Here is a 56706-nt window from a genome sequence, read left to right on the forward strand (position 1 = left end):
ATGCGTTTTGCCGAGCTGGAAGCGGGGGACGTCAAGCTGACGGAGGCGGGGCAGCGCTTTGCCGCTGCCGAAGTCGACAATCGCAAGCGCCTGTTTGCCGAGCACCTTCTAGCTTACGTCCCGCTTGCAGCCCTTATCCGGCGCGTGCTCGACGAGCGGCCAAGCCACCACGCACCCTTTGCGCGCTTCTCAGAAGAACTTGAAGACTACATGTCGGAAGACGATGCCGAACAAACCGTGCGCACGGTCATAGCATGGGGCCGTTATGGAGAACTCTTCGGCTATAACGAGGAGATGCGGCAGTTCAACCTCGACGACCCAAGCTGAAACGTTGGGCAGGAAGCGATCTGCCGATGCGTGGACCCACCCAATCTGCGCCTTAAGTCGCATAACATACATTATGGAACTAATCTGCGAGCGTCCTTTCGGACTGTTTTAGCGAGACGCCCTGAAAGAAACGACCACAGGGCAAACCTCTACGCTCCCTGTGGTCGTGACCATAGCTCCCAACGTCCTCCAACAATTCAACAGTCTACGCTCGCGATACATCAACGAACCTCTGCTGATCTCGCGCCGACCTTCCGGCCATCATCCATGCCGGTTCCCGCTACCGTCAAACATATGGAGTGCTTCTGTGTTCGCCCCGACCTTCACCTCGTCACCGATCTCGTTGCGCGCGCGCCCGGAAACGCGAAAGACCAACTCGTCTCCGTTTTGGAGGCGACCGTGTATGAGGCTTTCGGCGCCGACCAGTTCGATGCCGTCGATGCGAACCGTCGCTTCGAAGGCTCGCGCCGGGGCATCGGCTGACATCGGCGAAATGTCTTCCGGACGGACGCCGAGCGTGTAGTCGCCATTCGGGCGGGCCGCATCCGAGGCGAGCGTCCATCCCGCCGATAAATTCTTGCCGTGCAGCAGGTTCATCGACGGCGAGCCGATGAAAGTGGCGACGAAGGTGGTTGCGGGCTTCTCGTAGAGTTCCAGTGGCGTGCCGACCTGCTCGATACGACCGGCGCTGACGACGACAAGCCGGTCGGCAAGGGTCATCGCCTCCATCTGATCGTGCGTGACATAGACACTCGTCGTTGCGAGCGAACGTTGCAACCGCTTGATTTCAATGCGCATTTGCCCGCGCAGCTTCGCATCGAGGTTCGACAGCGGCTCATCGAACAGAAACGCGGCGGGTTGGCGAACGATCGCCCGCCCCATGGCAACGCGCTGACGTTGGCCGCCCGAAAGCTGCCGTGGCTTGCGGTCGAGATAGGGCTCGATTTCGAGCGTGCGCGCGGCCGTGGCAATGCGCTGCTCGATCTCGGCCGCCGGTGTCTTCCGGTTTTTGAGCCCATAGGCAAGGTTCTGGCGCACCGTCATGTGCGGATAGAGCGCATAGTTCTGGAAGACCATCGCGATATCACGCTCGGCCGGCTCGACATCGTTGACGCGACGCCCGCCAATCAGGATATCTCCGCCGCTGATGTTCTCGAGCCCGGCGATCATGCGCAGCAGCGTGGACTTGCCGCAACCGGATGGCCCGACAAGAACGACGAACTCTCCGTCCTTGATGTCGAGCGAAACGCCCTTGATCGCTTCCACCGTGCCATAGGTCTTGCGGACGTCATTCAGGGTAATTTCAGCCATTACTTTTCTGTCTCCACAAGACCTTTGACAAACCAGCGCTGCATCAGCACGACGACGAGGATCGGCGGGATGATCGCAAGGATCGCCGTCACCATCACATAATTCCAGGGCGTCGAGGCGTCGGTAAAATCGATCATCCTCCGGAGCCCGATGATGATCGTGTTCATCTTCGCGTTGTTGGTGACGAGCAGCGGCCAGAGATACTGGGTCCAGCCATAGATGAAGAGGATAACGAAGAGCGCCGCGATGTTCGTTGCCGAAAGCGGCAGCAGGATATCCTTCATGAAGCGGAACGGACCGGCATTGTCGATGCGCGCCGCTTCCACCAGTTCCCCCGGTATCGTCAGGAAGAACTGGCGAAAGAGGAACGTTGCCGTCGCCGAAGCCATCAGCGGCAGCGTCAGCCCTGCATAGGTGTCGATCAGGCCGAGATCGACGATCACCTTGTAGGTCGGCAGGATGCGCACCTCGACCGGCAGCATCAGGGTGATGAAAATCATCCAGAAGAACAGCATCTTCAGCGGAAAGCGGAAGAACACGATCGCAAAGGCCGACAGGAAGGAGATGACGATCTTACCCACGGCGATCGCGATCGCCACGACCGTCGAATTGAACAGCAAACGCTCAAGGCTGACGCCGACGACGCGCTCGACGCCGCCGCCGACCGCTTCCCGATAGTTCTCGACGAGGTGATCTCCGACGACGAGCGACATCGGCGGCCGCACGATCTCGATCGAGCTGTGGCTCGAGGCGACGAAGGTATAGTAGATCGGCAGCGCGACGATGATGATCCCGATGACGAGTATCAGGTGGCTGATCGCAGTTGATATGGGACGATTCTCGATCATCGGCGCCTCACGAATAGTGGACCCGCTTCTCGACGAAGCGGAACTGGAACGCCGTCAACGCAATGACGATGACCATCAGGATCACCGACTGGGCAGCCGAGCTGCCGAGGTCGAGATTGACGAAGCCATCGTTGTAAACCTTGTAGACGAGCGTCTCCGTCGCCTTGGCGGGGCCTCCGCCGGTGACCGCGTGAATGATGCCGAAGGTATCGAAGAAGGCGTAAACGGTGTTGACGACGAGCAGGAAGAACGTAGTTGGCGCGAGCAACGGGAAGACGATGGTCCAGAACCGCTTGGTGCCGCGGGCGCCATCGATGGCTGCCGCTTCGATGAGCGACTTCGGGATTGCCTGCAGCCCGGCGACGAAGAAGAGGAAGTTGTAGCTGATCTGCTTCCAGGCTGCCGCGACGATCACCAGGAACATCGCCTGGTTGCCGTTGAGCAGCGGATCCCACGCAAAGCCATTGCGGCGCAGAATGTAAGAGAAGGTTCCCATCGCCGGGTTGAACATGAACAGCCACAGCATGCCGGCCACGGCCGGGGCAACCGCATAGGGCCAGATCAGGAGCGTACGGTAGACGTTGCGCCCGCGCACCACCCGGTCGGCCGCCGTTGCGAGCAGCAGCGCGAGCGCCATCGACAACAGCGCTGTCGCAACACTGAAGGCCACCGTGACCTTGAGCGAATGCAGATAGTCGGGATTGGCGAGGATCGCCCGGAAGTTGGCGAGACCGACGAAGCCGGATTTCAGGCCGAACGGATCCTCGCGCAGCACCGATTGGTAGAGCGCCTGGCTGGCCGGCCAAAAAAAGAAGATGACCGTCAAGACGATCTGCGGTGCCAGCAGAAGATACGGCAGCACCTTGTTTGGAAATACGACGGACTGCATGGTCTCCCCTCCCCATCAAAAACCAGTCCGCACCGCCTTGCGGGCGATGCGGACATTTCGTTTGGAGGTCAGTTGCCGATCGCCGTCTTGATCGCAGCGTTTGCCTTCACGACACCTTCGCTGAGCGCGGTCTTGGCATCCTTCTGGCCGGCAAGCATCGCTTCGAACTCTTCGTTGAGGATGTCGCGAACCTGCGGAAGGTTGACCAGGCGGACGCCCTTGGAGTTTTCGGTCGGTGCCTTGCCCATCATCTGCTTGATCGGCGTCTCCCGGCCCGGGTTCTTTTCGTAGAAGCCGGACTTCTTGGTCTCCTCGTAGGCTGCAAGCGTCACCGGCAGGTAGCCAGAGACCTGGTGAAGCTGGGCCTGAGTTTCCGTTTTCGAGAGGAAGTGGAAGAACTCGGCCACGCCCTTGTATTCGGCGTCGCTCTTGCCGGCGAAGACCCAGAGGCTTGCACCACCGGGGATGGTGTTCTGCGGGCCATGGCCTTCATAATAGGGAAGCTCGCCGACACCATAGTTTATGCCCGACTTGACGATGTCGCCGAGACCACCGGAGGATTCCGTCAGAATTGCGCACTCGCCCGACATGAACAGCTGCTTGGCCTCAGAGGTGCGGCCGCCGTAGCGGAACGTGCCGTCCTTGGCGAGATCGGCGATCGACTGGAAATGGTCGACAAAGAGCGGCGCGTCGATCTTCAGTTCCACTTCGAGGCCGGCAAGCCCGTTTTCGTTCGTGCCGTAGGGCACGTTGTTCCAGGCAGAGAAGTTTTCGGTCTGGATCCAGGTCAGCCAGGTCGAGGTGAAGCCGCAATTTGCTGCCCCGCTCGCCTTGATTTTCTTGGCCGCTTCGAAGACCTCGGGCCAGGTGGCCGGCGGCTTGGCCGTATCGATGCCGGCTTTCGTAAAGGCGTCCTTGTTGAAATAGAGGATCGGGGACGACGAGTTGAAGGGGAAGGACAGCATGGTCCCGTCAGCCTTGGAATAATAGGCGACGATGCCCGGCAGGTACTGGTCCTTGTTGAACTCGTAGCCGCCCTTCTGAAGCACTTCCGCCACGGGTACCACGGCGCCTTCGGCGCCCAGCATCACGCCGCTGCCGGCGTCGAACACCTGCAGGATCGCGGGAGCCTGCTTGGAGCGGAATGCAGCAATGCCCGCGTTCAGCGTCTCGCCATAGGTGCCCTTGAAGACGGGGACAATCTTGTATTCCGACTGGCTTTCGTTGAATTCCTTCGCAAGCCGTTCAACGGTTTCGTTGTTGGCGCCCGTCATTGCGTGCCACCAGGCAAGCTCCGTCGCCGCGAAGGCGTTCGGGGCGACGAAGACCGACATCGCAGATGTGGCCGCAAGCGTCCATTTCAAAACTCTCATGGCGTTTCCTCCCAATATTGAGACGACAAGTCTCGGTGCTCAGTCGCGTTGATCCTCCTCAATCAGTCGCGCCTGACTTTCGCAGCGAAAGTGCGCTGATTAAAAACGAACGCTAACGAACCTGCAAGAGAAAATAGAATGCAGAATTCGCAAATTTCCACCTTCGGAATATTCGTTCTGTTTCATATAGGAACGTTCGACGCTCGATCGTGCCGAGCGCGGTGCAAATCACCAATCACGCACACCCTGCGCGACCGACTTGCGGCTGATGGGCTTGCCTATCTCCTCGCGTCGACGCTTGTCGCCCTCCTGCTCTGCTAGGGACGGCCGCGCGGGTTCCGGGATTGCGGCCTATCGACGTGCCTTGGGGCGTGTCGCAAGAACGTTGCGGATTGCAAAGCTCGAATGGATTCTGGAGACCCCCGGTAAGGCCGAGAGGATCTCCTTGTGGATGCGCTCGAACTCGCCAGCATTGGCGACTTCGACGCGCAGCAGATAGTCCGATCCGCCAGTCATCAGAAAACATTCGCGTAGCTCGGGATGCCGTCGCACCGCCGCCTCGAACCGGTCGAGATAGTCCTCTGTCTGTCGGTCCAGCGTGATGTTGATGATAACGGCAATGGTGGCCTCGACGTTCGAGGTGTCCACAAGGGCGGTATAGCCGCGAATGACGCCGGACTGTTCCATCAGTTTTATCCGCCTCAGACAGGCGGAGGGCGAGAGCCCGACCTCGCTTGCGAGGCTGGCGTTGCTCCGGCGCGCATCCAGGCGCAGCAGCCGCAGGATATTGCGGTCTATGGTGTCGAGCGCAGTCATTGCAGATTATTCCAATTCGTGATCGTTTCATTCAAAGATCACGAATTGGCGCAACGATCAATCGACAATTCGTCGACAATTCTGCGATCGTTTCACTACCCTCCGGGCAGGTTGGGAGGCTCGGCCATGGACGGCGCAGTCAGGGAAAATACGCAGCAGAAAGCGATCAAGAGCGGCGCCTCGGGCTACCTCACGATCGACCTTGCGGCGCTGGTTCGCAATTACGACCGGCTGGTGTCTGAAATTGCGCCGGCGCGGGCCGCAGCCGTCGTCAAGGCGGATGCCTATGGCCTTGGCGCAGACCGGGTCGCGGCGCGCCTTTATGACCATGGCTGCCGGCATTTCTTCGTGGCCCAGTTCGTGGAGGCTCGGCGCCTGCGACCGCAGCTTGCCCGCGATGCGATGATCTTCGTCCTGAACGGCCTGCAGCCGGGCAACGAGCTCGCCTGCGCCGACGACGGTATCGTACCGGTGATCAATTCCCTTGAGCAATTGCGGCAATGGGCCGGTGCGGCGGTAAATCTCAACCGCCGGCTCCCTGCGGCGCTGCAGTTCGACACGGGCATGTCGCGGCTCGGCGTCCCGCCGCAGGAACGACCGGCGGTCGCCTCGATGCTGCGGACCTGCGGCATGATCGACATCCAGTTCGTCATGAGCCACCTGGCCTCTGCCGACGACGTCTTGAGCGAGCAGAACGGCAGCCAGCTTGCCGAACTCCGGCGCATCGCAGCGGAGTTTCCGGAATACGAGCTGTGCTTCGCCAATTCCGGCGGAATTTTCCTGGGCGAAGCCTATCACGGCGTGCTGGTTCGGCCGGGGATCGCGCTTTATGGCGGGGCTCCGACGGATGGTCACCCAAACCCGATGGAGCCGGTCATCAAGCTCGATGTCGCGGTGGTGCAGACGCGTGAAGTGCCGACCGGTGCGCGCGTCGGCTATGGCGGCAGCCATGTCGCCGCAAGCCCGACCCGGCTTGCCACCATTGCCGCCGGCTATGCCGACGGCCTGCCGCGCAGCCTGACCGATCGCGGTGCGGTCTATTGCGACGGCATTCGCTTGCCGATCGTCGGTCGCGTGTCGATGGACAGCATCACCATCGACATCTCGGCCTTGCCGGAGGGGCGCCTGCAACTCGGCAGCCTGGTGGAGGTCCTTGGGCCCAACCAGACACTCGAAGACATCGCACGCGATGCCGGCACTATCTCCTACGAAATCCTGACCGGTCTCGGCCATCGCTACGAACGGCAGTACCGCTGAGCTTCCTTTGTTTTTGAGGACATCATGAAAGTTATCGTTCTCGGCGCCGGCATCGTCGGCGTCACCTCGGCCTACCAGCTTGCCAAGAGCGGACACGAGGTCACCGTCATCGATCGCCAGCCCGGGCCGGCGCTGGAGACGAGCTTTGCCAATGCCGGCGAAGTTTCCTTCGGCTACTGCTCGCCCTGGGCGGCACCCGGCATTCCGATGAAGGCGATGAAATGGCTGTTCATGGAGCACGCGCCGCTCATTCTTCGTCCGAAGGTCGATGCCGCCATGATCTCCTGGATGATCAAGATGCTCTCGAACTGCACGTCCGGGCGCTACGCGATCAACAAGAGCCGCATGCTAAGGCTTGCCGACTACAGCCGCGTCTCGCTCGCCGCGCTGCGCGCCGAAACCGGCATCGCCTATGACGAGCGCATGCAGGGAACCCTGCAGCTCTTCCGCACCCAGGCCCAGCTCGACGCCTCCGGCAAGGACGTCAAGGCGCTTGCCGCCGACGGCATCCCCTACGAGGTCCTGGACCGCGACGGCTGCATTCGCGTCGAACCGGCGCTGAAACATGTGCGCGAGAAGATCGTCGGCGGCCTGCTGACGCCGAAGGACGAGACCGGCGACTGCTTCAAGTTCAGCAACGAGCTTGCGAAAAAGGCGGAAGCGCTCGGCGTGCGCTTCAACTATGGCAGCATCATCCGCAGTCTCGACGTGGAAGGCGGCCGGATCAAGGGCGTCGTTACGGCGCACGGCACGCTGAAGGCCGACGCTGTCGTCGTGGCGCTCGGCAGCTTCTCCCCTCTCCTCGTCAGGCCGCAGGACATCCGCCTGCCGGTCTACCCGGTCAAAGGTTACTCGTTGACGATCCCGATCACCGACGCGTCACGCGCGCCGGAATCGACGGTCATGGACGAAACCTTCAAGATCGCCATCACCAGGCTCGGCGACCGCATCCGCGTCGGCGGCATGGCGGAAATCTCCGGCTACACCAACGATCTCGGCGAACCCCGTCGCCTGACGCTCCAGCACTCCGTCACCGATCTCTTCCCGGGCGGCGACGTGTCGAAGGCAAGCTTCTGGTCCGGCCTTCGCCCAATGACGCCGGACGGCACGCCGGTCATCGGTCCGACGAAGGTCGCGGGCCTCTACCTCAACACCGGTCACGGCACGCTCGGCTGGACGATGAGTTCCGGTTCGGCACGGGTGATCGCCGATCTCGTCAGCGGGCGTAAGCCGGAGATCGACGCGACCGATCTCGCGATCGCCCGCTACGCATAAGCGTGTTCAATTCAACCACCAATCTCGGAGACGGATCATGATCCAGGAAATCCACACCACCGATGCGCCGGGCGCCGTCGGTCCCTTCTCGCAGGCGATCAAGGTCGGCAACCTGCTGTTCGTCTCCGGCCAGCTTCCGATCGATCCGGCTACCGGAGAGTTCAATTCGGACGACGCGATCGCGCAGGCCGAGCAGTGCCTGAAGAACCTTGCGGCCATCGCGACTGCCGCGGGCACGACCCTTTCCAACACCGTCAAGACCACGGTTCTGCTCACCGACCTCGGGCAGTTCGCGGAGATCAACAAGGTCTATGCGGGCTTCTTCGCCAAGCCGTTCCCGGCCCGCGCCTGCTATGAAGTCAGCGCGCTGCCGAAGGGCGCGAAGGTGGAGATCGAGGCGGTCATCGCCATCCCGTAAGGCTTGCTGGCGCCGGACGCTGACAGGCAACCAGCGTCCGGGAAGCCAGGCAACGCGATACCGTTAAAGGTACCGACATCAGGAGCCAATCGGCCGCCGGGGAGGCGACGTCGTTTGCCAAGCCGTGGCTCGCGGTTGTGCTATCGGAGCTTACGTCGGAAGCAGACGGTTCGTGCGCTCGACGAATGCGATCTGCTCCAAAAACTGCAGCCTGAGTTTCTTCAGCGTCCAGAGACGAAAGCGATCCGGGGCGGCCCGCGCCTGTTCCTCGGCGATACGCGTTTCAATGATCGCCTTGCGGCTGCGGAGAGACTTCAGAAACTGATCCATTGCGATAGCCTTTGTTTGACTTCACGACATTCGACCAGTTCTGTTCATAGTGCCAATTCATAGTTGAAATTCCTGTGATAGGTTTTATCAATTGGGAATGGCCTATCGACCCACTCTTCGCCAGCTTGAATACATAGCGGCCCTCGACGAACTCCGGCACTTCGGCAAAGCCGCCAAGCGCTGCCACGTTTCGCAACCGACCCTTTCCGTTCAGATTGGGCTGGTCGAAAAGTCACTCGGGGTAACGTTGTTTGAACGCACCTCGACGAGTGTCGTCACGACACCGGCGGGCCAGGATGTGGCGCGTAGCGCGCGCATGGCGCTCGCGACCGTCGATGACCTCGTCGAAGGCGCCTTGAAGGACACGCAAAGCCTCGGCGGCCTGGTTCGAATGGCGACGGCCCCGACCTTTGGTCCCTATTTTCTTCCGGGCTTTCTGCCGGGCGTCCATCGAAAATTCCCGGCCTTGAAGATCTATATCCGCGAGGACCCGCCGGCATGGATCGAAACGGCGGTCGCCGAAGGTGCCGTCGATTGTGGCCTCGGACCGGCGCCGGAGCGTGCCGGCCTCAGGTTCCGGCGCATCGGCGACGAGAAGATTTTTCTTGGCGTTCCCGCCGAACACCGGCTGGCCTCGCAGACCTCGGTCAAGACCCGGGCGCTGCGAGGCGAAACGCTGCTGGCGCTCGGCAGCGGCCACCGGCTGCTCGAAAACGTCAAGCACCTTGCGGCCGTGGCGGATGCCCGGGTGATCGATGACTATGAGGGAACAAGCCTCGATTCCATCAGGCAGATGGTCTCGATCGGCATGGGCTGCTCGCTGTTTCCGGAGCTTTATGCCCGCGCGGAGTTTCGCAAGGACGACGACGTCAAGCTGATCGAAATCGAGGACTGGGCAGCTCGTCGCGAGGTCGGATTCTACTGGCGGGAAAACAGCGGAAGACAGCGCCACTACGAGATCCTGGCGCGCGAGGCCGATAGCGCCGCGCGCAAGAAGGGAATTGCCTGATGGGCAGGCCATCGCTTCTGCCCGAACCGGCAAGGCTTCGGGCTGTCGCGGGCTAAGGGGCAAGAAGACCGGCCAGTGAAATGTAGAGCGGCACGCCAATCAGCAGGTTGAGCGGGAATGTGACGCCGAGCGCCATGGTCAGATAGATCTCGGGTCTGGCTTCCGGTGCGGCCATGCGCATCGCCGCGGGCGCGGCGATGTAGGAGGCGCTCGCAGCCAGTGTCGTCAACAAAGCGGCGTTGCCATGCGACAGGCCGAGGGCCAGTGCCGACAGAAGAACAAGGGCAGCCGAAAGCGCCGGCACCCAGGCCGCAAACAGCATCAGCGGCCAGGTGAGTTTGCGCCAACCGGTGCGAAGCCCCTGCCCCGCCACGGCTCCGAGATCGAGGAGAAAGAGGCAAAGAACGCCCCTGAAGGGATCGACCAGGAAGCCGGACACGTCGGAGAGCCCATCCCTGCCCGTCACCGCGCCGATGACGAAGGCGCCGAGCAGAACGACGATCGTCACGTTGAAGAATACCTCCTGCATGACCGTGCGATCGGCACGCTTCACGCTGGCTTGTCCGCCAGCACCCACACGTTGCAAGAGATAGACGGCGCTGATGATGGCCGGCGCTTCCATCGCGGCCGCAACCGCCACCATGGTTGCGCTGAACTCGATGCCAGATCGGGTCAGGGCATCGGTCGCGGCCGTGAACGTGACAATGGAGATCGAGCCGTAATGCGCAGCGATCGCTGCCCGATCGGTTGCCGGCAGAGGCGATACCAATCCGAGAAGACGAAAGGCGGCAAACGGCGTCGCCCCGGATAGAACCACCCCGACGAGCAGGCACAGGAGCACTTCGGTGGAGAGGGCATCCATCGCGACCGCCGCTCCCCCCTTGAAGCCGATCGCCAGCATCAGGTAGATCGCAATCATCTTTGAAACGCCGCTCGGCAGAGCGATCGATGCGCCCAGGATCGAGGCGCCGAACCCGAGACAGAAGAAGAGCACGGGCGCCGAGAGCAGGGTCTGCTCGACGATAGACAGATAAAGGTTCATCGGAAGCCGTCAGGTTGGTGTTCTTAAAAAAAGAAGCGATGCAGACCTCGGTCGCACCGCCTCAAACCTGCAAGGATACGGCGCCTTGCAGTTGCTTTCCTTGTCTGCGGACATTGCCGCGGGACTTGTTCGTCTCGTCCCTTCGGCCGGCATTTGTCATAGATGGGTCTCATAGGACAAATTCATTGTCGCTATTGTAGAAATAGATCGAAACTATTGATTGCGGCCGGGCGGCACGATGCTTGGTTAGGCGAGCGAGGGCGCCGTCGCCCGCCCGATCATGCCAACGAGCGCGCAATCTCGCCGTCCAACGGAGGCGTCCGTGCGATCGCTTGTCTTGGCCAAATGCTGACGCAAAGCCGACAAGGCCTTGTCCTCCACGAGACACACCGCGAGCGCCCGGCGCATTTCCACCGCGCGGAAGAGCCGGCTCTTACAGTTCCGAGTGGAATGTCTGCTTCAACAGACACACACACGACTGACGTTGGTACAGTTCAACAGGGTCCCATATGCCGTTAGACGAACAAGCACTCGGACAGAAACTGAAAGCAAGTTTTGACGCGGGCGATCTGCCTGGTCTGCATGGCGCAATCGTCGATCTTCGGGGCCGCAGGTTCGCCGAAGTCTATTTTCCGGGGGCTGACGAGCGCTGGGGTGAGCCTGTCGGCTATCGCGATCATGGACCCGAAACGCTGCACGATCTTCGCTCGATATCCAAATCGGTGGTCGGCTTGCTGTACGGGATCGCTTTGGCCGAAGGCAGAGTTCCTGCACCGGAAGCCCCCCTCTACCCGCACTTCCCGCAATACCCCGATCTCATGCATGAGCCCGGTCGCGACCGGATCCTGATTCGACACGTGCTGTCGATGCAGATGGGGCTCGAATGGGACGAAAGCCTGCCTTACAGCGATCCGCGAAACAGCGAAATTGCCATGGAGATGGCGCCCGATCGTTACCGTTTCATCCTCGACCAGCCGATCCGCGAGGCCCCTGGACGAACATGGAACTATAGTGGTGGTGCTGTGGCACTGCTGGGCAAGCTCATCGAGTATGGAAGCGGCATGACGTTGGACGCCTATGCCGCCCGGAAGCTGTTCGAACCGTTGGGGATCGGCAGATTTGAATGGGTTGCCGGCGACGACGGCGAGCCTTCCGCTGCGTCAGGCCTACGTTTGACATTACCGGATCTTGCGAAGATCGGCCGCCTCGTGGTGGATCGCGGTGTCTATGACGGCCGCCAGATCGTTCCGGCAGAATGGCTCGACGCTTCGTTCAAGCCGTGCGCGACCATCAACGAATTCATCCAGTACGGCTATCTTTGGTACGTCAAGCAATCCGTCGAGTACGCCGTTGTCATGGGCGTTGGCTATGGCGGTCAACGGCTGACTGTCGACCGATCCGCCGGTCTTGTCGTCGCCTCGTTCGCAGGTCGTTACAACGACCCGGATAGCTGGCAAACACCGATAAGGGTGCTCTTCGATTTTGCCGTGCCCGAAGCACAACGATTGCTCTCAACGTAACCTCCGGTCGATACCGCTCAATGTCATGGGCTGCCATCCGACGGATGACATGAAGAGGGACGTTCAAGGATTGCCGCAGCGGATTGCGCCGGGAGCGGACAATCCCCTCGGCGCGCGGGCGCTCTATCTGTTTCAGAATGGCAAGGACACACTCTACCGCATCCATGGCACGTCCGAGCCCTGGACCATCGGAACCGAAGCATCCTCGGGCTGCATCCGCATGCTCAACGAAGACGTTATCGAGCTCTATGGGAAAGTATCAAAGGGCGCGACCGTGGTCGTCCTCTAGATGCGTGAAGGACAGCGGTCAGGGTTCGCTGTTCTCATCCCCTCGCCCCACGCAAACTATGAGTTGACCGTTCTCAGCGCCGAGGCGACACTTGTCAGGTGCAGCAAGGCAGGAGGTAAATGATGGCTGAGGCGGACCACTGGCGTCATATGGCAAGCGCTCCGAAAAACGGGAGCCGGATCCTCGTCACGATTCGGCCGTCCGAGCAGGGCGCCGCGGAAGTCGATCTCGCCTATTGGTCGAAAGGTGATCAGTTCGGGACTGAAGGCTGGCGCGCCTCCGATTCCTCGCCCGGCCGCATCATCGAGTATCCCGAGCCTGAGTTGAAGTGTTGGATGCCGATGCCCACGGCCAATCTCGATCGCGCTGCGATGCCGTTGCCTTGGGAAGGCGAGGACGAGCAGGAACTGGACGGCTCCGGGATCTAGGAGCGCCTGCGCCGAATCGTTGGCTGAGCCCTGCTTGTCAGCGGCGGCATAGGTTGTTGCGTGGCCGATTGCCTTGGCTACGGCGACACCACTGTCGGCCGCAGATCGTGCCGATGTGTTTCATTTCGTTGGGCACGGCCGCGGTGGTTCTCACCGCGGCCGCCCATTATCCTTCTATCGCATCATCGCCGCGACATTGCCGCCGTCGACGGTGATGACCGCGCCTGTGCTTGTGCGCGCCTTGGCAAGGTGCACGAAGGCTTCGGCCACATCCTTGGCGGCGACTTCGCGGTGGACGAGGTTGCCGCGCATGTAGGCTTCCGGCGTGATGCCGCGGGCGCGGCTGCGCTCCTCGACCATCTGGTCGGTCATGAGGCCGGTGCGGATACGATCGGCGTTGACGGCGTTCGAAGTGATGCCGTCCGCGCCATGCTCGACGGCGTATTGCCGCATTAGTGCCATCAGCGCCGCCTTCGACGTGCCGTAGGGACCGAAATCGGGGCCCGGATTGACCGCCTGCTTGGAGACGTTGAACACCAGTGCGCCGCCGGTGCGTTGCGCCTTCATAACCCTGGTTGCTGCCCGAGCGATGTAATGGTGTCCCCAGAAGTTGAGGGCGAAGGCTTTCTCGAAGAGTTCGTCGGCGACCTCGATCATGGCGCCCTGGAAGGCGGCACCCGCGTTCGAAATGACGATGTCGATACCGCCGAAATGTTCGGCGACGCCGGCGATAGCGGCGTCAACGGCCTGAGGATTGGTCACGTCGCAGGCGACGCCAAGCCCTCCGAGCCGGGCGGCCTCCTTCTTGACCGTCGCTTCGGCAAGATCGACGAGAGCGATTTCTGCACCTTCCGCGCGCAGCGCCTCGGCAATCGCAAGGCCAAGGCCGCCGGCCCCGCCGGTCACGACCGCGACCTGCCGGCTGAGCGGCTTCTCCACCTGTTTCGTCAGCTTGACCTGCTCGAGCGACCAGTATTCGATGTCGAAGAGATCCTGTTCCGACAGCGCTTCGAAGCTCTCGATTCCTTCAGCATTACGGATGACGTTGATCGTGGCTTCCGCGACATCGGCGCCGACGCGTGCGGCCTTCTTGCTGGGGCCCGCCGCAAAGAGGCCGACGCCGGCGACGTAGAAGACGCGGGGCATCGGGTCGAGCATCTTCTTGTTGCCACCGACGCGCGCGTTGTTGCGCTCGAAATAGGCGCGGTATTCGGCGACGTAGTCGGCCACGGCCGTGCGCACCGTCTCCGCCCAGGCGGCCATTTCGCCTGCAACCGGCGCCGGCAGGACCAGCCCGAAGCGCTTGATGTGGATGACATGCTCTGGCGTCGCGTTGCCGCGGCGCGCGAGATCGCCGGCATTCTGCGCATTGCAGAACGCAAGCACCGGGTCGCTTGCCCGGTGCTCCAGCACGAAGCGTTTCGGGCAGCCTTCGACGCCGGTGTCGATCGCGATGGCGCCGCGCAGGACCGGCGCAATTTCCGCGGCCGTTGCAAGCGCCGTTGGCTGCGTCACCTGCACGAACGGACGCGGATTGCCTTCGGCAATGCGGCGTTCGGCCCGGTCGATTGCGGCGATCATCTTCTCGTAGGATTCGCGCGGGTCTTCCGACCAGGTGAAGATGCCGTGCTTCAGCAGGATCATGCCGTCGGCGGTCGGATCGGCGCGGAAAGCCTCATCGCAGGCTTTGGCAAGATCGAAGCCGGGCATGACATAGGGAACGATGATCGCCTTGGGGAAGAGTTCGCGCACGATTTCTTCGCCGTGCGGCTGGTTTGTCAGCGACACGATCGCGTTGGCATGGGTGTGGTCGATGTGCTTGAACGGCAGGTTGGCATGCAAGATCGCTTCGACCGACGGATTGGGCGCTGCCGGATCGAGCAGCAAGCGGCGCTGCAGCATGACCATGTCGTCGTCGCTGAGCGTTTGGAAACCGACCATCGCCTGGAGCGGTTGCAGGCGGACGGCGGGCAGGCCTGCCGGTTCGATCGTGCCCATGTCCCAGCCGCTTCCCTTGACGCAAAGAACCGGAATCTCAGAGCCGTCGAGATCGGTGAAAACGGTCTTTACCGACGTGTTTCCACCGCCATGCAGCACCAGTTCCGGGTCGGATCCGAGCAGGCGCGTGGTGTAGGTGCGGATCGCCAGATCACGGTTGACGCCGTTGCGGACGTAGGCGTCGACGACATCGGCATATTCGGTTTCGGACCATCTCGATTTCATGCAAAGGCTCCTCAGCTTCCGGCGGACATCACCTGCGACGGCTCCGGACAAAAATGACATGGCGGGACCGTGCCCGCCGCGCCGTGGAAGGCTGGCAGGAAAGGCCGCTTGGGAAATTTGGGATCGGCGTCTGGCGCGGGCCGCGTCGAAGAAGGCGCGGATCCGATCCAGTCTGCCGCAGTCTCGCCTGCCCATGCGGCCGCATTCGTGGCCGCGTGCTCAAGCGCGATTCCGTTCTCGATCGCCCGTTACAACGGGGCATAAACAAATGACAGCATCATGTGTCAAATGTCAATTGAGCGTTCGAATTTGTTTGACGGCGGCCTCATTTCCGGTTTGAGGTGGCGCAAACAGTATCAGGCGGAGTGACGGATGGCGGAGAGCGCACGGGCAAGTTGGATGATCGGCGAAGGCAAGTCGTTGCCGCCCGAGTTCGATGACGGGGTCGTTTGGGCTGCCTGGCTCTACTACGTCGATCAACTGACCCAGAGCGACATCGCCAAGATCCTCGGCATGTCGCGCGCGACCATCGTCAATTACCTTCAGGAGGCCCGTGAGCGCGGCCTCGTTACCATCCGCGTCAACACGGATGTCGGCGGACGCGTGGCCATCGCGCGCAAGCTGAAGGAGAAGTTCGGGCTCGAAGGAGCGCTGGTCATTCCGGCCGGAGAGCCGGCGTCGCTGGTCACGCGGCTCGGTGAGGCCGGCGCCCGCCTGCTTGCCGACATGATCAAGCGAGGCGACACGATCGGCGTTGCCTGGGGACGGACAGTGCTTGCCGTCGCCGACCAGATCTCGCTGGCCGAACCGCTCGATGGGCTCACTGTCGTCCAGGTCTCGGGCAGCTCGATCGCCAATCCCGAGTTCTCGCCGGAGTTCTGCACCTCGCTGATGTCCCAGCGCATTCACGCACGCTGCGTCAACCTTTTGGCGCCGGCGCTGCTGTCGACGCCGGAACTCAAGCGCTGGCTGCTTTCGGAACCGGTTCTCGTCAAGCAGTTCGAGCTTATTCACTCCACCAACATCCTGGTCTTCGGCGTCGGCGATATCGGTCCCGACACGCTGATCCGCTCGGCCAATGTCGCAAGCCAGGAGGACTTCGATTCCTACCAGGCGCACGGCGCCGTCGCGGTGCTGATCTGCCGTTTCATCGACGAGGCGGGCCGACAGGTGAGCGGTGAACTCGACGATCGCATGGTGGGTATCGAGCTCGACGAACTCGTGCAGATCCCGAGCCGCGTCTGTGTCGCCGGCGGTGCGAACAAGGTCACGGCGATCCGCGCGACGATGAATGGCGGCTACGCCACCCACCTCGTCACCGACATCGAAACCGCCGAGATGCTTCTGGCCGAATAGGCCCGGGGCGCTCCGACAGGAGCGCCCCGCCAGCCGGTCAGTTCGTCTTGACGCGCGCCGTGCGCATGAATGCCTGCGTCGCCTCGAAGGAGGTGATGCCGGCATCCGAGCCGAGACCGGTCGCCACCAGCGCGGCCGAGGCCTGCGCGAACTTCAGCGACGTTTCCGTGTCCATCTTGTGGTGCAGGCCGGCGATGAAGCCGGCGTTGAAGGCATCGCCGCAGCCTGTCGTATCGACGACGTCGATCTCGAAGGCCGGCAGTTTCACGGTCTTTCTGTCCGGATCCATGAAGTAGACGCCGTCGCCGCCTAGTGTGAAGACGCAGTGTTTCACACCGAGGTCGCAGAAGAAGAGCGCCGCATCCTCGGCGGTTTTCCGCCCGGAGATCAGCATGGCTTCCTCCACCGAGGGCATGAAGTAGTCGATATAGGGGAAGAGCGGGCGGATGAGGGAGAGCGTCTTCTCGCTGGCGCCGAGCAGATCGAAGGTGACGGTGCGGCCCTTGGCCTTGGCCGCTTCGAGAAGCACGCGGCTCGGCTCGCCGTCGAGGCGGTCGAGCAGGCCCGTGCCGCCAAGATGAACGATCGGCGCCTCCGTTACGCGATCGAGTGCTTCAGCTGCGATCTCGAAATGACCGGACGCGCCACGGACGTGAAGCGCCGGCCGTTCGCCGTTGCGGCGGATGTTGAGGATCGTGGCGGACGTCGGGACGCCCGGGATCCGCTGCATCTCCGCGGTGTCGACGCCGAAGCGCTGCAGGGTCGAAAGCACGAAATCGGCCTTCTCGTCGTCGCCGACGGCGCCAACCGCAAGGCAGTTGAGACCGAGCTTTGCAAGGTCGACCACTGTGCCGCCGGCGGTACCGGCAACCGTCAGGCGGATCTCGTCGATGAACTCGACATTGCCGCCCTCGGGAATGCGGTCGACCGGGCGACCGAGGATGTCGAGAATGTAAAGTCCGATGACCGAAACATCGTGCGCCATGCACTCAAACCTTTCTCAAAGAAACAGGGGTGTCGAAAGACACCGGCCCCGACCGCGGCTTGGCGGCCTTAAGGCCGGCCGTCAGGATTTTCTGCCGCGGATCGAGAAGATCCCGCCGGCGAGAATGATGAAGATGCCGACGATGACGAGCTGCCAGGTGCTCGGAATGCCGACAAGAATGAGGACGTTGCTGACCAGCGTGATGAGAACCACGCCCAGAAGCGTGCCGATGACACTGCCGGAGCCGCCGGTGATGCGCGCGCCGCCGAGAACGACCGCGGCAATGATTTCGAGTTCGGCACCCGCGAGATCGAACGGGTTCGCCAGGCGGTTGCTGGAGACGTGAATGATCCCGGCGATGCCGGCGAGAAGCCCCGCATAGGCAAAGACAAAGATGCGGACCGTGCGCAGATTGTAGCCAAGCCGTTCGGCCACGCCGGCATTGCCGCCGACGGCATAGACCGCGCGGCCGATCAGGGTGCGCTCGAGGATCCACCAAGTGACGATCGCGGCGACCGCAAGGATCAGCACGAAGGCAGGCAGTGTTGAGGTCGAGCCGTTGGCACTGTGGTGGGTGAAGAGCGCAAGCTTTCCGAACGCGTCCATTGCCGTGGGAATGTTCATGAACAGCGCCGTGCCGACAAAGGTGAGCAGGAAGCTCCGAATGACATATTGCGTGCCGATCGTCACGATCAGCGACGGCGCATTGAGCGCATGAACGAGAACACCGTTGAGCGCGCCGAAACAGGCACCGCCGACAGCGCCGAGCACAAGGATCGCCACGATCGGCATGTCAGGCACCACGTTCACGACCAGCATGGTGACGGCGTACATGACGAAGGCGGCGATCGCCGTGAACGAGACGTCGATGCCACCGGAAGCCAGCACGACGAGCACGCCGAGCGCAAAGAGGCCACGCACGACGGACGCGCGCAGGATGTCGAAAAGGTTCGATACCTGCCAGAAGTCCGTGTTGATCGCGCCGACGACGAGCGAGACGGCGACGATCAGGATCAGTGTGAAGGCCGGCGGATGCCGCATGAGCCACGCCCAGATGCCGGCAACCGCACCTGCGCTTTCAGACCGGGGCGCTGCCGAGGAAAAGGTGGTTTCGGTCATTGAAGCCTCGCAATGGTATCGTCCGTCAGCGCACGCGAGAGGACGTCTTCGGCCAGCCCTTCGGCGGCAAAGGTTTTGACGACGCGACCCTTGCGCATGACCATGATGCGGTCGCAGTTCTGCAGCAATTCGGGCAGGTCGTCGCTGATGATGATGACGCCCATGCCGTCGCCGGCGAGCCGCTGGATGATCCGATAGATCGTGTCCTTGGAGCCCACATCGACGCCGACTGTCGGGCCGTGCAGGATCAGGAGTTTCGGCTCGATCGTCAGCCAGCGCCCGATCAGCACGCGCTGCTGGTTGCCGCCGGATAGCGACTGCACCGGCTTGTCGACGCCGGCCGAGACGACCTGGAGATCGTCGACCGTGCGCTCGGCAAGCGCACGGCTGCGGCGCCCGTCGACGATACCGAGGGCATTGCGCAGCCGGTCGAGGACCGGAACCACGATATTGTCCTTGATCGATTGCGAGAGGAACAACCCCTCCGAGAGCCGGTCCTCGGGAACGTAGCCAATCCCCGAAGCAATGGCGTCGGCGGGTTTGCCAAGGCGGATCTCGTCGCCCTCGAGAAAAATGCCTCCGCCGTCAGCCGGCGAAACCCCGGCGAGCGCAAGCGCCAATTCGTTGCGCCCGGAATCGAGCAGGCCGGTAATGCCGACGATTTCGCCCTTGCGGAGCGACAGGGACACGTCGGCGAAAAAGCCGTTCCGAGAGAGCTTTTCGACATTGAGCAACTTCTCGCCGAGGGTGACGGCAGAGCGCTGGCGCGTATCGTCCAGCACCTTGCCGGTCATCCAGAAGGCCAGATCGGTCTTGGAATGGCCTTCGACATCGCATTCGGCGACCTTCTGGCCGTCGCGCATGATGATCGCCCGCCCGCCGAGCGATTTGCACTCGTCGAGCTTGTGGGTGACGAACAGCACGGCCACGCCCTTGGCGCGCAGGCGATCGACGACGCCGATGAGATTGTCGACCTCGTGTTTGGTCAGCGCCGTCGTCGGCTCGTCCATGATGACGAGGCGGGCATCGGAGGCGATCGCGCGGGCGATGGCGATCAACTGCCGCGTCGCCATCGGCAACTCGTCCGTGCGCGTCGACAGAAAGGCCCTGCTCGCGGGCAGGCCGACGGCCGCAAGGGCGCCCTCGGCCGTCGCCCGCATCTTCGGTATGTCGAGCCGCCGCGCGAGTTTGCCCGACGAGGATACGAGCTGCTGCGTCAGGCCGATGTTCTCGGCGACGGAGAGATTGGGGAGCAGCGAGAAATCCTGATAGACCGTTTCGATGCCGGCAGCGAGGGCGGCGACCGGCGTCAGTCCGGTGACCGTCTTGCCGTCGATCAGGAGTTCGCCTGCATCGGCCCCTTGAGCCCCGGAAATGATCTTGATGAGCGTGCTCTTGCCGCAGCCGTTCTCACCCATCAGGTGATAGATGTTGCCGGCCTCGATCGAAAGGCTGACGCCCTTCAACGCGCGCACGCCACCGAAGTGCTTCTCGATGTTGCGCACCTCCAGAAACGGGGGCGCGGGCTTGAGATGCGGTTCACCGCCAGTGGGCTGGGGCTGCATGGCTTTGTCCTGATGGGGCATGAGGGCGTTCGAGGGACATGCCGCCGCGCTGGTGGGCGCGACGGCATTGATCGGCTGAACCGATCAGAACGGGTATTTGCTGTAGTTCGACTTGTCGACGTCGACCCAGGCTTCGCCGACGACGATGATGCCGTCACCTGCACCCTTCTTGACCGTCACCTTTTCGTAGCCGGGCACGCCGAGATCCATGCCGTCCTTGATCTCTTCGCCCTTGATGACCATGTCGGCGACCTTGTTCATGACGTAGCCGGCATCCTTCGGATCCCAGAAGCTGATGCCGTCCACAGCACCGGATTCCAGATAGGATCCGGTATCCTTCGGCAGGCCGATACCGAAGACGCAGGTCTTGTCCTGAAGGCCAGCCTCTTCGACGGCGCGGCCGATGCCGATGACGTCGATGGCAGAGCCGCCCTGGAAGCCCTTGATATCAGGGTATTTGCGCAGGATCTCGCGGGCCTTCTCATAGGCGCGGTTGGCGTCGTTGAAGGATTCGTTCTTCTCCGAGACCAGTTCCATGTCCGGGTACTTCTTGGCGTTTTCAGCGCCGCCGTCAGCCCACTGCACATGCGTCAGGCTGCCGAGCGAACCGACGAAGGACGTCCACTTGCCGGACTTGCCCATGCACTCGGCGATCTTCTCGTTGAAGCGAGCGCCAAAGGCCTTGTTTTCGAAGGCTTCGATGTCGACGAGCGTGTTCTTCATGCTGTCGGCTTCGTGGGTCACAACCTTGATGCCGCGCTGGGCGGCGCGCTTCAGCACGCCTTCGAGCGACGCTGCATCCATCGGCACGACGGCAATCGCGCTGACCTTCTTGGCGACGAGGTCTTCGATCAGGCGCGCCTGCTGGGCAGCGTCTGCCTTGCCGGGGCCAATCTGGCTTGTGGCAACCGTATCATTGTCGTTGCCGTAGGCGGCAACGCCTTCCTCCATGCGCGTAAACCAGTTCTCGCCGGTGACCTTCACGACGGTCACGATGCTCGGCTTCTCCTCGGCAGTGGCCGCCGTTGCGGCCCAGATGGTGCCGAGGGCCACGGTGCAGGCGGCAATTTTACGAAAATCAGGCATAGTTCCTCCCATTGCGCCTTCGAAAGGAAAGAGCTGTGACGCGCGAAGGCTCGCGCCCGGCCCTGGCGGAAACTGGGTTAGCTGCGGGCAGCCCTGAACCAGGCTTTGAGATCGAAGCCGGAGGTGGCGATGAAGACGAGCAGAAGAACGCCCCAGGCGAGATCCCGGAAGAAGTTCGAGATGTTCATGAAGTTGAAGAGGCTTGAGAGCATCTGCAGCGATGTTGCCGAAAGCACGACGCAGATGACCCGCCCATAGCCGCCCTCAGGGCGAACGCCAGCCATGACGGCGATCAGGATCGCGATCAGGACATAGGAGGTGCCGTAGTCCCACTTGACGCTCGAGGTGCGCGCGGCGATTACGATGCCGGCAACCGACGCCAACAGCCCGCAAACCGTATAGGTCAGGAACAGGATGCGCTTTTCCGGGATGCCGGCGTAGCGCGCCGCCTTGGCATTGTTGCCGAGCAGAAGCAGACGCTGGCCGAAGGGCGTGAAACGCAGGATGGCGCCGATCGCAAGTGCGACGACCAGGAACAGAGCGAAGCATTGGGGCACGCTCAGGATCGTGGCATTGCCGAAATCGTCGAGCGGCTCGACATAGCCGATGCTGAGCGCCGAACCGTTGGTGAGAACGATCGCCAACCCCGTGAAGAGCAATTGCGTGCCGAGCGTGGCGATGATCGGCGTCAATCCGACCTTCGCGATCAGGAACCCGTTCAGCATGCCGCCGACAAGGCCGACGCCAAGCGCAAGGCCGATCAGGCTCCAGGTGAAAAGAAGCGGAGCGTCGTCCGCGGAAATCACATCGCGCAGGAAGAAGTAGGCGGCAACCCCGGAGAGATTGGCAAGCGCGATGCCGGAAAGGTCGATGCCGCCATTGCCGGACATCATGGCCAGCATGACGCCAAGCGCGAGGAAACCCAGCTCGGGAACCTGCGACGCCATGGACTGGAAGTTATAGAGCTCAACGAAGCTGGCGCCGACGAGCACCGCACCGGCGACAATCGCGGCAACGTTCACAGTGGCAAGAAAGCCGAGCTGCCGATCCATCTGAAAAGCCACGATGTCCCCTCCATGCTGGCATCTGTGCAGACGTATATGCTTTCCGGCCCTTCGGTTTCAGGCTCCAGTCTCCCCTGAAACCAGCCGGCAGCCGGCGTCGTCTGCACATTTCTGACATTTGCCAGTCATCGGTGTGTTTTGTCAACAGCGTTCTTCGCGCTGTTCTGTTACGTCCACGGGAGGTGAGCGGACGTGGCGAGTTAGTCGGCCGCCTAAGCGGCGTGCGCGGCCCTCTCGGAACGTTCATTGGGCACGCCCGCGGCCGGTGAGAGATCCGCTCGATTGGCAAGAGGAGCGGGCTGGAAATGGAAAAGGTTGAGACCGTGGCCGCTCGAACGGGTGCCTCTTGACTGGCGCGATCGTTAGGCGCCCGTGTTCAATTGATCAAGCCAATCCCGAATGACTGCCGCAACGCGTTGCGGCGCTTCCATCGGAACCATGTGGCCGGTCTCGGCGACGACCTCGAAGCTTGAGCCGACGAGCCCGTGGTGCAGTTCGAGCGCCTCGGCGCGCGATCTCAAGCGATCCTCTTCACCGGCAATGACGAGGCTGGGGCATCGGATCGAAGCCAGGGCATCCCGCTCGTCCTTCCGCTCGACGAGCGACTGGCGGCGAAAGGCGTCGCCTCCCATTCGCTGGCCGGCCGCCTGAATGCGCTCAAGGATATCGGTCCGCCCGGCATTGTCGGGGTGCAGGGACGAGAGGATGGCCAAACGGCTGAGACCTCTGTATGCCGTGCCGGCCGACTGCCCGGCGACGGCCGCCTTTCGTTGGCGCTCCACGTCGCTATCGCCGCGCGCGGACGTGGCGATGAGGACAAGTGCGCTCACCCGCTCGGGCGCCTGTCTGACGATTTCCCGGGCGACGTAGCCGCCCATGGAGAACCCAACGAGTATGAAGCGATCCGGCGCATCCAGCAGCGCGCGACGGGCCATGGCAGCGATCGAGGCATCCTGCGACAGGTCGGCATAGGTCGCAGGCCCGTAGTCGCCAAGCGCGGGAACAACGTCGCGCCAGAGATCGGCGTCCAGCATGAAGCCGGGAACCAAGAGCATTGCCACCGTCGCCACCTCGCCTTGCATCTGCGCGTATATTGACCCTATCGGAAGAAAAGGCGTTGGTCGTCAAGCGAGATGCCCGCCTTTGGGCGGATAGCCTGTTGCGCTTGGCAACCGTGCGGCGCGAACCGTGCAGTGCGCCTACCCTTCAGTCGGTTTCCAACGATCGGCCCAGGGCCGATTTCCAGCTGGCGATGAAATCCGCCGAAATGCGCGCTTGCGGCACCATCGTATCGAAGCCGTGATAGGCCCCGGGAACCACGGACATTTCGACAGCCACGCCAGCGTCAATGAGACGGGAAGCGAAATGCAGCGATTCCTGTGCGAACAGGTCGAGCGTGCCGACGCCGATCCAGGTGGGCGGCAGCCCGGCAAGATCGACGGTGCGCGCCGGAACCGCCTCCGCCGGTGCTTCCGCCATCAGCGGCTCGCGCCCGAGGACGGCCGTCCAGCCGAAAGCATTCGACTGCGCGTTCCAGATGAAGGCCCCGACGTGAGCCGGTGGCAAGCGCAGCGCAGTGCGGTCGTCGAGCATCGGATAACGCAACAACTGGAAACGGATCGGCCACTCGCCGCGGTCGCGCGCCCGGAGCGAGACGGCAGCGGCAAGACCGGCACCGGCACTCTCGCCCATCACGGCGATCCGCTCCCGATCGACGCCGAGTTCGGCCGCGGCCTGATGCAGCCAGCGGAGCGTCGCGTATGCATCGTCAAGTCCGGCGGGGAAAGGATGCTCGGGCGCGAGGCGATAGTCGACCGAAACGATGAGCGCACCCAGTTCCGCAGACAGTTGCTGCAGTTCGGGAATGGCCACCTCAGGCTTGCCGACGACCAGTCCGCCACCATGGAGATGCAGGATCGCCGGTTTGTCCGTGCGCTCCGGCGCCGGATCGAGAACGACGATCCTCAGTTTGGAGTTCCCCTCATCGCCCGCGATGAAGCGGTCCTGCGGTTGCACGGCCGGCGGCGTCAGCACCGGCGGGAACGGGGCGCCGCGAACCATCTGGAGATTGTCCATGCCGAGGTCGAGCGGCGGGATCTGTTCAAGGATCGGGCGCAGTTCAGGATCGACCAGATCGATGGCCGTGATGGCAGGCGGTCGTTGCAACTCTGACGACGCGGTTTCAGCGGTGAGCAAGGCGGTGGACAGCGACATGGCGGCAAATTCCCTGACATTGAGAGGCATGCGGGTCTCCTGACGGAAATGGTGACGTCTCCGACGGCCGCCAGGACTTGAGGTTCGGAATCGGCAGCGAACTCCGGTCCAAGGCGCGGAACGTGAAAAACATCTGGTTCATGGAGAAAAGGTAGATTATCCCTTTTGATTGGATAATTCTCTAAATGTGGAATTATAATCCATGGATGTAGATAATAGGATGATTGCCGCTTCAACCGTGGAGCGCCTCCCTCCGGTCGAGGCCGTTGTCATTTTCACCCGCGTTGCGGAGATGGGCAGCTTCACCGCCGCGGCGCGCTCTATGGGCATTCCTCTGGCGACCGTCAGCAAGCGCGTGGCCGAACTGGAGGAGCACCTCGGTGTCAGGCTGATCGCGCGAACGACGCGACGTTCGTCTCTTACCGAGCCCGGCAAGCGCTTCCTTGTCCACGGGCGCTTGATCGTCGATGCCCTGCAACGGGCAACGGACGAAGCCGCCCAAGCGGTCGCAGAACCTTCCGGCAGGCTCCGGCTGTCGATGTCGTCGGTGCTGGTCGAGGCGGGTCTCGGCAAGATCGTGGCGCGCTTCGCCGCGGCGAACCCGAAACTGCACTGCGAGATCGACGTCTCAGACCGCCATGCCGATCTCGTTGCCGAAGGCTATGACCTCGCAGTGCGCGTCGGCAAGCTCAAGGACTCGTCCCTGATCGGCCGCAAGATCGGCCGCACCGAGGCGTCTATGTTTGCCGCACCTGCGCTTGTTGCCGCGCACGGCCTGCCGTCGCTCCCCGCCGATCTCAGGGCCTATCCGCTGATCGGCGAGCAGATCGTACCGGGCGAAAGCCAGGTCTGGACACTCCACCATGCAGCGCAGAACCCGGTGAAGGTGGAGTTCAAGCCGCGCATGTGCGCCAACAGCGTCCACGCCATATCAGAGGCCATCGAGGCCGGGATCGGCATCGGCCGCCTACCGACCGTCATCGGCCGCAGAATGGTCGCCGAGGGGAGCGCCATAGAGATATTGCCTGGCTGGGCCGGCCCCGGGCTGGATATTTCGCTGATCTACCCTGCGAGCCGCGGCATGCTGCCCGGTGTCCGCCTGCTGATCGATACGCTGAGCCGCGAGGCTGGGGTGCTCTTGTAGGGAATCTCGAGATCAAAGTGTGGCGTGGCCCCGTCCCAATTGCGCCAAAAGTCCCGTGCCCGAGAAACCAAAATGTACCTGTCATAACTGACACGGTTGCGATGGTCGTGCCGTCGAACAGTATTGCGATTGGTTAGCCAGGCTCACCAGTACGGATCGAAATCGGCGGCTTATCGTTCCAGTCCTTCCCGCCTACCTTTTGCGTCGATACCGCAACGCAAGACGGAGGAGAACAGGGCAAGGCCCGCTGATTTTCGGTCAAACGGCAGTGCCTCCCCAATTCAACAGACGCGGACAGGACGCGCGCTTGCCGCGCCTTCCCACCCGGCATCGAACAGCCGGAGGAATGACGACGTTTGCGACCGCTGGTCGTCCGCACAGTCATCTATCGAGGAGAGAAACATGCTTGATCGCATTCAATCGCACTTTGCGGCCGCGGGTACGGCGGTTTTCCTGGGCCTTTCGCCGGAGGTCGCATTCGCCCAATCCCTGGAGGAGCGTCGCGAACGCGGCGCTGCCGTCATCCGGACGCTCAACAATGGCGCGACGCAGCCCAACCTGGAACAGATGCGGCAGGAGTTTCCTTTCCTTGCCGATGCGACCGAGGCCTATGCCCTCGGCGACGTCTGGTCTCGCCCGGGACTCGACAACAGGACGCGGCAACTGGCGGCGGTCGCCGCCTTCGCCGCGATGGGCCTGACCGACCTGATGAAGGTCCATGCCGGATACGCGCTCAACGTCGGCGTTTCCGAGGATGAGCTCAAGGAAGTCATCTACATGGTGACCGTTCCGGCCGGATTTCCGCGGGCCATTGCTGCGTCGCAATCCTTGTCGCAGCTCTTTGCCGAGCGGGCCGATGCGGGCAAGGACAAGCCTGCGGGAGACCGGCCATGAACAACCTCCCCAAACTTGCCGCCGCCACCCTTATTGCCGGTCTGGCGTCCCTCGATGCGCCGATCTCCCGTCAAGCGGTCGCGGAGGACGCCGTGAGCAGCGAAGCACAGAGCAAGCAAGCTGATCATCCCTATGTCGGCATGTGGGTCACTGAGGACGGGCGGATCCGCCAGGAACTGCTGCCGAACGGTCGCTACGACGAGGCGCGCGGAAACCGAAAGAGCGCCTATCAGGGGCGCTACGAAGTGACCGGCAACCAGATCGACTACTGGGATGACACCGGCTTCACGGCCGATGGCGCGTTCATCGACGGCGTGCTGCATCACGGCGGCATGGTGTTTTACCGCGAAAGGTGACGACGGAAGGGAGAACACGAAGGTTGCAGCAGCCAGGATCGCCCGATCCCTTGATCTAAAGGTGGCTGCCATGTGTCTCCCGCCTCGTCTCTGCAGCCGCCTGTCCGCGGCAATACAATAGACAAGGACCAAACCCATGAAGTTCAACATGCTCGCCCTGGCAGCATCCTGGATGCTGGCGACGGGGACCGCCTTTGCGCAACAGGAGACACCGCCCGCCTGCCCAGCAGCCGGGCCGGACGGGCCGGCGGAACTGCATAGAAGCTGGATCCTCGAAGGCTGGGAGCGCGCACCCGAGGATCCGGCATTCAAGTTCGCCGACAAGCTCGGACGCTACTACGACCTCGATGGCGAGGGCGTGTTCTACGACGACTTGGCGCCGAACTTGCGCACGGCGCGCCGCGCGGCTGACTACGGGGCCATGTGGGAAGGCCCGTTCAACAACATGCGCGCGGCGATACACGCCGTCTCCGACGGACCAGATGCGATCGTCGGCGAGCGCGTTGCGTCGACAACGCTCGAATTCGTCGCACGGCTCGAAACGAATGATGGCACAGTGACGGCGATCGTTGATCGTTCTCAACTCGGTTGGGAGTGTGACGGTCGCCGTTGGGTAATCCGCCATGAACACAACTCCGCACGGACCGTCAGCGAAGGCGAGATCGCGCCGTTTCTGGCGCGGGAGGCGGGGAAGAAGTGAAGGCGCTGCCAGGCTCTTGCAATCGCAACAAGCCTCTGGAGGCGATCACAGGCGCGGCAGAACTCGGCGGTGACATTGTTTGATACCTTGAAGGTTGTCGATCGTCAGGCCAAGATTGCATCTTCATTCTACCCAATCATGCCGACACCGGTAATCTGAGCTGTCCAATGGCCGTCGATCTCAATGCCATCTCCGTTTTCATGGCCGTCGCCGAGGCTCGGAGTTTTCGCGCGGCTGCCGAGCATCTGGGCGTTACGCGATCGGCCGTAAGCCAATCGCTGCGGCGGCTGGAAGATCGGCTCGGCGTTGCGCTCGTGCAGCGGACGACACGCAGCGTCAGCCTCACGGAGGCTGGCGCGCAACTTTACCTGCGCGTGGCTCCGGCCCTCGCAGAGGTCGGCATGGCGCTGGACGCCACGGCAGACCGGGACATGGCGCCAACCGGGCTGTTGCGGCTGGCGGTGTCCTCGATCGCAGAAAGGTTCATCTCAGGAGCACTGCTCGCAAGCTTTGCCGAAACCTACCCCACGATCCAGATCGATGTGACCGTCACGGACGAGGAGTTCGACATCGTGGCCCAAGGCTATGATATGCCGGGGTGCGGCTTGGCGAGGTCATCGAGCAGGACATGATCGCAGTGCCGGTATCGGCCGAGCAACGCCAGACGGCGGTTGCGGCGCCATCCTATATCGAACGCTTCGGCAGGCCTTTGCTGCCGGCGGACCTCGCCCAACACCGCTGCATCGGCTGGCGCCCGGCGCCCCAGACCGCACCCTATCGCTGGGAGTTTGGCAAGGATGGCCGCGAGTTCGACGTGGCGGTGAACCCGCAAATCACCACCAACGACATGTCACTGATGATCCGGACCGCCTGTGCCGGGGGCGGCATAACCTTCGGCATGGAGGAAACCTTCAGGCCCTATGTTTCCGCCGGACAGCTGGTGCCGCTTCTCGAAGACTACTTCCCGCCATTCGCCGGCTTTTATCTCTACTTCCCCAATCGACGGAACCTGGCGCCGAAGCTGCGCGCGCTGATCGAGCACGTTCGGTGGCGGCCATAGCGGTGAGCACGGCGATAGGCCGCTGAAAGGCGCTCTGCCTTCGACGCGATTTGCCTAGGCGACGATCTCGCGCACGAAGTCGAGAAAGACCCGCAATTTGGCGGGCATCAACTCCGAGCGGCGATGATAGGCATGAAGCGGGAAGGTTTCCTCCGCCCAGTCCGGCAGGATCTGGGTCAGATCGCCGCCTGCCAATTCGTCCCTGACATAGAGTTCGAGCAGCTGTGCGATGCCGGCGCCGCTGCGGCAGGCGGCAATCAGCGAGCCCGTGTCATTGACCGTGACCCGGCCGCTCGCAGCAAACGGTACGGCTTCGCCCCGGCGCTGAAACTCCCAGGCAAAGGGACGCCCGGTTGCCGGATCGCGGATGAGGACGCACTGGTGCCCATGAAAAAGATCGGCTGGCACTTGCGGTTTGCCATATTTCTCAAGGTATTGCGTCGACGCGCAGGTGAGCACGCGCGTTTCCAGCAACCGTTCCGCATGTATCGAATGGGCGCCAGGCTCGCCGAAGCGTATGGCGACATCCGTCCCCTCGCCGACAAAATCGCCGATCGAGTCACGCACGAAGATTTCGACCGAGAGTTCCGGATAGCGCTCGAGAAAGTCATTGATCCTTGGGGCGAGTACAAAATGCCCAAAGGTTCCATCGACATTGACCCGCAGCTTGCCGCGCACCTGCGTTTTGGTGCCGCCCGCCATGATTGCCGCCTCCTCGATCGCTGAAAGGAGGGGCGCGACGCGTTCATAAAAGTGCCGTCCCTCGTCCGTCAGCGAGATTGCCCGGGCGCTTCGATTGAAGATCCGTATGCCGACGCGCTCCTCGAGACGCGCGACCGCGCGGCTGACCGCCGGCTGGGTCAGCCCCATCGCCTCACCGGCCCGGGCAAAGCTGCCGGCTTCGACGACCGCAGTCAGCACACCGATCCCACTGAGCAGGCGCGCATCGAATGTCATGACTCATACTCTCAGTCATTGTTGGCCTACAAACTATGCATTTTTTCTTCTCTCACACCAGACGTATCCTCCTCGCGATCAATAGACGGCGCACTTGAAAGGCTTGGCAAATGAGCAACAGCAACAAGGTCGCACTGGTAACCGGAGCGTCGCGAGGCATTGGCGCGGAAATCGCCAAGGGCCTCGCCCGAGACGGCTTCAAGATTGTCGTGAACTATGCGGGGCGTACCGAGGCGGCCAAGGTGGTCGCGGACCAGATCATCGGCAGCGGCGGTGACGCATGCGTTGTCCAGGCGGATGTCAGCGACGCCGGCGCGGTTGCGGCAATGTTCGACATGGCCACGCAAGCCTTCGGCGGCGTGGACGTCGTCGTCAACAGCGCCGGCATCATGAAGCTTGCGCCGATTGCCGACATCACAGACGACGTCGTGAACGAAACCATCGCGATAAACCTGAAGGGCACGTTCAACGTCTGCCGTGAGGCGGCGAGACGGCTGCGCAACGACGGCCGCATCATCAACGTCTCGTCGAGTGTGATTGGAATGCGATTGCCGACCTATGGCATCTACATCGCCACCAAGGCGGCGGTCGAAGGTCTTACCCAGGTCCTTGCCCAGGAGATGCGCGGACGCGGCATTCGCGTGAATGCGATCGCCCCCGGGCCGGTTGCAACCGAGCTGTTTCTGAGCGGCAAGAGCCAGGAATTGCTGGACCGGATGGCCAAGATGACCCCCCTCGAACGGCTCGGCGAACCGGACGATATCGCCCGTGTCGTCTCTTTCCTCGCCGGACCGGAAGGCGCGTGGGTCAACGGCCAGGTCATCCGGGCAAATGGCGGCATGTGCTGACCCACACGCCTCTTCTCACAACCTAGGCTCATTCAAGGAAGGAATGTCTGATGACGCAGGAAACGACTCATACAGAGGCCCATGGTTCTGCCGTATCCGGGAGCACCGGGCTTTATCTGATCTTCACCGTCACCGCAGCCTTCGTTGCAGCGATGGCCTCCGGCCTCAGCCTGGTGCTCGCGATCGCCCCCTGGGCCATGTTCATGGGATGGATCGCCTACTTTACGCGCAAGCCGTCACCGGTTGAGGGGTTGCGGACCTATGTGTGCGTCGTGATCGGACTTTCGCTCGGCGCGATCTCGACCCTGGCGGTCGCGCTGCTGGCCCCGATGCTCGGTGCACTGGCGCTGCCAGCGGTCGTCTTCGTGACCGGATCCGTCGTCATCGTCACGCGAGGCTTGCCCTGGCTGAACAACCTCCTCGGTTATTTCATCGGGCTGGTCACTTTCTTTGCAGCGCACCTCGAGCCGACGCTGGCAACCATCAGCGAACTCGCCGGCGCGACCGGCCTCGGTTCTCTTGCCGGATGGGTCGCCCAGATCATCGAAAGCCGCACCCGTCGGGCGGTGCGCGGACGTGAGCCACGCATTCGTTGCTCCGAAACAGCGGTAGGCTGACAGCACAACTGCGGGGCATGCCTCGCGCGCCATCACGATTGCGTGCTGCCCTCATGCTCAAACCTGCGTCGTGGCGACCGGCACGGCGCAGGTTTGAGCCATTTTTCGAGCTGTCCGTTTACCGGAATAGGCGAGAGACACGGCGCAAACGTGCCGAATGCTACGTCGCGCTCAACAGAGGCGCACTAAACCGTGAGGGTGAAGGGCACCCGCGTAACACAGGGTTTATCGGACAAGCAGGACGGGTATCCATAGATAGCGGAACCCGGATTTTCGGGTGGGTGGATGCGCCGCTTTTGTATCCCTAATCTCCGGAGAATTCATGTCCGCTCCTCATCCGCACAACGACTTGCCGCTCATGTTTCCGGTTCTCGCGCCGCTCTACGGCAAGGTTCAGGACCTTGCCTACACGATGTTGCGGGTCACGACCGGTGGTGTCATGAGCTGGTTCGGCTGGGAAAAGCTCTTCAACGGTGACATGCCCCGTGACATCGAGCTTTTCCAGAGCCTGGGCCTCGAGCCGGCCGTGCCGCTCGCCTATATGACCAGCGCCCTGGAGCTTTTCGGCGGTATCGCAATTGCGCTCGGGCTTTTGACCCGCCCCCTCGCCTTCATGCTCTTCGTGCAAATGATCGTCATTCTGGTTCTGGTGATGATCCCGCGTGGTACCGGCTTTCAGCTTTCGACCGTGTGGTTCGGCGTCTTTGCCTATCTTAGCGCTCATGGCAGCGGACGTTGGTCGCTGGACCGGCTGATTGGCCGGCAGGTCTGAGCATTCCAGGACAGATCAGGTGAGCCCAGGGTTTGCCTTGACCACGCCTGAACGAGCCGGCTGCACGGTAGCGCGGCGGGCTATCCGACGGTTCGTTTCCGATCGGCTGAATAAAGACCGATAACCTCGGTTTCGGCCGAGCCCCTGGCCATCGGTGTTGTCCTCGCGATCGCGGACCTTGCTACCGAAAGCGAGAGCGCCGTGAGACCGGTTTCAGACACGAGGCCTGAGTCGGCGCGAACGAGGACATGCGAGGCGGGAACCGGACCTTGACGGCAAGCTCCGAGGTGCCCGCTGACGAAGCCTGGCGAAGAATACGCCCGAACGGGCCTAACCTTCTGCCTCGATAGCCCATTTTTTCGCGCGCGACGTCATCCGGTGGTTGCCCGCCTATCGGCGGATGCATAAGCTCCCCGCCGCGCGGCATCGCCGCAGGCCGTTTCACGGCATCCTGGAGTCTAGAAATCTACCATGACAGTCGCCATCCCTGCCGTGACACGCCCGAAGACGCATCTTGCCGTCCTGGTCGTTCTCGGGGTCACCCATCTCCTCAACGACCTCATGCAGTCGCTGATCCCGGCCGCCTATCCGATCCTGAAGGACGCCTACGCGCTCGACTTCGTGCAGATCGGCATGATCACCATGACCTTCCAGATCGCCGGATCTCTGCTGCAGCCGGCGATCGGAATGGTCACGGACAAGCACCCCGCACCCTATTCGCCGGTCGTCGGGATGATGTTCACGCTGTCGGGCCTAGTCAGCCTCGCCCTTGCTGACAGCTATGCCATGATCCTTGTCTCGGTCGCACTGATCGGCATCGGGTCGTCCATTTTCCATCCCGAAGCCACGCGCATGGCGCGCTATGCCGCCGGCGGCCGGCAGGGCTTGGCGCAGGGACTGTTTCAGGTCGGCGGCCAGGCAGGCGGCGCGCTCGGCCCGGTCTTTGCCGCGGTGATCATCGTTCCTTGGGGGCAGCCGAGTCTTGCGTGGTTCGCCGCGCTGGCCTTGCTGGCCATGATGCTTCTCGCCTGGATTGGCAGCAAGCAGCGCGAGATCAGCGCTGCATTCATGGCGCTGCGGGCGGAGAGCAAAAAGGCCGGCAGCGTCCGTCACGCGCCGGCAACGATCGCCGTTGCTCTGGTGGTCCTGACGCTGCTGATGTTCACCAAGAACGCCTATGGTGAAAGTTTCCGTTCGTTCTACACCTTCTACCTCATGGAAAGGTTCGGCCTTTCCATTCCTTCCGCACAGATGATGTTGTTCATCTTCCTGCTCGCCTCGGCCGCAGGCGCACTGATCGGCGGCATTATCGGCGATCGCATCGGGCGCTACCGGATCATCTGGATCTCGGTTCTGGGGCCGCTTCCCCTGACGCTGATCCTGCCCCACGTCGATCTGTTCTGGACCGGCGTGCTGACTGTGATGATCAACCTGATCATGGCAAGCGCCTTCGCATCGATCCTGATCTACGCCATCGAACTGCTACCGAACCGCATCGGACTGATCGGCGGGCTGTTCTACGGACTGAACTTCGGCTTGGGTGGCATCGCGGCGGCGCTTCTCGGCATATTGGCCGACCGCTACGGCGTCGAAACGGTCTATTATATCTGCTCGTTCCTTCCGCTTGCGGGGCTTCTCGCGTGGTTCCTCCCGAAGATCGAGGAAGGGCGCCATTGAGGGATACATCTTCGGCTTCCCGGCGGAGCAGGCAGGTGCGGCACACGCCCGATTGTGGAATGACGCGACGCATTTCATAATCACCCCGCGCTGGCGGCGGCGCTCCAATGAGAGGATAGCGACATGCATGAACTTGCAATTCTTGCCTCCATCCTGGGCGTTTTCCTGCTTGGAGCCATGAGCCCCGGCCCGAGCTTCATCGTCGTGTCGCGGATCGCGATCGCGCGGTCGCGCGCCGATGGATTGATGGCAGCGGTCGGCATGGGCATTGGCGGCTTTTTCTTCGCCTGTATCGCAGTCGCCGGCCTGACGGCGATCCTTCTTCAGGTCGAATGGCTCAACATCCTCCTGAGGCTCGCCGGCGGCGCCTATCTCGTCTGGATCGGCATAAGCATCTGGCGGGCAGCACCGCAGAAGATTACGATTGCCGAGACGCCCGCCGACCAGCCGAGCACGCTCTGGAAATCCCTGCTACGAGGGCTCTTCGTTCAGATCTCCAACCCGAAGACGGCGATTTTCTACGCCTCGATGTTCGCCGCGCTGCTGCCGTCGCCGGCGCCCACCTGGATGCTTCTCGCCCTCCCCCCGCTGCTCTTCATCAACGAGTTCCTGTGGTACGCGATCGTCGCCCTCGGCTTTTCCTCCCATGGGCCGCGGGTCGTCTATCTGCGCTCAAAGACCTGGATCGACCGCGCCGCTGGCGCCGTGGTGGGCGCACTTGGGCTGAAGCTGATGACGGATAGCGCACGAACGATCGCCTGACGGCGCTTGTTCGCAGCGTTGCCTTATCCGAACGGCCGGTCGGTGCCGGTCGTCGCCGGTGCCAGTGGCATCGCGGCTGCATAGCCTCGCGGCGCCAGGCGCGCGGTAAGCGCGGCTGCGATGAGAATAGAACCGAGGTGCCACTTCCAGCCGGCGGCAAAGCTTCCGGTCAGGTCGTGGAGTGCGGACACGATCATCGGCGGTGTCGCCGCCAGCAAGAAACCACCACCCTGCATCACGGCCGATAGCGCGGTTGCCTGTGCGGGGTCGGCCAGATGATCGAGCGCGACCACCATCGACAGGGCGAAACAGCCGCCGAGCCCGGCGCCGGTCAGCGCGACGAACGCAAACGGTGCGGCATGCGGCGCGAAGGCAAAGCCCGCAAAACCTGCGAACTGGCACCCAAGCGTGAACCACAGCCACGGCCGCCGGTCCATCCCGTTGCGGCAGGCCAAGACCGGCAGGATGAGCGCAGCCGCCGCCTGGAAGACCGCCATGACCGCGAGCAGACTGCCGCTCGCCGAAGCGCCCCAGCCAAGCTGCTGGTAGTGTGGAGCGAGCCAGACCACCACCGAAGTATAGCCGCCATTGACTAGGCCGAAGAATACCATGAGCAGCCAGGCCCGCGGCTTCGTGAGCAAGTTTCGGACGAGGTTGCCCTCCGGTTTCCGCGGGCCGTCGCTGGGAAGCGCCACCCAGGCAACAGCGACGGCGACAAAGCCGAGCGCTGCCAGCGAACCCAGTCCGATGCGCCAACTGCCGGTCAAGTCCGCGATGACAGGAGACGCCTGCGCTCCCAAGGCGCCGCCGCCTAGCAGCATCGCCGAGTAAAGCCCGGCGATCGGGCCCGCCTGATCCGGAAACTGCCGCTTGATGATGCCGGGAAAGACAGCCTGAACGACCGCGACACCCGCCCCGATCACAGCAGCGGTGGCGATCATCATCCAGCCGCTGGAAACGAAGAGACGCATTATCGTCCCGAGGCTGATGGTGGCGAGCGCAGACAGGATCACCGGGCGTGTGCCGGCGATCCGCTGCAGACCCGGGCCAAGGAAGGCAACGCAGCCCATCAGCACCATCGGAACGAATGTCAGCATTGCCAGTCCATAGGGACCGAGGCCGGTACCGGCACGAATACTCTCGGCCAAAGGCCCGACACTTGCGATAAACGGGCGAAGATTGAGACCGACGGCCGCCACAGCGACCAAAAAGACCCAACGCAACCCGCCCTGGCTCTGCATATGTTTTCCTGTCGTCGAATTGTTGCCCGATACGGGAAATCCCGTACTAGGCCTTACCTTTGCGGACCTCCGGAAGGAGCACCCGATCTCCAAGGCTGAGTGCCCTCTCAGGCTAGCCGCGCGTAATGCTCAAAACCCACCGCCTTCAAGGCTGGCGTCTGGTGGACGTAGCCGGGCGGACGGATCGGGCTGCGCAGTTCCCGCGCGCCGAGGGTTCGGCTGCGACGTTGATCGGGGTGCACGATCGGCACTGCGGACAACAGTTGCTGTGTGTAGGGATGAGCCGGCGAACCGAGCACGGCGTCGCGCGGTCCAATCTCGATGATTTCGCCGAGATACATGACCGCGATGCGGTCGCTGACGCGCTCGACCACGGCCATGTCGTGCGAAATGAACAGGACGGAAATCCCGAACTCCTCCTGGATCTCCGCGAGCAGATCGAGGATCTGCCCCTGGATCGAGACGTCGAGCGCCGAGACCGGCTCGTCGGCGATGATCACCTTCGGATTGAGCGCCAGAGCACGGGCAATGCAGATGCGTTGCCGCTGGCCGCCGGAGAACTGATGCGGATAGAGGCTCGCCTGCGCCCGGGTGAGCCCGACGCGTTCGAGCAGGCTGTAGACCCTGTCGCGGATCTGCGACGGGTTGCCGACGCGATGGATGCGCAGCGGTTCGGCCACGATCTGCTCCACGGACATGCGGGGATTGAGCGATGCGTAGGGATCCTGGAACACCATCTGGATGCGCTTGCGCATCTCGATCATTTCGGTTGCCCCGACGCCTTCCAGGTTACGGCCCTGAAGCAGGACTTCGCCTTCATTCGGCTGGATGAGCCGCATAATGCTCTTGCCGGTCGTCGATTTTCCGCAGCCGCTTTCGCCCACCAGCGAAAGCGTCTCCTTCTCGCGCAGATCGAAGGACACGCCTTCGACCGCATGGACATTCGCGACGATGCGCTGGAACATGCCTTGACGCACGGCAAAGCGGGTGACGAGGTTGCGCACACTGAGCACGACGTTCGGATCGGCCTTGTCCTGCGCTGCCGGCGTATCGAGAACGACTTCGGCCTGGGCCGAGCCCTCCTGCCGGGCCTGGAGTTTTGGCGCGGCATCGAGCAGGCGGCGCGTATATTCGTGCTTCGGCGCATTGAAGATCTGATGGATTTCACCGCTCTCGACCACCTCGCCCCGCAGCATGACCACCACCTTGTCGGCGATCTCGGCCACGACGCCCATGTCATGGGTGATCAGCAGGATGGCCATTCCGGTCTCGCGTTGAATGACCTTCATCAACTCCAGGATCTCGGCCTGCACCGTGACGTCCAGTGCCGTTGTCGGCTCGTCCGCGATCAACAGGTCCGGCTTGCAGAGGATGGCCATGGCGATCATGACGCGCTGGCGCATCCCGCCCGACAATTCGTGCGGATACTGTTTCAGCCGGCGCTCGGGTTCGGGGATACGCACCTGTTGCAAGGCATTCAGCGCGATCCCGTCGGCCTCCGCCCGGCCGATCTTGCGATGCTTCACGACGACCTCGGACAATTGCTGGCCGATGGTCAGCACCGGATTGAGCGAGGTCATTGGCTCCTGGAAAATCATCGCAATCCGGTCACCCCTCAAGCCCTGCATCCGGGCCTCGTCGAGGGTGAGGAGATCGGTCGAACCGCCTGATTTCTCGCTGAGAAAGACGCTTCCGCCGACGATCTCCGCACCCATATATTCGACGAGCCGCATGACGGATTTGGCCGTGACCGATTTTCCCGATCCGGACTCACCGACGATCGCGACGACCTCGCCGCGGCCGATGGCGAGATCGATGCCCTTGACGGCAAGCACGCCGTCCGGTGTTCCGCGGAACTTCACCGCGAGATCGGAAATCCTGAGCAGGTCTTCAGTCACGTTCGCCTCCAGATCGACGCATTACTTCCAGGTCAGCACGCAGCGTAGGCGCGGATTTCCACCGCGCAGTCGCGGCGCGCCGCATGCCCTGTCACGACGGAAAGTGCCGGAACGCCTTCCGGATCGATCCATTCGTTCCACAGTTCGCAAAACGCTGGGTACTCGCTGATGTCGAACAGCCAGACCTGCACCATCAGGATCTGCTTGCGCGACGAGCCGACGCTTTGAAAATACTGCTCGATGGCGTTGAGGATCTGCAGCGACTGATCCCTGAGGTCGCCGGTCTTGTCCGGTGCGGTAAGGCATACGGAGGCGAGCGTGTCCGACGCCTTGCCGAGGCAGATGCGTGGCTGATGGCCGGCGCCATCCTTCTTGCCGAGTTCTCTGAGTTCCATGGGGTTCTCCTTCGCAAGCAATCAGGCGCGATAGGCGATGACGACCGCCTCGACGAGAACGTCCGAACGGTAAAGCTCGCCGCTGACGCAGGTACGCGCCGGCGGGTGTGCCGGGTCGGCCCATTCGTTCCAGACGGAGTTCATGGCGCCGAAGTAGCGCATGTCCTTCAGCCAGATGTGCACGACGAAGATCGACTTGTGGTTCGAGCCGGCCGCCTCGAGCAGGCGATCGACGCTGCGCAGAACCTCGCGCGTCTGCTCCTTGATGTCGCCGCTGGTGTCGTTCGCGTGCACGCCCGACAGGAAGACCATGTCGTTGTGAACCACAGCCATGCTCTTGAGCGCGCCGTCCGCCATCGAGGTTTCGATACGTTCAACCAATGGAATAATCCTTCTTTTCTTAGTGTTCCGAACCGTCAAGCGCGGCTCAGGCGGGGATCGAGGTGGGTTCTGAGCACATCACCCAGGAGGTTGATGGCGAGAACGGTGACGAAGATGCAGAGGCCCGGAAACAGAGCCATCCACCAGGAGGTGCTGATGTAGGCGCGCGCATCCGACAGCATGCCGCCCCAGGTCGGGGTCGATGCCGGCACGCCGAGGCCGAGGAAACTGAGGCTCGATTCCGCGATGATTGCGGTGGCCATGGCAAAGGTCGCGACGATCAGGGCCGACTGGATGAGGTTCGGCAGGATATGCGTGCGCAGGATGCGACTGTCGCTGGCGCCGAGCGATCGCGCGGCGGAGACGAATTCCCGTTCGCGCAGGGTCAGCGCTTCTGCCCGGGCAAGGCGGCAATAGGGGATCCAGCGCTGCGACGCGAGCGCAACGATGAGAATGCCAAGGCCCTGGCCGAGGAAGGCGACGATCGAGATCGCAAGCAGCAGCGGCGGAAATGCCCAGACGACTTCCAGAAACTTCTGGATAAGCGAGTCCACCCGTCCGCCGTAATAGCCGGAGACGACACCGAGCGTGACGCCGACCACGCCGGAGAAGAGAACCACGGCAACGGCGATCAGCAGAGAGACGCGCGAGCCGTAGATGATGCGGCTCATCATGTCGCGCCCGACGTGATCGGTGCCCAGGAAATGCGGACCGGTCAGTTGCGGTGGCGTCATCGCGAGCATCAGGTCCTGGCGGTTCGGGTCGAACGGCGCAAGCAGCGGCGCGAAGGTTGCGGCCAGCAGCAGGAGAGCGATGACGACGAGGCTGAAGGCGCCTTTCGGCGATTTCAACGCTTGCAGGAGCTGTCGAGTTTTGGAGGAGCGAGCCATCCTAGTCACCCCAGACGGATGCGCGGATCGACGACGGTGTAGATCATGTCGATCGCGAGGTTGATGAGAACGAACAGCGTCGTGTAGACGAGCACCAGGCCGGTGATCAGCGGGAAGTCGCGGAACGAGATCCCCTGCAGCAGCAGGTAGCCGATGCCGGGCCAGGCAAAGACGGTTTCGACGATGATGGCGCCGCTGATGAGCGTGCCGAATTCGAGGCCGATGATGGTGATGACGGCAATGAGCGCATTGCGGAAAGCGTGACGCCAGAGCACGACGCGTCCGCTCATGCCCTTGGCGCGGGCGGTCATGACGTAGTCTTCCTGCAGGTTCTCCAGCACCGAGGCGCGTGTGATCTGCATGATGATGCCGGTCATGTTGGTGCCGAGCACGATGACAGGGAGGGTCAGGTGGCGAAGCGCGTCCCAGAGCGCATCCCAGCGGCCGGCAATGATGGCGTCGATCGTCAAAAATCCGGTGACCCGTTCGACGTTTAAGCCCCAGGTTTCGCGGCCGCCTGAGGGCAGCAGATTGAAGGTTCCGGCAAAGAGCAGGATCAACAGGATACCGAGCCAGAAGTTCGGCAGGCTGATACCGAAGAAGCCACCGATCGAGCCGATCGTATCGACAAGGGAATTGGGCCGGCTGGCCGCCCAGACACCGAGCGGAAGACCGATGGCGACGGCCAACAATGTTGAATAGATGGCGAGTTCCAGGCTTGCCGGCAGGCGTGCCAGGATCAGATCCATGACCGGTTCGCGGTAGCGGAAGGATTGCCCGAAGTCTCCCATCACCGCGTTCTTCACGAAGGTCAGGTACTGGATATAGATCGGCTGATCGAGACCCCAGGCCGAGCGGATCGCCAGCCTGACCTCCTCGGTCGCCTCGTCGCTTACCAGCATGTCGACCGGATCGCCGGGGGCGAGCTGGACCAATGCGAAAATCAGAAGCGAGACCATGAACAGCACCGGAACGGTGCCGGCCACGCGTCTCAGCGTGTAGCCAAGCATGGAAAATCCTTGGAACTCTTGAGGGAACAGGCGCCGGGGTGCGCTTGCGAGCGTCCCCGGCGTGAAGGGATGGCCGCGGCTATCTCAGGTGGATTTCCCAGCCGTTGACCCGGTCAGCCTTGCTCGGCTTGTAGTCGACGCCCTTGGCGACACCCCAGGCGAGCTTGTGCAGCCAAAGGAAGCAGGCCGGCGCGTCCTCGGTAATGGCCGCCATGGCCTTGGAGAGCATGGCCACCCGCTTGGTCGGGTCGAACTCCTGGCGCTCGGCCTGAAGCAGGGCATCGACCTCCGGGTTGGAGTACTTCAACCGCGGCGAAGCGTCGGTCTCGAAATATTGCGCGAGCGCCGGCGACGGATCGAGCATGTTGCCGCGGCCCATATAGTAGAATGGCGTTTCGCCGCGCTGGACATTGGTCCAAAGCGTTGCCCATTCGGGTGACTGCAACGTCGCCTTGAAGCCTACCTGTTCGAGCATCGGAACGATTGCTTCGGTGATCTGGCGATCGGCCGTGTAGCGACCGACCGGGGTGTAGAGATCGACGGCAGTGCCGACGGCACCGGCCTCCTCGAGCAGCTTCTTTGCCTTTTCCGGATCGAAGTTCATCGGCGACGCGTAATCGGGATCAAAGCCGAGCTGGCCGTCGCCGACCGGGCCGTTCAGCAGCGTCACCTGATTGCCGAGGATGGCGCGGGCGATGCCCTCGCGGTTGATCGCATGGCAAACCGCCTGGCGTACCTTCGGGTTGTCCCAGGGCGCGGTCTTCGGGCTCATCGCGATGAACATCGCTTCGGCGGAGTCGACCATCTCGGCCGTCGCGTTCGGCAATTGCTGCACGCGGTTGACGAGTTGCGGCGGAATGCTCTGCGCGATCTGCACTTCGCCATTGGCAAGTGCGGTCACGCGCTGCTCCGGCTCGACCATCATGCGGTAGATAATGCGCTTCGGATTGGTCGGCTGGATCATCGGGTGGCCGTCGACCCGTTCGATAACGATGTGGCTGCCGATGCCGACTTCGACCAGCTTGTACGGTCCGGCGCCAACCGGATGCTCGCGGTCGGCCGCCTTGGCGCCGTACTCGTCGTAGATCTTCTTGGACGTGATCTGCATCGTCGCCAGGTAGTTCGGCAACGTCGCCATCTTCTGAGTGGTCTTGATGCGCAGCCGGCGCTCGTCAAGCGCCTCGGCCGAAGCGATGTACTGGACCGAAGCTTGCGACATGCTCTCGGGATCGTTGCGCGACCGCTCAATCGAATGGATCACGTCCGCTGCCACCACGGGATCGCCGTTGTGGCGCTTCCAGTCGGAGCGCAGCGTCAGGATCCAGTTGAGATCGTCCTCGGGCTCCAGGCTCTCGGCGAGGAACGGAACGAACTTTCCGGCCTTGAAATCCCAGGTCGTGAGGCAGCCATAAACCTGGCACCAGATCGAGCCGATGAGGACCACCGAGTCGGCGTATGGATTGTTGCCGGTAATTCCCTCGGTGATCGCAACGGTGATCTGATCCGGCTGTTGCGCCTGTACCTGTTGAGCAAGCCCTCCAGCCATGACGGCAGTTGCGCCGCTCAGCAGCAGAATTCTCTTGATTGCCTTGAACACAGTCCCCTCCCCATCTCCGCCCCCTTAGCGGTGGGCGGTCTTCATTTTTTTGCTTCCTGCCATGCAAAAAGCGTCTCCTCTACTTTTGTAAGTATGCTATTACTTACTTGGTTGTCAATTGTCTCGATGGCCATTTGCGATAGAAAGATCCTGCCGCGGTTGGCACGACAAAAGGTGGATGCAGAATGCGTGACGCAGACAACAGTGATCACCAGCCCGGCGAAACAGGCGGCCCGCGCTCGCGCAATGCACAGGCGACGCGCAAATCCATCCTCGATGCGGGGATTGCGGAGTTTTGCGAGCATGGGCTGAGTGGCGCGAGCACGGCGCGCATCGTCGAGCGCGCCGGTTGCAACATCCGGATGCTCTATCATTATTTTCAGAGCAAGGAGCTGCTCTACAAGGCGGCCCTGCAGGAGGTTTACAACGACCTGCGCAGCCAGGAGGCCGGGCTGAACATCCTGGATCGTCCGCCGGTCGAAGCGATCGAGGCGCTTACGGCGTTTACCTACGACTACATGGCAGCGACGCCGACATTCATCAAAATGGTGCTGGCGGAAAACCTGCTGCAAGGGGAGTTTATCCGCGCGATCGAAAGCATCCCGCGCTCCTCCAGGCCGTTGATCGAGACCATCCAGACGCTTCTGGACCGCGGCGAAGCCGCCGGTGTGATCCAGCCGGGAATCAATGCCATGCAGCTCTACATCTCAATTGTGGCGTTGAGCTTCATCCACATTTCCAGCCGCTACACGCTCTCCGTCACCTTCGGCGTCGACCTTTCATCCGAGGCGATCGTTACCGAACGAAGACAGCATGTCGTCGACCTGATCGGAACCTATGTGAAGGCGCAGCCAAGCCGATCGGCCGGGTGAGACGATTCGGTTCAGGGCGCGCCCCTCACATCTATCGCTCGGTACGCGTGACGATAAACCAGTCCGCGACGAGCACGGACGTGGCGATCGAGCCCCAAATGGTGGCCACGTAGAGTTCGTCGAAGGAGATCGAGGGAACAAATTGCATGAGGCCGATGCCTGCGAGCAGATAGACCCTCAACAGGACGGCGGCAAAGGTCAGGGCGTAGTTGCGTATCATCCAGACGCGGTGATCGCGGAAGCGGCCTTGCCGGGCGGCGCGGTAGGCCTGCCAGCCCGAGAAAAGCCAGCAGATGACCAGCAGGCCGAAGCCCACCTGCGCATGAAAGCCCGCCGTCGTCATTACCGTAGCCGAAATGGCGGCACAGCTACCGGCAAGGACGCAAAGCAGATAGAGCCTGCCCAGCTGGCGATGGGCCTTCGGCCAGCGGTTGCGTATCGCCGGCAGGAACTGAAACGGGCCGATCAAGAGGGCGATGCCGCTCGGCAGGGCGTGCAGGAACAGCCACGGCAGATGCGAGGCAAACAGCTGGTTCAGCGGAATCCGGCTGTCCTGCGGCGAGAATGTCAAATAGGGCGGCACGGCGTAGAGGCCGATGGCGATCGCCGAGATCGCGATGAAACTCCATCCGATGTGGCGGTTCACGGGACGAGCGTGATCCTGGTCTGACGTTCTGACAGTGGACATGGGTTACCTGAACATTGAGTTGTGAGCGTGCTTCGGAAGCATCTTGGCATTGCCGGTCATTCGAATGAAATTGTCTGATTTCCTCCAGCTGCTAGTGTGTTTTTTATGAGCACGTTCGTTTCCTGGGACCACCAGCGCGCCTTTCTGGCCGTCATCGAAGAAGGCAGCCTGTCGAGCGCGGCGCGACGGCTTGGCGTCTCGCAACCGACCGTCCGTGGCTGGATCGCCGCGCTCGAGGAGGCGCTGGACACCAAGCTCTTCAGTCGTTCGGTCACTGGCCTGACGCCGACCGAAAGTGCGCGGGCCTTGATCGAGCCTGCGCGCGCGATGTCGCTGGCGTCCGATTCCTTCGTCCGGGCCGCCACCGGCGCACCGGGCGAAATTGCCGGCACGGTGCGCCTCAGCGTTTCCGAAACCATGGCGGTGGAGGTGGTTCCGCCGATGCTTGCCTCGCTGCGGCGGGCACACCCTGCCCTGTCCGTCGAGCTTTACGTTAGCAACAAGCCGGCAGATCTTCTGGCCCAGGAGGTCGATATTGCCGTCAGAACATTCGCGCCGACACAGGATGCCCTGATCGCCCGCAAGGTCGGTTCCATCCCGCTCGGCTTCTTCGCCAGCGCCGACTACATCGCGCGCCGGGGACGGCCGGGCTCCTTGGCCGATCTCGCCAGTCACGACGTCCTTGGGCCGGATCGCTCCCTCGTCGACATGAAGATCGGCAAGAGCGCCGCGCCGGAACTACCCCCGATGCGTTATGCGATGCGGACGGATTGCCATCCCGCGCGCATTGCCGCGACACGGGCCGGCCTCGGCATCACGATCATGCAGGTTCCGATCGGAGAGAGGGACCCAGGACTTCAGCGTCTCCTCCCGGAGATCGTGGTGACGTCGCTGGATACCTGGATCGTCGCCCACGAGGATCTCAGATCGGTGGCAAGGATTGCTGCCGTGTTCGATCACCTGGTCGCAGCCTTTGCCGATTTCATCAAAGGGGATGGCAAATCTACGCATAGCGCAAAGTGAGGTCGTTGGCGTCTACCGCAACCCTGCCGGCGGCTAAAGTCCGATCACCGCGTGGGTCGCCGCAACAGGTTGATCGTGTTGAGTGCGGTGATGATGGCGAGCGGGAATTGGGCAATCCCCGTCAATTCAAAGAGAAAATCGTCCGGCAACCGGTAGACCGGCTCGGGAAACAGGAACCGTGCTGCATCCGTTCCAAAGCCGAAATGGGCGACGTTCTTGACCACATGGTTCCAGCCTCCCTCGTAGATACCGATCATCGCGACCGGGAAGGCGAGCACTACAATTGCCGCCAGCCATATCGCGACACGTCCGGCCATCGTCCCGCTCCTTGACCGGCCGACATACAGCGCGGCTGTGATGATGATCGCCGCAGGCACGGCCAAATGGACGATGTGGAGACGCCACGGTGTTTGATAGATATAGGCGCCATAGGTGTGGTGCAGGCTCGTCAGAGCGAGCAGGAGAAGCGCGCAGGCACCGGCTTTTCGAAAAGGCGAAGAGAGAGGCGACGTTGCGGAAAGTTCAACCATGGCTGTTCCTCGATGTTGACTGGACGACAATCGGCTAGCACGATCCGGAACACGGTGTTCGGAAGTTGCGAAACAGACGGGCACCACCTGTACCGAATTGGACTGGAGCGCGCGCTCGTCCGGAAAAAGGAGAGCAAACTTGGCGATCGATCGACGCGTGGCCCGAACGCGCACGGCGCTTTATGAAGCGCTTCTCGCCTTGATACGCCGCAAGCACTACGAGCTGATCACCGTCGAAGACATCCTGACCGAGGCGAACATCGGACGATCGACGTTCTATGCGCACTTCACGTCGAAAGACGACCTTTTGAAACGCAGTCTGGAGCGTCTTCGCGATCTGCTGGTGACTGCAAAGGACAAGGCGATCTCGTCGGCACGCCATGAAGAAGCATGGGATCCCAGCCGCGCATTGTTCGAGCATGTCGCCGAACACGCCGACATCCAGGTCGCACTTGCCGGCGGACGCGGGGGCGGCATCGTGCGCGATGCGGTCGATGATGTGCTTGCGGACGTCCTCCGCCAGTCGCTTCCTGGCACGATGCATGCCGCTCTTCCCCGCGACCTCGTGATCCGCCACATGGTCTCCACGTTCAACGCCGTTTTGCGCTGGTGGCTGGAAGAGCGACCGGAAATGCCTCCCCGCGAAGTCGACGCTGCGTTCCGAAAACTGCTGCTTTATGGCCTGCCGTCGGAGACGTGCCGGCCCTTCATCATGGCGCCGTGACCGGCAGCCTGCGCGGCAACCGGACTTTGCTCCGGGTGTCGAAGGCGCGTTGCTCCTTGGTGAAGCGCACCGCGATGGCATTCCATCCGGGTGCACTTGAAGCACGCCACCGGACTCACCGCCCTCGGCCGGCCTGAACGACGGTGACGGCGATCATGTGGAAGACGTCGTCGGCGTTGCAGCCGCGCGAGAGATCGTTGGCGGGCTTGGCAAGCCCCTGCAGGATCGGGCCGATGGCGGTCGCGCCGCCGATGCGCTGGGCGATCTTGTAGCCGATGTTTGCCGCATCGAGGTTGGGGAAGACGAAGACATTGGCCTCGCCATGCAGCGCCGATTGCGGCGCCTTTGCCGCGCTGACGGCCTCGACGAAGGCGGTGTCGAACTGCAATTCCCCGTCGATCACCAGCCCTGGTGCCGAGGCATGGGCGAGCCGCGTCGCCTCCACCACCTTTGAGACGCGCTCATGCGCAGCGCTGCCGGCCGTCGAGAAGGAGAGCATCGCCACCTTCGCCGGCTTGCCGGAGAGCGCCTCGTAGGAGCGCGCCGAGGTCACGGCGATATCGGCAAGGCCGGTGGCATCAGGATCCACAACCAGCCCGCAATCGGCGAAGACGAAGGCACCCTTTTTTTCGTGGTGCGGCGCGCAGAGCATCATTAGGAAGAAGCTCGACACTAGGCCGACTTCCGGTGCCCGGCCGATGGTCTGGAGTGCGGCGCGCACCGTGTCGGCGGTGGTGGCGACCGCACCGCCGACCGTTCCGTCTGCGTGATCCTCGCGCACCATCATCGCGGCAAAGACGAGCGGCGAGCGAACGGCTGCGGCGGCTGCGGCTTCATCGACACCCTTGCCACGCCGGAGGTCGTGGTAGGCAATGGCAAGATGCTCAGTCAGCGCAGACGAAGCCGGATCCTCGATGCGAATTTCGTCTGGGCTGCCGCCGGCGGCGTGCAGTTGCGCCGCGACGACCTTTCTGTCGCCGACCAGCGTGATCGCGGCGATACCGTCGCGCGACGCACGCAAGGCGCCTTCGACAATACGCGGGTCTTCGCCCTCGGCGAGCACGATATGGCGCGGCGCGGCTTTTGCAGCCTCGAGTATGCGGTCGAGCGGTTTCATCAGGCGTGCCCCAGATAGTGAATGCCGACGAGGATGAAGAGGGCGATGAAGACGGTTTCGGCGACGATGAGCGCGACCGCGTCGCCGCCAACGTCGAGAACACGGCGAAGCGAGGTGCGCATGCCGACGGCGACGATGCCGGCAAGCAGCGCCCAGCGCGAGGTTTCCATGCCGGCCTTGGCGACAAGTTCGGGCACGAAACCGAAAGAGTTGAGCGCCGCAAAGATCAGGAAGGCGACGACGAAGCCCGGCAGAAGCGGCGGGCGCTTGCCGGTCTCGCCCTCGGGCTGCGGCACCTTGCGCAGCGACAGCGAGAAGATGAGCACGACGGGCGCCAGCATGGTGACACGGATCAGCTTGACGAGCGTCGCGGTCTCACCCGCCTCCGGCGACACGGAAAAGCCGGCGCCGACGACCTGGGCGACATCATGGATGGTGCCGCCGAAGAAGATCCCGGTCGCGCGCGCGTCGAGCCCCATGGTCTGCGCGATGATCGGATAGGCGATCATCGCAAGGGTGGAGAGCACCGTGACGGAAAGCACGGTGAAGATCAGGTTGCGTTCGGAAAACTCGTTCTTCGGCAGCACGGCTGCGATCGCCATGGCCGCCGACGCACCGCAGATCGCGACCGAACCGCTGGTGATAAGCGCAAGCCGCCAGCCGCGACCGAGCAGTTTTGCGGCAAGCAGTCCGAAGCCGATGGTCGCGGCGATGGCCGAGATGAGCAGCAGGATCGTGCTCGCCCCGAGCCCGATCAGGAGGTCGACGCTGATGCGCATGCCGAGCAGCGCCACGCCGATGCGCAGCACCTTTTTGGCGCAGAAATCGATCCCGGCGACGCAACGCCCTTCTTCGGACAGGAAATGAAAGGCGATGCCGAGCAGCAGCGCCATCAGCATGGCCGGCGCGCCGTAGTGGTCGGAGAGGAACTGCGCGGCGACGGCGACGGCCGCAGTGACGGCAAAGCCCGGCCAGTAGGCCGCAAAGCCGGAGGGTACGCTTCGGAAGCGTTCGTGGACGGAGGCGACGAAGGTCATGGTTCTGTTCCGGTCATCTGCGGGAAGCTTCGCCCCGCCCGGGTGCACCGGACGAGGCTTTAGGTAGAGCGGGGATCAGGCCCGCTTCTGCGGACGCATGTCGGCGCGGTCGATGCCGGCGACCGGCACGGGCTTCTTCATGGCGTCACGGCGGAAAGGTTCTCCGAGCTCCTGGTTGAGGATGACTTCGATGAAGGTCGTCACGCCCTTCTTCTGGTCGGCGATCGCATTGGACAGCGCTTCGGTCAGGGCCGCGGTCGTGTTGACGGCAACGCCCTTCAGGCCGCAGCCCTCAGCCACCTTCGCGTAGGAGAGGTTGGGGTTGAGTTCCGTGCCGACAAAGTTGTTGGCGTACCACAGCGTCGTGTTGCGCTTCTCCGCACCCCATTGGTAGTTGCGGAAGATCACCATGGTGATCGCCGGCCAACCCTCGCGGCCGATCGAGCCCATTTCGTTCATGGAGATACCGAAGGCACCGTCACCGGCAAAGCCGACGACCGGCACGTCAGGGCAACCGATCTTGGCGCCGACGATCGACGGGAAGCCGTAGCCGCAGGGGCCGAACATGCCCGGCGCCAGATATTTTCGGCCGGCTTCGAAGGTCGGATAGGCGTTGCCGATCGCGCAGTTGTTGCCGATGTCGGTCGAGATGATCGCTTCCTTCGGCAGAGCCGCCTGGATTGCCCGCCAGGCCTGACGTGGCGACATCCGGTTCGGCTCGCGCGAACGCGCGCTTTCGTTCCATTCCGTGCCCGGATCGTCGTCCTCGTGGTCCATCGAGGAGAGCTGCTGCTGCCAGGCCGAGCGGGTCTGGTGGATTGCAGCCTTGCGCTCTTCGCGGCCGGTGTCGCCTGCCGTTGGCGAGAGCAGCTCGAGGATCTGGCGGGCGACCTGCTTGGCATCGCCGCAGATGCCGACCGACACCTTCTTGGTCAGGCCGATCCGGTCGGCGTTGATGTCGACCTGGATGATCGAGGCGTTCTTCGGCCAGTAGTCGATGCCGTAGCCCGGAAGCGTCGAGAACGGATTGAGCCGCGTGCCGAGAGCGAGAACGACATCGGCCTTGGAGATCAACTCCATCGCCGCCTTAGAGCCGTTATAGCCGAGCGGGCCGACCGAGAGGCGATGGCTGCCGGGGAAGGCGTCGTTGTGCTGGTAACCGCAGCAGACCGGGGCGTCGAGACGCTCGGCAAGCTTCATGCTATCGGAGATGGCATTGCCGATAACGACGCCGGCGCCGTTGAGAATGACCGGGAACTTCGCTTCCGACAAAAGCTTGGCGGCTTCGGCGATCGCCTGCGGGCCACCCGCCGGACGCTCGAAGCGAACGATCGCCGGCAGGTCGACGTCGATTACCTGGGTCCAGTAGTCGCGCGGGATGTTGATCTGCGCCGGAGCACAACCGCGCCAGGCCTTTTCGATGACCCGGTTCAGGACCTCGGGGATACGCGAGGGATCGCGCACTTCTTCCTGGTAGCAGACCATTTCCTCGAACATCGCCATCTGGTCGACTTCCTGGAAACCGCCCTGCCCGATCGTCTTGTTGGCCGCCTGGGGCGTGACCATCAGAAGCGGCGTGTGGTTCCAGTAGGCGGTCTTGATGGCGGTGATGAAGCCGGTGACGCCAGGGCCGTTCTGGCCGATTGCGACCGACATCGTGCCGGTCGCACGGCTGAAGCCATCGGCCATCATGCCGGCATTGGTCTCATGGGCGCAGTCCCAGAACTTGATGCCGGCCTTCGGGAACAGGTCCGACACCGGCATCATGGCCGAGCCGATGATGCCGAAGGCGTGTTCGAGGCCATGCATCTGAAGAACTTTGACGAAGGCTTCCTCGGTGGTCATTTTCATGGGGTGGTTCCTTTCCTGGTATTATTTCAAAGTGTTAGAGGATCTCGTCGCGGAGGTAGTACCAGCGGTACATTCCCCATTGGCCAAGCCGTCGGAACGGCGTCAGAAGCCCGTGGCCCGGCAGGGGCGAAGTGAAGATGGGAAGGTCGAGGCCGCCGCCCTTGCCGGCGACCATCTGGGCCATGCGACGGCCGGCCTGGGCGGAATACATGACGCCGTTGCCGCCATAGCCCATGGCGTAGAACAGCCGCTGGCTCGGGTCCGGCTGGAAGATGCGCGGCATCATGTCGTGACTGACATCCACCCAACCCCACCAGGAGTAGTCGATGTCGATGCCGCGAAGCGCCGGGAACTTGCGGTAGAGACCGGCGAGCAGCAGTTCGAGGTGCTTCGGGTTGCTCGCGTCGCGTCCGGTAATGGCGCTGCGGCTGCCGATCTGCACGCGTCCGTCAGGCAGCATGCGATAGTAGTGGCGGAGTGTGCGCGTATCGGTGAGCGGGATGCGCGTCTTGAAGTTCAGCGCCTGCTGTTCGCTTTCGCTCAAGGGCCGGGTGACGATGGAGTTCGACAGGATCGGCATCAGCCGGTGACGGGTGAGCGCATTCATCCCTGGTGACGTGTAGCCGGCCGTCGCAATGCAGACGGCACGCGCTCGCACCGTTCCACCAGGCGTCGTGAGGTAGTGCACGCCGCCCTTGGCGGTGCAGTCAAGCACCGGGCTCGACGTATGGACCTTGGCGCCCAGCTTGCGGGCAAGCTTGAGGTAGCCGAAGGCGAGCTTTGCCGCATGGATACCCATGCCATCGGGCTCGTACATGGCGCCGCGCGCTTCTTCGTCGCGGACGAAGTCGCGGTGGATCTCGTCGCGCGAAACCATCCGGGCGCGATAGCCGAAGGTATCGTTGAGGACGCGGACCTCGCTTTGCAAAGCCGGCAGCATCTTGTCGCGATGGGCGATATAGAGGTGGCCGCCATCCTGCGGGTCGCAGTCGATCTCCGGCTCGCGGACGAGAGAGCGGAAGAGGTCGAAGCCCTCAGCGATCTCCGCGTGCATCTTGCGGGCAACGTCCACGCCCCAGCGGGCGATCCATTGCGAGCGCTTCAGCCGGCCGGCGGAAATTTGCGCCTGCCCGCCGTTGCGGGTGCTGCAGCCCCAGGCGACACCATTGGCCTCGAGCACCGTTGCCCTGATGCCGTGTTCGCGCGCCAGATGGATGGCGCAGGAGAGGCCGGTATAGCCGGAACCGATGATCGCGACGTCGACATCGATATCGCCCGTGACCGGACCGTCGTCCTCCGGTTCCGGACCGGCCGTGCCGATCCAGTAGGTCGGCGCATAGTCCTTTCCCGTGCCGGGGCTGCGGGCATGGTTGGGGTCATAGGCCGGATCAAACGGCTCTTTGGCAGGCTTCAAGGGGGTGGCGCGCAGTTGCATGGCTTTCGCTCCAGGCCGTCAGTAGCGGGGCTGCAGGACCGGGCGGTTCTTGCGGAACGCCTGCTTGCGCACGATCTTGCCGTTGCGGAAGGTGAAGAGGTCGCAGCCTTCGGCCTCGATGCGGCTGCCGTCGGCAGCCGTGCCGGAAAACGTCCACTCGGAAACGCCGCGGTCACCGTCCACGAAGTGGCTGTGGTTGGCCCATTCGGCATCCGGCATCGATTTCCAGACGCCGCTGAAGGCATCGGCGATCGGACCCGCACCGACGAAACGGTTGCCGTAGACCTCGGGACCGCCAACCGCGTTGAACACGCAATCCTCGGAAAAGAAGTGCATGACCCCATCGATGTCATGCCGGTTGAAGGCATCGAACAAGGTTTTGAGATCGGTTGCCATCAGTGTCATGGTCCTGTCCTTTGGCTTGGTCGTCAGGCATGGCTTCGCCGGAGACGGGAAAGACCGTCTTCAAAAGGCCGCCAGGCCGCATTCAGTTGAAGTGTCGGAGGTGGTCGCCGGTTAGAGGCGGCCCTTCCAGGGGATCAGCGCCTTTTCGAGGTAGCGGATCAAAAGATCGAAGGCGAAGGCGAAGATGCCGATGATGAAGATGCCCATGATCACCGTATCGCTTTCGAGGTTTTCAGCGGCATTCAGAACCATGAAGCCGAGGCCTCGGTTGGCCGCCACCATTTCCGCAGCCACCAGGGTCGTCCAGCCGACGCCGATGCCGATGCGCATGCCGGTGAAGATCTCCGGCAGGGCCGCCTTCATGATCACCTGGCTGATGACCTGTCCGCGGGTGGCGCCCATCGCATAGGCCGCGTGGATCTGCTCGGTGGAGACTGAACGCACCCCTGCCCTTGCGGCAATCGCCATCGGCGCGAAGATCGCCAGATAGATCAGGAACACCTTCGGGAACTCGCCGATGCCGAGCCAGATGATGACGAGCGGCAGGTAGGCGAGCGGCGGCAGCGGCCGGTAGAATTCGATGATCGGATCGAAGAGGCCACGCACGAAACGGTTGACGCCCATCAGCACGCCGATCGGCACGGCCGTCAGCAGCGCCAGCAGGAAGGCGCCGAAGACACGGCCGATACTGGCGAGCGTATGCTGCGACAGCGTCGAGTTCGAGACGCCGTCGGTCATCGCCAGCATGAACTTGCCCCAGACCGCCAGCGGCGACGGCAGGAAGAGCGGCTTGACCCAGCCGCCTTCGGTCACGAGGAACCAGAGGGCGACGATCACGATGGTCGTCGAAAGACTGATGAGGCCGCTGCTGCCGTCACCCGGAGCCCCGAAGATCTTGCCGGCCTTTACGGGCTTGGCGCGTGTCACTCTGTCAAGCATGGGCCATCTCCGGGTTGCCGGACGCACGTTCGTCGCCATAGATGATGCCGAGCACCTCCTCGCGCATGCGGATGAATTCCGGGCTGGACTTGATCGCGCGGGCATTGCCCTCGGCGAGGAAGCGCTTGTTGAAGTTGAGTTCGTAGGTGTGGGTGATGCGGCCCGGACGCGGCGACATCACGATCAGCCGGGAGCCGAGGAACAGCGCTTCCTCGACGCTGTGGGTGATGAAGAAGAACATCTTGTTGGTGAGCTGCCAGACCTTCAAAAGCAGCTCCTGGATGGTCTCGCGCGTCAGTGCGTCGAGTGCCGCCATCGGCTCGTCCATCAGCAGCATGGCGGGATCGCAGGTCAGTGCGCGTGCAATGCCGACGCGCTGCTGCATGCCGCCTGACAGGTGATAGATCATGTGGCGGTGGAAATCCTGCAGGCCGACAAGCGCAAGGTTCTTGGTGGCCAGCTCCCGCCGGGTCGCCTTGTCGACGCCGCGCAGCTTGAGGCCGAACTCGGTGTTCTCGATGACGTTCAGCCACGGCAGAAGCGCGTGCTTCTGGAAGACGACGCCGCGCTCGGCGCCGGGACCGTTCACCTGGTGGTTGCCAAGGGTGATGTCGCCTTCCGAGGGGGCCATGAAGCCCGCCATCAGGTTGAGCAAGGTTGTCTTGCCGCAGCCCGAGGCCCCGAGGGCGACGACGAAGTCTCCGCTGTTGATGGTAAGATTGACGCCTTTCAGGGCGATGATCGCCTGGTCCGAGTAGAGGCCCGGATAGGTCAGACTGATGTTTCTGACGCTCAATGTTTCCATGAGAAATGCCTCCCTGCACCTCGGTCACGGTCTATGATGGTGCGCCGGCCGCTCCTCAACGGACGGCGCAATCGGCAGCTTAGCCTATTGTGCGGCCGCCTTGGCAAAGTCGGCGTTCACGTAAGGCGCATAGTCGTCGAGCGACTGGCTGATCTGCTTCTGCTCGACGAGGAATTTGGCGCTTTCGGTCAGCGCACGCGTGGCGCCGCCGCCGAGCCAGACCTCGGAGGCTTGCTCATCCGCATTCGGGAACGAAAGCAGGCGTAGAGCTTCGACCGTGCTCGGACCATCGCCGCCGATCAGCTTGACGATGCCTTCGACCTGAGGCGATTCCTCGGTCCATGCCGCCTTGTTGGCGTTGTAGTCGGCATAGGCATCGGCCAGAACCTTGGTGAAGGCTTCCATGAGTTTCGGGTTTTCCGCGGCCCAGGCCTTGTCCACCACCAGCCCGTCGAAGGTCGGGACGCTCGCAGCGCCGATTACTTCAGAGTCGGAAATCGTCTTGCCGGTCTTCTGGATTTCCGAGAGCGCCGGCGGCCAGACATAGGCGGCGTCGATATCGCCACGCTGCCAGGCGGCAACGATCTGCGGTGGCTTGAGGTTCAGGATTTCCACCTCGCGCGGATCGACGTTCCAGACCTTGTTCATGCCGACAAGCAGGTGGAAATGCGAGGTCGAGACGAAAGGCACCGCGACTTTCTTGCCTTTGAGATCGGCCGGCGTCTCGATGCCGGAACCGTCGCGGGCGACCAGCGCTTCCGACTGGCCGATATTGTCGAGGATCCAGAAGAGCTGCAGCTCGACGCCGCGTGTCGCGGCAGATGCCGTGCCGGTCGAGCCGAGAACGCCGATCGGCACGTCGCCGGATGCCAGCGCCGTGGTGATGTCTCCGGCCGAGCTGAACTGGCGCCAGTCGATCGCGTAACCGGCTTCCTTGGCGGCTGCGTCGAAGCGGCCATCGGCGATGGCGGCCACGAACGGGCCGACGATCTGCTGGTAGCCGACGACGAGTTTCGTTTCGGCATAAGCGACGCCGGATGCGGCGAGGCTCGCGACTATACTGGCCGCCGCGGCCAGTCGTCTGAAATGTCCATGTAGCATTCGTCTTCCTCCTCTTTGTTTATTCCCTTTTGTTTATTCGCTGACCGTTTCTCCGGTCTTGTTGATGACGATAAGGCCGAGATCCGGCTTGCGTTATATCCAGTCTGGAAGTTGAATAGATCCAGTTTAACGTCGCCAAGGGGAGCAGGCGCCGTGCAGATGAACGTTTCAGAAACCATTTTTTTCATCGACCATGAGAGCGGTATCGGCCTGCAGGCGCAGTTGCGCGAGACGGTCGTTTCGGCCGTGCTCGCCGGACGGGTGCAGCCGCGCGCGCACCTGCCGTCGAGCCGCAAGCTCGCCGATTATCTGCGGATCTCGCGCATCACGGTGACGCTCGCCTATCAGGAACTGATCAACCAGGGTTACGTCGAGGCGGTCAACCGCAGTTCCTATCGCATCTCCGGCAATCCGCCGGGCATGGATGTGGAGGGGGAGCGCCCATCCGCCGGCTCCAATCCGGTCGACTGGAGCCGTAAGATCAAGATGAGCTTCGGCGTCGTGCGCCAGGTTGCCAAGCCGCTTGACTGGCGGCGCTACCCGTTCCCCTTCCTCTACGGCCAGATGGATCCGACGCTGTTCGATCTCAATGCCTGGCGCGACTGCGCCCGCCGGGCTCTGGCGCGCGAGGACTTCGTGCTGATGGCGAGCGACTTTGCTGCGGCCGACGACGTGCGGCTGGTGAACTATATCTGCTCGCGCACGCTGCCGCGCCGCGGCATCCACGCCACGCCGGACGAAATCCTCGTTACCGTCGGCGCGCAGAATGCGCTCTGGATCGTGACTCGATTGATCCTGGAAAAGGGCTCCGCCGCCGTCTGCGAAAACCCTTGCCATCCCGATATCAGCGCTTCGTTGCTGTTGAGCGGTGCGGATGTCACGACCGTCGATGTTGATGGCGAGGGCCTGTCTCCGGATACCCTGCCGGAAAAAGTCGATGCCGTCTTCGTAACCCCGAGCCACCATTCGCCGACCGGCGCGACCATGCCGGTCGACCGACGAACGCAGCTGCTGCAGGCCGCGGAAGAACGGGATTTTGTCATCGTCGAGGACGACTACGAATTCGAGATCAGCTACCTCGCCCCGCCCTCGCCGGCGCTGAAGGCGCTCGATCCGTCGGGTCGGGTGCTCTACATCGGCAGCTTCTCGAAGTCGCTGTTTCCCGGGCTTCGGCTCGGCTACCTCGTGGCACCTGCTCCCTTCATTCGCGAGGCGCGCGCTCTTCGTTCGCTGATGCTGCGTCATCCGCCCGGGCATCTTCAGCGCACCGCGGCTTATTTCCTGGCGCTCGGCCATTATGACGCCGTGCTCCACCGCATGCGGACCGAGTATCATAAGCGCCATGTGATCATGGCCGAGTCCCTGCGCAGGGCGAACCTGAAAGTCGCCGGCTCCTCGACCTTCGGCGGCACGTCCTTCTGGATGGAGGGACCGGCAGGGCTCGACGCCGACCGGCTGGTCAGCGCATTGCGGCAGGACGGCGTGCTGGTCGAATCCGGCTCGCCCTTCTTCCCAAGAAGCGATCAGCCCTGCCGCTACTTCCGGATGGGATATTCTTCAATTCCAAGCACGAGCATTGCCGAGGGCGTCGCCCGCGTTCGCGCCCGCATCGACAGTCTTTGCGGCGGCAGCGAGCAGACCTTCATCGCAAAGTGACAAGTTGACCGTTCGTGGCTTTCCCTGTTGAGCCGAGCGTAGCGGGCTGGTCAGTTTGCAGTTTAGATTGTCGCCATAATCGTATTCAATATTGTCGACAAAGACGTTGACAAATACTTTTGGCGTGCGATGGTGCCGCCTAGCAGCAACGAGCTAGGGAGGAGCAGGTTGATGCAAGGGCTTCAGAAGACAGCGTACTCGCACGTCTTTTCGCGATACCAAACATACCCGCCTGCACCGCCGGGCCGGCACGCCTGACATCTCCTCATTCGCTCGTCATCCAGCATCCAACACAGAACATTGGGTTTCTGAACCGCATCCATAAGCGGCGCAGAGATGTGTCCCTGTTCGAGTTGATGCCCTGGCGTTGGCCATCGAACGACCGCTATCGACAACAGGATCTGGCGCTTCAAGCATTGCCAGGAGGCTTTCGCTTGGGCGCATCGCCATACAAGAACGCCAGTTGATCAAGATCCCCGCATAGGCCCTCAAAGGTCTTTGCGGTGATCGACACGACCGAGAAGGTCATGCCCGCGCCAGCAATAGCTCATGCCACTGGCCGCCCCCATCGGGCGGCGAG

Annotated in this window: 55 protein-coding genes and 1 pseudogene (1 of these 56 cut by a window edge); 23 read left to right on the top strand and 33 right to left on the bottom strand. The window is 62.7% G+C overall.

The genetic code is table 11. The annotated features are described in order from the left end of the window. Positions 1-327, top strand: the 3' end of a protein-coding gene (locus OKW20_RS28920) for an AAA-associated domain-containing protein (protein ID WP_429177752.1). It extends 1017 nt beyond the left edge of the window; only the last 327 of its 1344 coding nucleotides appear in the window; its start codon lies beyond the left edge, outside the window; its stop codon occupies positions 325-327. A 261-nt stretch (positions 328-588) separates the two neighbouring features. Here the strand turns inward: OKW20_RS28920 and OKW20_RS28925 are convergent, their stop codons facing one another. The 5 genes from OKW20_RS28925 to OKW20_RS28945 all read right to left on the bottom strand — a co-directional run bounded on the left by OKW20_RS28925 (position 589) and on the right by OKW20_RS28945 (position 5564). Then, positions 589-1638 carry a sn-glycerol-3-phosphate import ATP-binding protein UgpC gene (locus tag OKW20_RS28925; protein WP_429177754.1) on the bottom strand — a complete coding sequence of 350 codons (1050 nt, stop codon included), beginning with the start codon at positions 1636-1638 and terminating at the stop codon, positions 589-591. Further along, entirely contained in the window at positions 1638-2486 is an 849-nt protein-coding gene (ugpE, locus tag OKW20_RS28930; protein WP_429177756.1) for a sn-glycerol-3-phosphate ABC transporter permease UgpE, read from the bottom strand. The genes OKW20_RS28925 and ugpE overlap by 1 nt, the downstream gene beginning before the upstream one ends. Positions 2487-2493: 7 nt before the next feature. After that, positions 2494-3375, bottom strand: a complete 882-nt coding sequence (gene ugpA, locus OKW20_RS28935; RefSeq protein ID WP_043612503.1) for a sn-glycerol-3-phosphate ABC transporter permease UgpA — start codon at positions 3373-3375, stop codon at positions 2494-2496. Positions 3376-3443: 68 nt separating this feature from the next. Next, a complete protein-coding gene (ugpB, locus tag OKW20_RS28940) occupies positions 3444-4748 on the bottom strand; it encodes a sn-glycerol-3-phosphate ABC transporter substrate-binding protein UgpB (protein WP_043612506.1) in 1305 nt (434 codons plus the stop codon). 351 nt (positions 4749-5099) lie between these two features. Beyond that, positions 5100-5564 carry an Lrp/AsnC family transcriptional regulator gene (locus OKW20_RS28945; RefSeq protein ID WP_043612509.1) on the bottom strand — a complete coding sequence of 155 codons (465 nt, stop codon included), beginning with the start codon at positions 5562-5564 and terminating at the stop codon, positions 5100-5102. A 126-nt stretch (positions 5565-5690) separates the two neighbouring features. On the opposite strand from OKW20_RS28945, the gene alr reads away from it, so the two are divergent. The 3 genes from alr to OKW20_RS28960 are packed head-to-tail and all read left to right on the top strand — an operon-like array spanning position 5691 to position 8514. Beyond that, on the top strand, positions 5691-6821 hold the full coding sequence (gene alr, locus OKW20_RS28950) for an alanine racemase (RefSeq protein ID WP_429177762.1): 1131 nt from the start codon (positions 5691-5693) through the stop codon (positions 6819-6821). 24 nt (positions 6822-6845) lie between these two features. Continuing rightward, positions 6846-8096, top strand: coding sequence for a D-amino acid dehydrogenase (locus OKW20_RS28955; protein ID WP_429177764.1), 1251 nt, complete (start codon positions 6846-6848; stop codon positions 8094-8096). A 37-nt stretch (positions 8097-8133) separates the two neighbouring features. Next, positions 8134-8514, top strand: a complete 381-nt coding sequence (locus tag OKW20_RS28960) for a RidA family protein (RefSeq protein WP_192449836.1) — start codon at positions 8134-8136, stop codon at positions 8512-8514. A gap of 150 nt (positions 8515-8664) precedes the next feature. Here the strand turns inward: OKW20_RS28960 and OKW20_RS28965 are convergent, their stop codons facing one another. Beyond that, complete coding sequence (locus OKW20_RS28965) at positions 8665-8844, bottom strand: hypothetical protein (protein ID WP_429177766.1); 180 nt, start codon at positions 8842-8844, stop codon at positions 8665-8667. 97 nt (positions 8845-8941) lie between these two features. Here OKW20_RS28965 and OKW20_RS28970 point away from each other — a divergent pair, with 97 nt between their 5' ends. Next, on the top strand, positions 8942-9853 hold the full coding sequence (locus OKW20_RS28970; protein WP_043612521.1) for a hydrogen peroxide-inducible genes activator: 912 nt from the start codon (positions 8942-8944) through the stop codon (positions 9851-9853). Between the two features lie 52 nt (positions 9854-9905). On the opposite strand, the gene OKW20_RS28975 is transcribed toward OKW20_RS28970, so the two are convergent. Further along, positions 9906-10895: a sodium-dependent bicarbonate transport family permease gene (locus tag OKW20_RS28975; RefSeq protein ID WP_429177768.1), complete on the bottom strand. Its 990-nt coding sequence runs from the start codon at positions 10893-10895 to the stop codon at positions 9906-9908. A gap of 509 nt (positions 10896-11404) precedes the next feature. Between OKW20_RS28975 and OKW20_RS28980 the strand changes: the two genes are divergently transcribed. The 3 genes from OKW20_RS28980 to OKW20_RS28990 all read left to right on the top strand — a co-directional run bounded on the left by OKW20_RS28980 (position 11405) and on the right by OKW20_RS28990 (position 13132). Next, positions 11405-12415 (top strand): serine hydrolase domain-containing protein, encoded by a 1011-nt coding sequence (locus OKW20_RS28980; protein ID WP_429177770.1) that lies wholly within the window; start codon positions 11405-11407, stop codon positions 12413-12415. A 49-nt stretch (positions 12416-12464) separates the two neighbouring features. Next, positions 12465-12704, top strand: coding sequence for a L,D-transpeptidase (locus OKW20_RS28985; protein WP_402322533.1), 240 nt, complete (start codon positions 12465-12467; stop codon positions 12702-12704). Between the two features lie 122 nt (positions 12705-12826). After that, positions 12827-13132: a hypothetical protein gene (locus tag OKW20_RS28990; RefSeq protein WP_043612527.1), complete on the top strand. Its 306-nt coding sequence runs from the start codon at positions 12827-12829 to the stop codon at positions 13130-13132. Positions 13133-13306: 174 nt separating this feature from the next. Here the strand turns inward: OKW20_RS28990 and OKW20_RS28995 are convergent, their stop codons facing one another. Continuing rightward, on the bottom strand, positions 13307-15355 hold the full coding sequence (locus OKW20_RS28995; protein ID WP_429177775.1) for a bifunctional aldolase/short-chain dehydrogenase: 2049 nt from the start codon (positions 15353-15355) through the stop codon (positions 13307-13309). A 372-nt stretch (positions 15356-15727) separates the two neighbouring features. On the opposite strand from OKW20_RS28995, the gene OKW20_RS29000 reads away from it, so the two are divergent. Continuing rightward, positions 15728-16711: a sugar-binding transcriptional regulator gene (locus OKW20_RS29000; RefSeq protein WP_429177792.1), complete on the top strand. Its 984-nt coding sequence runs from the start codon at positions 15728-15730 to the stop codon at positions 16709-16711. A 37-nt stretch (positions 16712-16748) separates the two neighbouring features. Here OKW20_RS29000 and OKW20_RS29005 read toward each other — a convergent pair whose 3' ends face one another. The 7 genes from OKW20_RS29005 to OKW20_RS29035 all read right to left on the bottom strand — a co-directional run bounded on the left by OKW20_RS29005 (position 16749) and on the right by OKW20_RS29035 (position 24774). After that, complete coding sequence (locus OKW20_RS29005) at positions 16749-17696, bottom strand: carbohydrate kinase family protein (RefSeq protein ID WP_429177794.1); 948 nt, start codon at positions 17694-17696, stop codon at positions 16749-16751. Positions 17697-17777: 81 nt separating this feature from the next. Next, the gene (locus OKW20_RS29010) at positions 17778-18737 is read right to left on the bottom strand and encodes an ABC transporter permease (RefSeq protein ID WP_429177980.1); all 960 of its coding nucleotides are present in this window, start codon (positions 18735-18737) and stop codon (positions 17778-17780) included. 74 nt (positions 18738-18811) lie between these two features. Then, a complete protein-coding gene (locus OKW20_RS29015) occupies positions 18812-20380 on the bottom strand; it encodes a sugar ABC transporter ATP-binding protein (protein WP_429177796.1) in 1569 nt (522 codons plus the stop codon). An 84-nt stretch (positions 20381-20464) separates the two neighbouring features. Continuing rightward, positions 20465-21466, bottom strand: coding sequence for a substrate-binding domain-containing protein (locus OKW20_RS29020; RefSeq protein ID WP_429177798.1), 1002 nt, complete (start codon positions 21464-21466; stop codon positions 20465-20467). A 77-nt stretch (positions 21467-21543) separates the two neighbouring features. Next, positions 21544-22518 carry an ABC transporter permease gene (locus OKW20_RS29025; RefSeq protein ID WP_429177982.1) on the bottom strand — a complete coding sequence of 325 codons (975 nt, stop codon included), beginning with the start codon at positions 22516-22518 and terminating at the stop codon, positions 21544-21546. A gap of 374 nt (positions 22519-22892) precedes the next feature. Beyond that, positions 22893-23585, bottom strand: a complete 693-nt coding sequence (locus OKW20_RS29030; protein ID WP_429177986.1) for an alpha/beta fold hydrolase — start codon at positions 23583-23585, stop codon at positions 22893-22895. A gap of 151 nt (positions 23586-23736) precedes the next feature. After that, positions 23737-24774, bottom strand: a complete 1038-nt coding sequence (locus tag OKW20_RS29035) for an alpha/beta hydrolase (protein WP_429177800.1) — start codon at positions 24772-24774, stop codon at positions 23737-23739. A gap of 172 nt (positions 24775-24946) precedes the next feature. Here OKW20_RS29035 and OKW20_RS29040 point away from each other — a divergent pair, with 172 nt between their 5' ends. The 5 genes and pseudogenes from OKW20_RS29040 (at position 24947) to OKW20_RS29060 (ending at position 28898) form a co-directional block, all read left to right on the top strand. Beyond that, complete coding sequence (locus tag OKW20_RS29040) at positions 24947-25888, top strand: LysR substrate-binding domain-containing protein (RefSeq protein WP_429177802.1); 942 nt, start codon at positions 24947-24949, stop codon at positions 25886-25888. A 402-nt stretch (positions 25889-26290) separates the two neighbouring features. Then, the gene (locus OKW20_RS29045; RefSeq protein ID WP_429177805.1) at positions 26291-26782 is read left to right on the top strand and encodes a carboxymuconolactone decarboxylase family protein; all 492 of its coding nucleotides are present in this window, start codon (positions 26291-26293) and stop codon (positions 26780-26782) included. Continuing rightward, positions 26779-27138 (top strand): Atu4866 domain-containing protein, encoded by a 360-nt coding sequence (locus tag OKW20_RS29050; protein WP_043615108.1) that lies wholly within the window; start codon positions 26779-26781, stop codon positions 27136-27138. Before OKW20_RS29045 ends, OKW20_RS29050 begins: the two co-directional genes overlap by 4 nt. Positions 27139-27274: 136 nt before the next feature. After that, positions 27275-27838: a hypothetical protein gene (locus tag OKW20_RS29055; RefSeq protein ID WP_429177807.1), complete on the top strand. Its 564-nt coding sequence runs from the start codon at positions 27275-27277 to the stop codon at positions 27836-27838. A gap of 167 nt (positions 27839-28005) precedes the next feature. After that, positions 28006-28898: pseudogene (locus tag OKW20_RS29060) on the top strand (LysR family transcriptional regulator). 54 nt (positions 28899-28952) lie between these two features. Here the strand turns inward: OKW20_RS29060 and OKW20_RS29065 are convergent. Beyond that, positions 28953-29855, bottom strand: a complete 903-nt coding sequence (locus tag OKW20_RS29065; RefSeq protein ID WP_429177809.1) for a LysR family transcriptional regulator — start codon at positions 29853-29855, stop codon at positions 28953-28955. Between the two features lie 110 nt (positions 29856-29965). Here OKW20_RS29065 and OKW20_RS29070 point away from each other — a divergent pair, with 110 nt between their 5' ends. The 5 genes from OKW20_RS29070 to OKW20_RS29090 all read left to right on the top strand — a co-directional run bounded on the left by OKW20_RS29070 (position 29966) and on the right by OKW20_RS29090 (position 34531). Further along, complete coding sequence (locus tag OKW20_RS29070) at positions 29966-30703, top strand: SDR family oxidoreductase (RefSeq protein ID WP_429177811.1); 738 nt, start codon at positions 29966-29968, stop codon at positions 30701-30703. Positions 30704-30753: 50 nt separating this feature from the next. Beyond that, positions 30754-31320 (top strand): DUF1097 domain-containing protein, encoded by a 567-nt coding sequence (locus OKW20_RS29075; RefSeq protein WP_429177813.1) that lies wholly within the window; start codon positions 30754-30756, stop codon positions 31318-31320. 322 nt (positions 31321-31642) lie between these two features. Next, complete coding sequence (locus OKW20_RS29080) at positions 31643-32092, top strand: DoxX family protein (protein WP_429177817.1); 450 nt, start codon at positions 31643-31645, stop codon at positions 32090-32092. A 471-nt stretch (positions 32093-32563) separates the two neighbouring features. Then, complete coding sequence (locus OKW20_RS29085; protein WP_156134048.1) at positions 32564-33769, top strand: MFS transporter; 1206 nt, start codon at positions 32564-32566, stop codon at positions 33767-33769. 123 nt (positions 33770-33892) lie between these two features. Continuing rightward, positions 33893-34531, top strand: coding sequence for a LysE family translocator (locus OKW20_RS29090; RefSeq protein ID WP_043615122.1), 639 nt, complete (start codon positions 33893-33895; stop codon positions 34529-34531). A 23-nt stretch (positions 34532-34554) separates the two neighbouring features. Here OKW20_RS29090 and OKW20_RS29095 read toward each other — a convergent pair whose 3' ends face one another. The 7 genes from OKW20_RS29095 to OKW20_RS29125 form a co-directional block, all read right to left on the bottom strand. Then, on the bottom strand, positions 34555-35772 hold the full coding sequence (locus OKW20_RS29095) for an MFS transporter (RefSeq protein ID WP_429177821.1): 1218 nt from the start codon (positions 35770-35772) through the stop codon (positions 34555-34557). Between the two features lie 107 nt (positions 35773-35879). Continuing rightward, complete coding sequence (locus OKW20_RS29100; protein WP_429177823.1) at positions 35880-37670, bottom strand: dipeptide ABC transporter ATP-binding protein; 1791 nt, start codon at positions 37668-37670, stop codon at positions 35880-35882. Between the two features lie 32 nt (positions 37671-37702). Further along, positions 37703-38065, bottom strand: coding sequence for a Rid family hydrolase (locus OKW20_RS29105; RefSeq protein ID WP_429177825.1), 363 nt, complete (start codon positions 38063-38065; stop codon positions 37703-37705). A gap of 21 nt (positions 38066-38086) precedes the next feature. Continuing rightward, the gene (locus tag OKW20_RS29110; protein WP_052201732.1) at positions 38087-38446 is read right to left on the bottom strand and encodes a RidA family protein; all 360 of its coding nucleotides are present in this window, start codon (positions 38444-38446) and stop codon (positions 38087-38089) included. Between the two features lie 35 nt (positions 38447-38481). Beyond that, on the bottom strand, positions 38482-39336 hold the full coding sequence (locus OKW20_RS29115; protein WP_429177827.1) for an ABC transporter permease: 855 nt from the start codon (positions 39334-39336) through the stop codon (positions 38482-38484). A gap of 5 nt (positions 39337-39341) precedes the next feature. After that, positions 39342-40346: an ABC transporter permease gene (locus OKW20_RS29120; protein ID WP_043615136.1), complete on the bottom strand. Its 1005-nt coding sequence runs from the start codon at positions 40344-40346 to the stop codon at positions 39342-39344. A gap of 79 nt (positions 40347-40425) precedes the next feature. Continuing rightward, positions 40426-41943 (bottom strand): ABC transporter substrate-binding protein, encoded by a 1518-nt coding sequence (locus OKW20_RS29125; RefSeq protein ID WP_197067118.1) that lies wholly within the window; start codon positions 41941-41943, stop codon positions 40426-40428. Between the two features lie 185 nt (positions 41944-42128). Between OKW20_RS29125 and OKW20_RS29130 the strand changes: the two genes are divergently transcribed. Beyond that, entirely contained in the window at positions 42129-42815 is a 687-nt protein-coding gene (locus OKW20_RS29130) for a TetR family transcriptional regulator (protein ID WP_052201734.1), read from the top strand. A 31-nt stretch (positions 42816-42846) separates the two neighbouring features. Here the strand turns inward: OKW20_RS29130 and OKW20_RS29135 are convergent, their stop codons facing one another. Beyond that, entirely contained in the window at positions 42847-43461 is a 615-nt protein-coding gene (locus tag OKW20_RS29135) for a DUF2306 domain-containing protein (protein ID WP_429177830.1), read from the bottom strand. A gap of 147 nt (positions 43462-43608) precedes the next feature. Between OKW20_RS29135 and OKW20_RS29140 the strand changes: the two genes are divergently transcribed. Further along, positions 43609-44526 carry a LysR family transcriptional regulator gene (locus tag OKW20_RS29140; protein WP_429177832.1) on the top strand — a complete coding sequence of 306 codons (918 nt, stop codon included), beginning with the start codon at positions 43609-43611 and terminating at the stop codon, positions 44524-44526. A 44-nt stretch (positions 44527-44570) separates the two neighbouring features. On the opposite strand, the gene OKW20_RS29145 is transcribed toward OKW20_RS29140, so the two are convergent. Next, the gene (locus tag OKW20_RS29145; protein ID WP_429177833.1) at positions 44571-45086 is read right to left on the bottom strand and encodes a hypothetical protein; all 516 of its coding nucleotides are present in this window, start codon (positions 45084-45086) and stop codon (positions 44571-44573) included. A 109-nt stretch (positions 45087-45195) separates the two neighbouring features. Between OKW20_RS29145 and OKW20_RS29150 the strand changes: the two genes are divergently transcribed. Further along, entirely contained in the window at positions 45196-45780 is a 585-nt protein-coding gene (locus OKW20_RS29150) for a TetR/AcrR family transcriptional regulator (protein WP_429177835.1), read from the top strand. A gap of 115 nt (positions 45781-45895) precedes the next feature. On the opposite strand, the gene pta is transcribed toward OKW20_RS29150, so the two are convergent. The 8 genes from pta to tauA all read right to left on the bottom strand — a co-directional run bounded on the left by pta (position 45896) and on the right by tauA (position 54470). After that, positions 45896-46897 (bottom strand): phosphate acetyltransferase, encoded by a 1002-nt coding sequence (gene pta / locus OKW20_RS29155; protein WP_429177837.1) that lies wholly within the window; start codon positions 46895-46897, stop codon positions 45896-45898. Then, a complete protein-coding gene (locus tag OKW20_RS29160) occupies positions 46897-47934 on the bottom strand; it encodes a YeiH family protein (RefSeq protein WP_429177839.1) in 1038 nt (345 codons plus the stop codon). The genes pta and OKW20_RS29160 overlap by 1 nt, the downstream gene beginning before the upstream one ends. Positions 47935-48009: 75 nt before the next feature. Further along, positions 48010-49785 (bottom strand): sulfoacetaldehyde acetyltransferase, encoded by a 1776-nt coding sequence (gene xsc, locus OKW20_RS29165; protein ID WP_429177841.1) that lies wholly within the window; start codon positions 49783-49785, stop codon positions 48010-48012. Between the two features lie 34 nt (positions 49786-49819). Next, positions 49820-51220: an NAD(P)/FAD-dependent oxidoreductase gene (locus OKW20_RS29170; protein ID WP_429177843.1), complete on the bottom strand. Its 1401-nt coding sequence runs from the start codon at positions 51218-51220 to the stop codon at positions 49820-49822. A gap of 18 nt (positions 51221-51238) precedes the next feature. Then, positions 51239-51619: a nuclear transport factor 2 family protein gene (locus OKW20_RS29175; RefSeq protein ID WP_429177988.1), complete on the bottom strand. Its 381-nt coding sequence runs from the start codon at positions 51617-51619 to the stop codon at positions 51239-51241. Between the two features lie 117 nt (positions 51620-51736). Next, positions 51737-52564, bottom strand: coding sequence for an ABC transporter permease subunit (locus OKW20_RS29180; protein WP_429177845.1), 828 nt, complete (start codon positions 52562-52564; stop codon positions 51737-51739). Continuing rightward, positions 52557-53369, bottom strand: coding sequence for a taurine ABC transporter ATP-binding protein (locus tag OKW20_RS29185; RefSeq protein WP_429177847.1), 813 nt, complete (start codon positions 53367-53369; stop codon positions 52557-52559). Before OKW20_RS29185 ends, OKW20_RS29180 begins: the two co-directional genes overlap by 8 nt. Positions 53370-53453: 84 nt before the next feature. Next, positions 53454-54470: a taurine ABC transporter substrate-binding protein gene (tauA, locus tag OKW20_RS29190; protein WP_043615160.1), complete on the bottom strand. Its 1017-nt coding sequence runs from the start codon at positions 54468-54470 to the stop codon at positions 53454-53456. A gap of 159 nt (positions 54471-54629) precedes the next feature. On the opposite strand from tauA, the gene OKW20_RS29195 reads away from it, so the two are divergent. Continuing rightward, a complete protein-coding gene (locus OKW20_RS29195) occupies positions 54630-56126 on the top strand; it encodes a PLP-dependent aminotransferase family protein (protein ID WP_429177849.1) in 1497 nt (498 codons plus the stop codon). The last annotated feature ends 580 nt before the right edge of the window (positions 56127-56706 follow it).

It is taken from the genome of Ensifer sp. LBL, assembly GCF_050435225.1.
Classification (GTDB): Bacteria; Pseudomonadota; Alphaproteobacteria; order Rhizobiales; family Rhizobiaceae; genus Ensifer.

Coding starts and splice junctions, on each gene's coding strand:
- OKW20_RS28925 (WP_429177754.1), bottom strand. CDS start 1,638: ATGGCTGAAATTACCCTGAATGACGTCCGCAAGACCTATGGCACGGTG.
- ugpE (WP_429177756.1), bottom strand. CDS start 2,486: ATGATCGAGAATCGTCCCATATCAACTGCGATCAGCCACCTGATACTC.
- ugpA (WP_043612503.1), bottom strand. CDS start 3,375: ATGCAGTCCGTCGTATTTCCAAACAAGGTGCTGCCGTATCTTCTGCTG.
- ugpB (WP_043612506.1), bottom strand. CDS start 4,748: ATGAGAGTTTTGAAATGGACGCTTGCGGCCACATCTGCGATGTCGGTC.
- OKW20_RS28945 (WP_043612509.1), bottom strand. CDS start 5,564: ATGACTGCGCTCGACACCATAGACCGCAATATCCTGCGGCTGCTGCGC.
- alr (WP_429177762.1), top strand. CDS start 5,691: ATGGACGGCGCAGTCAGGGAAAATACGCAGCAGAAAGCGATCAAGAGC.
- OKW20_RS28955 (WP_429177764.1), top strand. CDS start 6,846: ATGAAAGTTATCGTTCTCGGCGCCGGCATCGTCGGCGTCACCTCGGCC.
- OKW20_RS28960 (WP_192449836.1), top strand. CDS start 8,134: ATGATCCAGGAAATCCACACCACCGATGCGCCGGGCGCCGTCGGTCCC.
- OKW20_RS28965 (WP_429177766.1), bottom strand. CDS start 8,844: ATGGATCAGTTTCTGAAGTCTCTCCGCAGCCGCAAGGCGATCATTGAA.
- OKW20_RS28970 (WP_043612521.1), top strand. CDS start 8,942: ATGGCCTATCGACCCACTCTTCGCCAGCTTGAATACATAGCGGCCCTC.
- OKW20_RS28975 (WP_429177768.1), bottom strand. CDS start 10,895: ATGAACCTTTATCTGTCTATCGTCGAGCAGACCCTGCTCTCGGCGCCC.
- OKW20_RS28980 (WP_429177770.1), top strand. CDS start 11,405: ATGCCGTTAGACGAACAAGCACTCGGACAGAAACTGAAAGCAAGTTTT.
- OKW20_RS28985 (WP_402322533.1), top strand. CDS start 12,465: ATGAAGAGGGACGTTCAAGGATTGCCGCAGCGGATTGCGCCGGGAGCG.
- OKW20_RS28990 (WP_043612527.1), top strand. CDS start 12,827: ATGGCTGAGGCGGACCACTGGCGTCATATGGCAAGCGCTCCGAAAAAC.
- OKW20_RS28995 (WP_429177775.1), bottom strand. CDS start 15,355: ATGAAATCGAGATGGTCCGAAACCGAATATGCCGATGTCGTCGACGCC.
- OKW20_RS29000 (WP_429177792.1), top strand. CDS start 15,728: ATGGCGGAGAGCGCACGGGCAAGTTGGATGATCGGCGAAGGCAAGTCG.
- OKW20_RS29005 (WP_429177794.1), bottom strand. CDS start 17,696: ATGGCGCACGATGTTTCGGTCATCGGACTTTACATTCTCGACATCCTC.
- OKW20_RS29010 (WP_429177980.1), bottom strand. CDS start 18,737: ATGCGGCATCCGCCGGCCTTCACACTGATCCTGATCGTCGCCGTCTCG.
- OKW20_RS29015 (WP_429177796.1), bottom strand. CDS start 20,380: ATGCAGCCCCAGCCCACTGGCGGTGAACCGCATCTCAAGCCCGCGCCC.
- OKW20_RS29020 (WP_429177798.1), bottom strand. CDS start 21,466: ATGCCTGATTTTCGTAAAATTGCCGCCTGCACCGTGGCCCTCGGCACC.
- OKW20_RS29025 (WP_429177982.1), bottom strand. CDS start 22,518: ATGGATCGGCAGCTCGGCTTTCTTGCCACTGTGAACGTTGCCGCGATT.
- OKW20_RS29030 (WP_429177986.1), bottom strand. CDS start 23,585: ATGCTCTTGGTTCCCGGCTTCATGCTGGACGCCGATCTCTGGCGCGAC.
- OKW20_RS29035 (WP_429177800.1), bottom strand. CDS start 24,774: ATGCCTCTCAATGTCAGGGAATTTGCCGCCATGTCGCTGTCCACCGCC.
- OKW20_RS29040 (WP_429177802.1), top strand. CDS start 24,947: ATGGATGTAGATAATAGGATGATTGCCGCTTCAACCGTGGAGCGCCTC.
- OKW20_RS29045 (WP_429177805.1), top strand. CDS start 26,291: ATGCTTGATCGCATTCAATCGCACTTTGCGGCCGCGGGTACGGCGGTT.
- OKW20_RS29050 (WP_043615108.1), top strand. CDS start 26,779: ATGAACAACCTCCCCAAACTTGCCGCCGCCACCCTTATTGCCGGTCTG.
- OKW20_RS29055 (WP_429177807.1), top strand. CDS start 27,275: ATGAAGTTCAACATGCTCGCCCTGGCAGCATCCTGGATGCTGGCGACG.
- OKW20_RS29065 (WP_429177809.1), bottom strand. CDS start 29,855: ATGACATTCGATGCGCGCCTGCTCAGTGGGATCGGTGTGCTGACTGCG.
- OKW20_RS29070 (WP_429177811.1), top strand. CDS start 29,966: ATGAGCAACAGCAACAAGGTCGCACTGGTAACCGGAGCGTCGCGAGGC.
- OKW20_RS29075 (WP_429177813.1), top strand. CDS start 30,754: ATGACGCAGGAAACGACTCATACAGAGGCCCATGGTTCTGCCGTATCC.
- OKW20_RS29080 (WP_429177817.1), top strand. CDS start 31,643: ATGTCCGCTCCTCATCCGCACAACGACTTGCCGCTCATGTTTCCGGTT.
- OKW20_RS29085 (WP_156134048.1), top strand. CDS start 32,564: ATGACAGTCGCCATCCCTGCCGTGACACGCCCGAAGACGCATCTTGCC.
- OKW20_RS29090 (WP_043615122.1), top strand. CDS start 33,893: ATGCATGAACTTGCAATTCTTGCCTCCATCCTGGGCGTTTTCCTGCTT.
- OKW20_RS29095 (WP_429177821.1), bottom strand. CDS start 35,772: ATGCAGAGCCAGGGCGGGTTGCGTTGGGTCTTTTTGGTCGCTGTGGCG.
- OKW20_RS29105 (WP_429177825.1), bottom strand. CDS start 38,065: ATGGAACTCAGAGAACTCGGCAAGAAGGATGGCGCCGGCCATCAGCCA.
- OKW20_RS29115 (WP_429177827.1), bottom strand. CDS start 39,336: ATGGCTCGCTCCTCCAAAACTCGACAGCTCCTGCAAGCGTTGAAATCG.
- OKW20_RS29120 (WP_043615136.1), bottom strand. CDS start 40,346: ATGCTTGGCTACACGCTGAGACGCGTGGCCGGCACCGTTCCGGTGCTG.
- OKW20_RS29130 (WP_052201734.1), top strand. CDS start 42,129: ATGCGTGACGCAGACAACAGTGATCACCAGCCCGGCGAAACAGGCGGC.
- OKW20_RS29140 (WP_429177832.1), top strand. CDS start 43,609: ATGAGCACGTTCGTTTCCTGGGACCACCAGCGCGCCTTTCTGGCCGTC.
- pta (WP_429177837.1), bottom strand. CDS start 46,897: ATGAAACCGCTCGACCGCATACTCGAGGCTGCAAAAGCCGCGCCGCGC.
- OKW20_RS29160 (WP_429177839.1), bottom strand. CDS start 47,934: ATGACCTTCGTCGCCTCCGTCCACGAACGCTTCCGAAGCGTACCCTCC.
- xsc (WP_429177841.1), bottom strand. CDS start 49,785: ATGAAAATGACCACCGAGGAAGCCTTCGTCAAAGTTCTTCAGATGCAT.
- OKW20_RS29170 (WP_429177843.1), bottom strand. CDS start 51,220: ATGCAACTGCGCGCCACCCCCTTGAAGCCTGCCAAAGAGCCGTTTGAT.
- OKW20_RS29180 (WP_429177845.1), bottom strand. CDS start 52,564: ATGCTTGACAGAGTGACACGCGCCAAGCCCGTAAAGGCCGGCAAGATC.
- OKW20_RS29185 (WP_429177847.1), bottom strand. CDS start 53,369: ATGGAAACATTGAGCGTCAGAAACATCAGTCTGACCTATCCGGGCCTC.
- tauA (WP_043615160.1), bottom strand. CDS start 54,470: ATGCTACATGGACATTTCAGACGACTGGCCGCGGCGGCCAGTATAGTC.
- OKW20_RS29195 (WP_429177849.1), top strand. CDS start 54,630: ATGAACGTTTCAGAAACCATTTTTTTCATCGACCATGAGAGCGGTATC.